The following is a 57,671-nucleotide window of genomic DNA, read 5'->3' as shown; positions in this document are numbered from 1 at the left end:
TGCACGTTCTGCAGGATCAGCGGCAGCCGCGTCTCGCCGGTGTACCCGGCGCGGGGTTCGGCGACCGCGCACGCGGGCGGTGACAGCCAGAACGACCGGTAATAGGCCTTGCGGTAGTAGTAGCAGGTCAGCCGGAAGCCGAGCAGGAACGGCAGCGACAGGAATGCGAGCGGGATCCACATGGGCAGCTCGCCCACCCATACCCCGAAGTGACTCGAACCGGGCACGCACGACGCGCTGACGCACGGCGAGTAGAACGGCGTGAGGTAGTGGTAGTCCTCGACCCAGTAGGCGGTGCGCACGAACGACCGGATCGTGGCGTAGACCACGAAGACGGTCAGGCCCAGAACGGTGAGCAACGGGGTGATCCACCACCGGTCGGTGCGCAGCGTCCGGTCCGCGATCCTCGCGCGGGTCGCGGACCGTACGCCGGTGGCCGCCGGGGCGCTCACCGCTCCCCGTGGTGCCCGCCGAGCCCTTCGTCGTCGGCGTCGATACCCCGGAACAGGTTCTCGTCGTACGGCGAGTCGGGTACCGGGATGCGCTCGGCGGTTCGCGCCCTCACCTCGGCGGGCGGTGCCCCGTCGAGTTCCTGCGCGTCGATGTCGAGACGGTCCAGGTCGTTGGCGAGACGCTTGACCGCGGCGGCATCGCCGTAGCGCGAGCGCAGCGATCCGACGCAGTGCCGCAGATGGCCGATGGTGCGCTGCAGTTCCTGCATTTCGGTGGTGGACATCCGGACCTCCGAGCGGGACGGGTCGGCACGTCGGGTCGGCCGACACGATGTGACGTCCTTCACAGTACGACAAACCGGCCGGGCGATCGGCGAGTTCTCCGCATTCGCAACCTCCCACCCGTCCGGTCTCTACCATCGCCGCATCGGATGGCACATCGAAACGGGGGTACCGAGGGTGGACGGAACAACGGCGATCGTCGTCGGCGGCGCATCCGGCATCGGCTGGGCGACGTGCCGGAAGCTGCACTCGCTGGGAGCGCGCGTGGTCGTGGCGGACGTGAACACCGACGCCGCGCGGCAGCGCGCCGACGAACTCGGCGACCGCGCCGCAGCGCGGCACGTCGACGTGCGCAACGAGGACAGCGTCGAGCGGTTGTTCGACGAGGTGACGGACGATTTCGGCGGGGTCGGCACGGTGGTCGACTGCGCCGGGCTCAGCGTGCCCGGCGCTGTCACCGAACTGAGCCTCGAGGGGTGGCGCACCACACTCGACGTGTGCCTCACCGGCGCGTTCCTCGTGGTCAAGCACGCGGGTCGGCACATGGTCGACGGCGGCAGCATCACCCTCATCGCGTCGCTCAACGGCCGGCAGCCGGGTACCGGGATGTCCGCGTACTGCTCGGCGAAAGCCGGTGTGCTGATGCTCACGGAGGTCGCGGCGCTCGAACTGGCGCCGGGACGGATCCGGGTCAACGCGATCTCCCCCGGCCTCGTCGACACCCCGCTGGTGGCCGGTGTGTCGCTGGTGCCGGGCCTGACCGAGGACTACCTGGAGAACACCCCGCTCGGCCGCAGCGGACGACCCGAGGAGATCGCCGAGGTGGTGGCGTTCCTGGCGTCGGACGCCGCGGCCTGGATGACGGGCGCGAACATCGACGTCAACGGCGGCGCCCACACCCGCCGGTATCCCGATCTGCTGGCGCACCTGGCGGCTCTGGCGCCGTGACGGCCAGGCCGGGCATCACGTAGCGGCGCAGGTGCCGCAGCACCGCATCCGGATCGTCGGGATCGAGGGTGGCGCCGGGCACCGTCGCGATACTGATCAGAACCCGCGCAACCCATTCGGCCGCCTCGGCGGTGTCGATGCCGGGGTCGATCTCGCCGCGCTCCGCCGCCGCGACGACATAGCGGTTCCAGAACGCGGCGAGGTCCGGGACGAACTCGTGGACGCCGGCGCCCGCGCACGCCGCGAATTCCTCCGGTTCCTCGGTGCGCAGCCGCATCGCCAGTGCCCCCGGGTCGTCGTAGGCGCTGCGCCCGATCCGCACCCCCGCGGCCAGTTGCTCGAGGAGCGTCCCGTGCCCGGCGAGAGTCGCGTGAGCCCCGGCCCAGTAGGCGGCGTCGAGGCGCACGACGACACTGCCGACGAGGGTCGCCTTGTCCGGGAAGTGGCGGTACAGCCACGCTCGGGAGACACCGGCGGCCTCGGCGACCTCGAGTACGGTCGTCGACCGAATCCCCTTGGCACGCAAGCAGTTCTCGGCAGCATCGAGAAGTCGCTCGCGCACCGTCGCCGATTGGGCATCCACGATCGTCGCGCCTTTCGTACCGGCCCCGATCCGGCGCCGGGACACGACCGCGACGATACGCGAAGTAGACAGTTTTCGAGATCTGTTCACAACGCGGGTGAACATGTTCTAGATTGGCGGCACCGCGCCGGAACCGCTCCGGGCGGCAGGATCGAGGAGCTGACGCATGCCGGCACCGACCACGGCCGTCATCGGAGCAGGGATCAGCGGCTTGACCACCGCAAAGATGCTGGGCGACTACGGCATTCCCTACACCTGCTTCGAGTCGTCCGACCGCATCGGCGGCAACTGGGCGTTCGGGAATCCGAACGGGCGCAGCAGCGCCTACCGGTCGCTGCACATCGACACCTCGAAGCACCAGCTGTCCTTCAAGGACTACCCGATGCCCGAGTCGTATCCCGACTTCCCGCACCATACCCAGATCAAGACCTACCTGGACGGCTACGCCCGCGCGTTCGATCTCGAGCGGAACATCGAGTTCCGCAACGGGGTGCTGCACGCCGCACCCGTCGACGGCGGCGGCTGGGACCTCGATCTCGAGGACGGCAGCACCCGGCACGCCGATTTCCTGGTTGTCGCCAACGGCCATCACTGGGACCCGCGGACGGCGGACTTCCCCGGCGAGTTCACCGGCACCGAAATCCACTCGCACCACTACATCGACCCGCAGACTCCGCTGGATTTCACCGGCCGGCGCATCCTCGTCGTCGGGATCGGCAACAGCGCCGCGGACATCGCCGTCGAACTGTCGTCGAAGGCGCTCGGCAACGAGGTCACCCTGTCCACCCGGTCCGGCGCGTGGATCGTGCCGAAGTACATCGCCGGGCGGCCCGCCGACAAGTACTACCGCACCAGCCCGCACGTGCCGCTCGCGTGGCAGCGCAAACTCGCCCAGCTCGGCCAGCCGTTCCTCACCGGACGGCCCGAACTGTACGGTCTGCCGACCCCGAATCACCGATTCTTCGAGGCACATCCGACACAATCGGTGGAACTGCCGCTGCGCCTGGGCTCCGGCGATGTGATCCCGAAACCCGATGTCCGGCTGCTCGACGGCACGACGGTGCACTTCGAGGACGGCACCTGCGCGGAATTCGACATCATCGTCTACGCCACCGGATACAACATCACGTTCCCGTTCTTCGATGAGGACTTCATCAGCGCACCGGGCAACCGCATCGACCTGTACAAGCGGATCTTCGCTCCCGGCATCGACGATCTCGCCTTCGCCGGGTTCGCGCAGGCCACACCGACACTGTTCCCGTTCGTCGAATCGCAGGCCCGGCTCATCGCCGCGTACGCGGCCGGCCGCTACCGGCTTCCGCCGATCGCCGACATGCGCCGGGTGATCGCCGAAGACCAGCAGAAGTACACCGGCCACATGCTCGACCGGCCGCGCCACACCCAGCAGGTCGACTACTTCCTCTACGAGCACGACCTGCGCACCCGCGAACTGCCGGAGGGAGCGGCTCGCGCGGATCTCGTGGCACCCGCCCCGCTCGACGATCGGTGTGCGACACCCACCACCTCGTCCTCCTACCGGAATCTCACCTTCGATTCGTCCGGAACTCCCTGCGACGCCTGGCACTTCCCCTCCTCCGACGACCGGCTCGCGAACCCGCAGGGCCGGCCGATCGTGGTGATGGCGCACGGACTCGGCGGCACGAAGGACTCCGGCCTGGAGCCGTTCGCGCAGCGGCTCGCCGAGGCCGGTCTCGACGTGTTCGCGTTCGACTACCGGGGATTCGGCTCCTCCGGCGGCGCCGTGCGTCAACGCGTCGACGTGGCGGGCCAGCTCGACGACTACCGGGCCGCGCTGTCGGCCGCGGCCGGACTCGACGGGATCGATCCGGACCGGGTCGCGCTGTGGGGCGTGTCCCTCTCGGGCGGGCACGTGTTCACGGTCGCGGCCGGTCGCACCGACGTCGCCGCGGTGGTGTCGATGACTCCGCTCGTCGACGGCCGGGCCGCCGCCGTCACCGCGCTGCGGCACCACAGCGTGCGGACGATCGCGCGCTCGGCTGCGGTCGGCCTGCGCAGCCGCGTCGGAGTCCTCACCGGGCGGACCGGCGCCACGATCCCCGTGGTCGGCCGCCCCGGCGAGACCGCGGCGCTGAGCCTGGACGGCTACTACGAGGACTACACCGGCCTCGCCGGACCGACCTGGCGCAACGAGATCGACGCGGACATCACCATGCAGCTCGGGTCGTATCGTCCCGCGAAGGACGCGAAGAACGTCCGCTGCCCGGTGCTCGTGCAGATCGCCGATTTCGATCGCAGCGCTCCCGCGCACTCCGCCGCCACCGCGGGGTTCGCCGCCCGCGCCGAGGTCCGCCACTATCCGTGCGACCACTTCGGCCTCTACGCGGGTCACCGTGGATTCGATGCCGCTGTCGAACATCAGATCCGTTTCCTCACAAGGATTCTCGATTCCGCTCCGTCCGGGGCGGCAACCGACGTATCTTCCACCGACCTCGCACCGGCTCGCGGGCGGCACGCCGCCCCCACGACACGAAGGTAGGAACATGGCCGAGACCGTCCAGCAGGTGCTGCGCGAACGCCTCGACGACACCACCGTCGCACTCGTCCACGGCGACCGCACCTGGACCTGGCAGGAACATCTGGGCGAGGCGTCGGCGCAGGCTGCGGCCCTCCTGGCGACCGCCGATCCGGATCGGCCCGTACACGTGGGCACCCTGCTCGGCAACACCCCCGACATGCTCACCGCGATCGCCGCGGCGGGCCCGGGCGGGTACGTGCTGTGCGGCATCAACACCACCCGCCGCGGTGACGGCCTCGTCCGCGACATCCGGCGCGCCGACTGCCAGTTCCTCGTCACCGACGCCGACCACCGGCCTCTGCTCGACGGCCTCGACCTGACCGGGGTACAGGTGTTCGACACGTCCACACCGGAGTGGGCCGAACTGATCGCGTCGGCCGGGGACCTGACGCCGCACCGCGAAGCCGCCGTCATGGACACGTTCATGATGATCTTCACGTCCGGCACCAGCGGCGATCCGAAACCCGTGCAGGTCGCACACCTGACGGTGCTGTTCTCCGGGCGCAATCTCATCGACCGGTTCGACATCACCGGCGACGACGTGTGCTACCTGTCGATGCCGCTGTTCCATTCCAACGCGATCGTCGCCGGGTGGAGCGTCGCGATCAACAGCGGGGCGACGATGGTGCCGGTGTCGTTCTCGGCGTCACGCTTCCTCGAGGACGTCCGCCGCTACGGCATCACCTACATGAACTACGTCGGCAAACCCCTCGCCTACGTTCTCGCCACACCGGAACGACCCGACGACCGCGACAATCCGTTGCGGGTTGCGTTCGGCAACGAGGCCACCGACCGGGACATCGCCGAATTCTCACGCCGTTTCGGCTGCACGGTGTTCGACGGGTTCGGATCGACGGAACTGGCGATCATCATCACCCGGGAACCGGGCACCCCACCGGGGTCGATCGGCCGTGGTCTCGACGGTGTCGCCGTCTACGATTCCGACACACTCACCGAATGCGAGGCAGCGGAGTTCGACTCCGACGGCGCATTGATCAACGCGGACAAGGCGATCGGTGAACTCGTCAACACGCACGGCGGAGGGTTCTTCTCCGGCTACTACAACGACCCGGATTCCACCGACGAGCGCATGCGGGGTGGCATGTTCTGGTCCGGTGACCTCGGGTACAAGGACGCGGACGGGTGGATCTATCTGGCCGGACGCACCGCGGACTGGATGCGCGTCGACGGCGAGAACCTCGCTGCCGCACCGATCGAACGCATTCTGCAGCGTCTTCCCGTACTGAACCGGGTCGCCGTCTACGCCGTGCCCGACGACACCGTCGGGGATCAGGTGATGGCGGCGATCGTGCTGCAGGACGACGCCGACCTCTCGCCCGCCGAGTTCGAACAGTTCCTCACCGCGCAACCCGACCTGTCGCCGAAGGCGTGGCCACGGTGGGTGCGGATCGGCAGCGACCTGCCGGTGACAGCGACCAACAAGATCCTCAAGCGCGAGTTGAAAGCTCAGGGTGCCACCGCAGCCGGGGGCGTGCTGTGGCGACGACAGGGTCGCACCCGGTTCGAGGAGGTCCGACGCTGAGCGTCAGGACCGGAACACGCGGATGAAGCACTCGTAGGACGTCGTCGCGACCACCGTGCCCGACCGGTCGAAGAAGTGCCCGGTCACCGACGCTCCTCCGGTCCAGGGACCGCGCGCGTCGCCGACCCGAAAGATGACCGATTGCCCGAGCAACTGCACGCCGAACAAGCGCAGGCCACCGTCGAGCCACCCGGCACACCCTTGCATCGGTACAGTCGAGTGACATCGAATCCTCGACGCGGCAGAAGCAGGGGCGGCATGCGGCAACCCGACAACGAGACGGTGGGACGGATCTTCGACACGATGTCGAGCCGGTACGACACGCAGATCGACTGGTGGGAACGTCGCGTCATGGGGAGACCACGGCAGTGGGCGATCCCGCGCGCGGAAGGCCGCGTGCTCGAGATCGCGGTGGGTACCGGACTGAATCTGCCGCTGTACGGGCCGGAGGTCACGAGCATCCTCGGAATCGACCTGTCCGGCAGGATGCTCGACATCGCCCGCACCCGCATCGCCGAGCAACAGCTGACCCGCGCGACCGTGCGCCGCGGCGATGCCCAGGCTCTCGACCTGGCGGACAACAGCATCGACACGGTCGTCTCGACGCTTTCGTTCTGCACCATCCCCGATCCGCTGGCAGCCAGCCGCGAGGCGTTCCGGGTGCTGGTACCCGGTGGACGATTCGTCCTCGCCGAACACGGCCCCGCCACCAGCCGGATCGGCGCCGCGTTGATGCGGATGGTCGAACCGATCACCGTCCGATTCGGGGCCGATCACCTTACCCGCGAACCGGTCCCCTATCTCGAGGAGGCGGGTTTCGTCGTCGACGAGATGCACCGGGCCGGCGCCGCGGGGATCGGATTCCGGGTGATCGCCCGCAAACCTGCGTAAACATCGATGTAGGAGGACCCGATGCGCGAGGAATTCTCCGCAATCCTGCAGAAGAGCCCCGAGGCAGGCGGCTGGACATACGTGGTGTGGCCACGGTCGGTCGAGTTCTTCGGCACTCGCGGGCTCGTCAAGGTCCGCGGCACCGTCGACGGCCACCCGTTCCGCAGCTCGTTCATGGCAATGGGTGACGGGACCCACAAACTTCCGGTGAAGGCCGACATCCGCAAGGCCATCGGAAAGGAGGCCGGTGACCGTGTGACCGTCCTACTGGAGGAGCGAATCGACTCGTCCGGGTAGCAGCCCGGACGGGGCCAGCCACCCCCGGGCGCCGACCGCGAATGCCGCTCGGTCCAGATTGCCGCTGCCGGCTGGGATACGGCCGAGCAACGGCACGCCGGTGACGTCGGGCAGATCCTCGAGATTGCATCGTTGCGCGAGATCCGTTTGCCCGGGCCATGATCCGATGACGGTGCCGGCGCAGTCGACCCCGGCCGCGCGCAACGCCCACACCGTCAGGGCGCTGTGGTTGAGAGTGCCGAGACCCGCCGCGGCCACCACCACCGTCGGCGCGTCGAGGGCGGCGGCGACATCGGCCAGAGTGAAGCCGTCGGCACCGAGCCGCACGAGCACTCCCCCGGCACCCTCGACGAGGGTGAGGTCGTGGGTCGCATCGAGCGCACGGATCGCATCGACCACCTCGTCGACGTGCAGCAGCGTCCGTCCGCTGCGACGCGCCGCGGTGTCCGGGGCGAGCGGCTCCGGATAGCGTGCCAGTTCGACAGTGTCGATGCCCGGCCCCGCGAGTCGCGTGATCTCGGCGAGATCGCCCGGTTCGTCGTCCGCGACACCGGTCTGGGCGGGTTTGCAGACCGCGACATGCAGCCCGGCCGCCGCCGCGACCGCTGCCAGAGCCGCAGTCGTCACGGTCTTGCCGACGTCGGTGGAGGTACCGGTGACACAGAGAACGCTCATACCCGGGCCTCCGCGAGTACGTCGCCGAGCACCGACTCGATGAACTCCAGGTCGTCGGCGTCCAGGTTCGCGCGGGCGGTCAGGCGCAGCCGGGACGTACCCGCGGGAACGGACGGCGGGCGGAAGCACCCGACGTGCAGGCCACGTTCACGGCACGCCGCGGCGGCACCGACGGCGACCGTCGGGTCACCGAGGATCACCGACACGACCGCCGATTCCGGCGCGACGACACCGGTGATGCGTGCGAGGTCGGCGGACCGCCGCAGGACCGCGGTGGCCAGTTCCGGCTGCTCGCGGAGGATGCGCAGTGCGCTGCGGGCGGCGCCGACGGCCGCGGGCGCGAGACCGGTGTCGAAGATGAAGGTGCGGGCGGTGTCGATGAGATGCTCTCGGATCCGGCTGTCCCCGAGCACGATTCCACCTTGCGCCGCGAGCGATTTGGACAGTGTCGCCGTGACGACGACGTCGGGCTCGCCGGCGAGACCCACTTCGTGTACGAGTCCGCGACCCCCTACACCGCGGACGCCCACGCCGTGGGCCTCGTCGACGAGCAGCAACGCGCCGTGCGCGCGGCACACCCGATGGAGTGCCTGCAGCGGCGCGAGGTCACCGTCGGCGCTGAACACCGAATCGGTGAGAACGAGGGCGCGCGGTTCCGCGCGCGTGGCGAGCACCGCATCGACGAACTCGACGTCTCCGTGCGGGGCGACCTGCACCCGCGAGCGCGACAGGCGGCACGCGTCGACGAGGGAGGCGTGGCAGCCCGCGTCGGAGACGATCAGGGTGTCGGTGCCGCCGAGCGCGGTGACCGCACCGAGGTTCGCCGCGTAGCCGCTGGCGAACACGAGTCCTGCTTCGGCGCCGACGAATTCGGCGAGTTCACGTTCGAGGAGTTCGTGTTCGGCGGTCGTGCCGGTGACCAGTCGTGAGCCGGTCGAGCCCGCACCCCAGCGGCGCAGTGCGGCTGCGGCGCCGGCGACGACCTCGGGATGCCGGACCAGCCCGAGATAGTCGTTGGATGCCAGGTCGACGAGGCGCGATCCGGATGTGCGGGGCTGCAGGATGCGGTGCAGGCCCGCGACACGGCGCTTCTCGGCGGCGGCGTCGAGCCAGGCCAGACTGGCGGGTGCGGGCATGGAACGACACCATACTTGAACAGCGTTCAAGTGGCCAGACGCGGACCTCGACCCCCGGGTTCGGGGTCGGTGGTTGCCCGATCTCGGCCGGCCGCCGCGCGGACAGGTCCGGTCAGGTCCGCGACCGCGCCGCCGCGACCATTCCGCCGGTGATCGCGGCGACGTCGTCGGCGGTGCACACGTACGGGGGCATGGCGTAGATCAGGTTCCGGAACGGCCGGAGCCACACCCCGGCCGCGACCGCGGCGTCTGTGGCGGCGCGCATGTCGACGGGTTCGGCGAGTTCGAGCACACCGATACCGCCGAGCACCCGCACATCGGTCACCTCCGGCAGCTCCCGCGCCGGTTCCAGACCCGTCTCGAGACCGGTGTTCAGGGCCGCGATCTCGGATCGCCAGTCGCGCGAGAGGAGCAACTCGACCGCCGCGACCGCGACCGCGCACGCCAGCGGGTTGCCCATGAACGTCGGGCCGTGCATGACCCCGCCACCTTCCCCGGCGCTGATCACCTCGGCGATCCCCGAGGTGCACAGGACCGCGGCGAGGGTGAGGTATCCACCGGTGAGGGCCTTGCCCATGCACATGATGTCCGGGGTGACCGCGGCGTGGTCGGCGGCGAACAGTTCGCCGGTGCGGCCGAACCCGGTGGCGATCTCGTCGAAGATCAACAGCAGTCCGTGCTCGTCGCACATGCGACGCAGCTCCCGCAGGTAGGCGGGATCGTGGAAGCGCATGCCACCGGCGCCCTGCACGACCGGTTCGACGATCACCGCGGCGAGTTCACCGGCGTGCTCGATCAGGGTCTTCTCGAACTCGGCGACGTAGGCGGGATCGAAGTCGCGCGGCGGCGCGGGGGCGAACACCTGCCGGGTGAGTACGTCGGTCCACATCGAGTGCATGCCACCCTCGGGGTCGCACACGCTCATCGGGGTGAACGTGTCGCCGTGGTAGCCGCCGCGCCACGTCATGAGTCGGTGCCGCCCGGGACGCCCGAGCGCACGCTGGTACTGCAGCGCGAGTTTGATCGCGACCTCCACCGACACCGACCCGGAGTCGGCGAGGAAGACCTTGTCGAGCCCGTCGGGGGTGATCCGGACGAGCAGTTCGGCCAGCCGTGCCGCGGGTTCGTGGGTGAGGCCGCCGAACATGACGTGGCTCATGCGCCCGATCTGCTCGGTGACGGCGGCGTCGAGCACCGGGTGTCGGTAGCCGTGCACCGCCGCCCACCACGAGCTCATTCCGTCGACGAGCTCGCGGCCGTCGGCGAGAACGAGCCGAGTGCCGTGGGCGCGGTCGACGACGAGCGGTTCGGTGGAGGCCGGGAACGCCCCGTACGGGTGCCACAGGTGTGCGGCGTCGAGTTCCGCGATACGCGACACGGACAGGGACGGGGAATTCACGCCCCGACTGTAGGCGGTGTCATGATCGGCGGGACGAGCGCATAGGGTGGTCGGCCGTACCTGTGTGCCTCGGTCACAGGAATCGCTCGGCGTCGCACGCCGCCGAGTCCACCGTCCCAAGAGGGAGATCGATGCCCGTCGATACGTCAGCACCACCGCAAGAATCCGCCCGCGACCGTGCGGTCGGGGCGGGTCGCCGAGCCGACCTCGACGGCCTCCGTGGCCTGGCGATCGGTCTGGTCGTGGTGTTCCACGTGTGGTTCGGGCGTGTCTCCGGTGGCGTGGACGTGTTCCTCGCGCTGTCCGGATACTTCTTCGTCGGGTCACTGCTCCGCGTTACAGAGTCCACCGCGGCGCTCGATCCGCGGCCGGTGCTGCGCCGGGTGAGTCGGCGGCTGCTGGCACCGTTGGTGCTGGTCCTGGTCGCGATCACTGCCGCCCAGGTGGTTCTGACACCACCGACGGGATGGTTCTCGACGGCCGAGCAGACCTTCGCGTCGCTGGCCTTCCTGCAGAACTGGCATCTGGCGCGCACCGCGAGCGACTACCTGGCGGCCGATCCGTCGGTGAGCCCGCTGCAGCATCTGTGGTCGATCGCCGTGCAGGGCCAGTTCTACCTCGCCGCTCTCGTCGTGGTGTTCACGCTGGCGTGGGCACTTCGGCGGCGCGGAGTGCCCACACGGGTGCCGCTCATTGTGTTGCTCGCCGTGGTCACGGCCGCGTCGTTCGGCTATGCCGCGTTCTCGTCGGCGTCGCAGACGTGGCTGTACTACGACAGTGCCGCGCGTCTGTGGGAATTGACGATCGGCGGATTGCTCGTGTGCCTGGTGCCGTGGCTGCGGATACCGCGGTGGGCGGCGGCGCCGCTCGCGGTGCTCGCGCTCGTGGTGTTCCTCGGCTGCGGTGCGGTGCTCGACGGCCGCGCGCAGTTCCCGGGACCGTGGGCCCTGGTCCCGGTCGGGGCCGCGCTGGTGCTGGTCGTGACCGGCGTGTCGCAGACGACGGCGGTGTCACGCCTGCTGGCGTCCGCGCCGCTGGTGCGGCTCGGCTCGATCGCCTACGCGCTGTACCTGTGGCACTGGCCGATCCTGATCACCTACCTGATCGTGCGGGACCGTCTCACCGTCGGGGTGATCGGCGGTTTCGGCGTGATCGCCCTGTCGTTGGTGCTGGCCGAGGCCACGACCCGGCTGGTGGAGGATCCGATCAGGAGGGGCACGCCGTCGCGGGCACGTACCGCGCTCGTCGCGGCCCTGACGACCGTCGGCGTCGCACTCGCCGCCGTCTCCGTGGGGTGGGTTCAGTACGTCGACCGTTCCGCCCGGCACATCGCCGATCTGCCGAGCCTGTCCGCCGAGGTCTATCCCGGCGCCGCCGTGTTCGACACGTACAGCGATCCGGTGGACGCGCCGGTGCAGCCGCCGCTGATGGTCGCCGATCGCGATCTTCCTGCCACCACGCTCGAGGACTGCATCGCCGTGCACGGACAGCGCGACGCCGTGACCTGCACTTACGGGGATCCGACGGCGAGCCGGCGGATTGTGCTCACCGGCGGCTCCCATTCCGAGCACTGGCTGCCCGCGCTGGATCTGCTCGGCAGGGAACACCGGTTCCGCGTGGACACGTATGTCAAGGTGGGCTGTCCCCTCTCGGATCCGCTGACGCCGCTCACCGAGGACTCGGTCACCCTCGACTGTGACACCTGGTCGAAGAACGTGCTCGCGGAACTGGCGGCGGATCCACCGGACTACGTGTTCACCACCTCGACCCGGCCGCGCGAGGAAGGCGAGGGTCCCGGTGACTACACGCCCGGCTGGTACGTCGCATTGTGGGAAACACTGACCTCGTACGGCAGCGACGTCCTTGCGATCCGGGACACCCCGTGGATGAAGGACGACGGCATCCCGTACCGCGCCTCGGACTGTCTCGCCCGTGGCGGCGACGCGTACGCGTGCGGCGTCGCCCGGACCGAGGCACTCGACGCCGTCGATCCGGCCCAGGAATCTGCCGCGCATCTTCCGTCGGTCCATCCGCTGGATCTGTCCGACGTGGTGTGCCGCGCGGAACGATGCCTCGCGGTCGAGGGCAACATCCTGATCTATCGCGATCGCGACCACCTCACGACCACCTATGTGCGCACACTGGCACCCGAACTGGGCCGTCAGATGCGCGCGGTCACCGGGTGGTGGTGAGGCTCCGGCTTTCTCACAACGCGCGCTGTCACCAGACCGGCACCGAGGTCTTCCACCGTCCGGCCCGTCCCGCCCGGCGCGAAGACCGGCAGCTTGCCGATTAGTCTTGCCGACATGGAACCCAGCGAACCGACTGCGCACGGTGACTTCCCCGATGCGGAGATGCTGGTCTGGCCGGGCACACCCTACCCGCTGGGCGCCACGTACGACGGCGCCGGCACCAACTTCGCGGTGTTCTCGGAGGTCGCCGAGAAGGTGGAACTGTGCCTGATCGCCCGTGACAACACCGAGACACGCATCGAACTCGAGGAAGTCGACGGGTACGTGTGGCACGCGTATCTGCCGATGGTCTCGCCCGGGCAGCGCTACGGCTACCGTGTCCACGGCCCGTACGACCCGGAGCAGGGATTGCGTTGCGATCCGAGCAAGCTTCTTCTCGATCCGTACGGCAAAGCGTTCGACGGCGCCTTCGACGGTGACGCGTCGCTGTATTCGTATGCGGTCGCGGGACCGGACACGCAGACCGCCACGGCCGAAGGCGAGCAGCACGACGTCGAGGACACGGCGGCCGGCGACGCCGACGGCGCGCTGCCCTCGGTCGAGGATGCGACCGACGAGTCCACCGAGGCGGCCGACGACCGGCCCGCCGAGGGTGGTGGGTTCCCGCAACTCGATTCGCTCGGTCACACCATGACCACGGTGGTGATCAACCCGTTCTTCGACTGGGCCACCGACCGCCCGCCGCGGCGGCCGTATCACGAGACGATCATCTACGAGGCACACGTCAAGGGCATGACCGCGACACATCCCGGCGTTCCGGAGCAGTTGCGCGGAACCTATGCGGGACTGGCACATCCGGTGATCATCGACCATCTGCGCGAGCTCGGGGTCACCGCGATCGAACTGATGCCGGTGCACCAGTTCATGCACGACCAGGTGCTGCTCGATCAGGGACTGCGGAACTACTGGGGTTACAACACGTTCGGATTCCTCGCTCCGCACGCCGAGTACTCGTCGTCGCCCAAGCCCAGCGGTGTCGTCGCCGAGTTCAAGGCGATGGTGCGCGCGTTCCACGAGGCGGACATCGAGGTGATCCTCGACGTCGTCTACAACCACACCGCGGAAGGCAATCATCTCGGGCCGACCATCGGGTTCCGTGGTATCGACAACGCCGCCTACTACCGGCTCGTCGACGACGACAAGACCCATTACATGGACTACACGGGCACCGGCAACAGCCTCAACGCCCGCCACCCGCACACCCTGCAGTTGATCATGGATTCGCTGCGGTACTGGGTGACCGAGATGCACGTGGACGGGTTCCGGTTCGATCTGGCGTCCACACTGGCCCGGGAACTGCACGACGTCGACCGGTTGTCGGCGTTCTTCGATCTCGTGCAACAGGATCCGATCGTCTCGCAGGTCAAGCTCATCGCCGAACCGTGGGATGTCGGCGAGGGCGGCTATCAGGTGGGCAACTTCCCCGGGTTGTGGACGGAATGGAACGGCAAGTTCCGCGATACGGTTCGCGACTACTGGCGGGGCGAACCGGCGACCCTCGGCGAGTTCGCGTCCCGCCTGACCGGCTCGTCGGATCTGTACGAGGCCACCGGACGGAGGCCCGGCGCGTCGATCAACTTCGTCACCGCTCACGACGGGTTCACCCTCGCGGATCTGGTGTCCTACAACGACAAGCACAACGAGGCGAACGGCGAGGACAACCGCGACGGGGAATCGCACAACCGGTCGTGGAACTGCGGGGTCGAAGGCCCCACCGACGATCCGGAGATCCTGGCGCTGCGGGCGCGGCAGCAGCGCAACATCATGGCGACGCTGATGTTGTCGCAGGGCACCCCGATGCTCGCGCACGGCGACGAACTCGGCCGGTCTCAGCGCGGAAACAACAACGTCTACTGCCAGGACAACGAGCTGGCGTGGATGGATTGGTCACCGGAGAGTGTGGACACGGACATGCTCGGGTTCACCGGCAACGTGATCCGGTTGCGCCGCAGACACCCTGTGTTCCGCCGGCGCCGATTCTTCGAAGGCCGCCCCATCCGCAGCGGCGACCAGTCGCGCGACATCGCGTGGCGCACCCCGGCCGGAGACGAGATGACTCCGGAGGACTGGGACAGCGGATTCGGCAGGTCGCTCGCGGTGTTCCTCAACGGCGAGGGCATTCCCGAACCGGATCAGCGGGGGCAGCGCGTCGTCGACGACTCGTTCCTGTTGTGTTTCAACGCCCATCACGAGCCGATCGACTTCGTCACGTCCGGCGAGCGCGACGATCCGGAGTGGACGGTCGCACTCGACACCGACAGCGCCGACGGCCTGCGCGAACTGACGGTCGCTCCGGGCGAGTCGGTGCAGGTCCAGGCACGGTCTCTGCTGGTGCTCCGGCGGCCGCGCAGCCACTGACCGGCGCCCCGTGCCCCGTGCGTGGTTCCGGTAGCACCCGCTACCGGAAACGCGCACGAGGCATCCGGCCGCGACGTTCGAGCTATTGTTGCTCGCCGCCGATGAGGGTCCGGAGGGCATCGAGGTCCTCGGCCGTCGTCCCCGGAGGCTGCAGGACGGCGTTCCAACCGTCGACGTACTCGGCCGTGTACCTGTGACCGTGGCCGCCCGGAACCCCGGTCGAGAAGGGCAGATCCGCCGTGACCTGCCAGAACGTGACGAACGGAATCCAGACCATATCCTCGAGCACATCCCGGCCCGGTGCTTCACCGATCCAGTCCGGCTCGTTCAGGATCAGATGCGGACTCCACCACACGATCGGGTCCGACGGGTGCATCAGGTACAGAACCCGGCTGCCGTCCCACGGCCGGCCCGCGGGCGGGATCCCGCTCTGGGCATCGTTCGTGAACCGCACCGTGCGTCCGTCCTTGTAGACAGGTTCGACCTCCGGGGTGCCGGCCTCGCGCCGATCGCTGAACTCGCGGAACAGAGTGTTGAAGTTGGGCGGACCGGCGAACAACGTGCCCGCCGTGCGGTTGCTCAGGTCGTGCTCGCCGCTGAAGGCGGTCTCCCCACCGAAGGAGCCGAGGCTCTCCCCCGCGACGAACAGCCGCGGACGACTGTCCGGCGGGAGTTTCGACCACTCTTCGTAGACCGCGTCGAACAGGTCCCGTCCGGCTTCGCGAGCCTTCGACTGGTCGACCAGATAGGAGATCCACGACGGCAGATACGAATACTGGATCGCCACGGTCGCCGCGTCACCGCCGGTGAGATATTCGAATGCGTCCACGAGAGCCGGATCCACCCAGCCGCTGCCGGTCGTGGTCACCACGAGCAGGTCGGCACGCTGGAAGCCGCCGGCCCTGCTCAGATCCTCGACGGCGAGCGCCGCGCGGGCCTCCGAGTCCTCGGCGGACCCCAGCCCGGCATAGATCCTGATCGGCTCCTCGGCAGGGCTGCCGGAGAATCGGCCGATCTCGTCGGCGGATACTCCGCCTCCGACGAACGCGCGCCCTTCCCGGCCCAGCGTGTCCCACGGCACCACCGATTCCGGGCCACCGGATCGCAGGCTCGAGGCGGGCTGCTGTACACCGTCCGGGGTTTTCGTGTCGCGCAACGAGAATGCCGAGTTGGCGAGATCGGCGAGACCGCCGAGCAGCACACCCGAGACGACCGCGTAGACGAGTACGGCCACCGCCACCCAGCCGACCGCCGACGCCGCGCCGTGGCCGATCCAGCGATCGAGCAGCGTCGCGGCCCAGCGGTACATGCCTCGGATACCCCGCCCGACCGCGATCAGGAGAGCGAAGACCAGCGCCGCGACGACCGGTGACAGCACCGCCAGCGGAACGTTGAACTCGGTGACACCCATCAACTCTCGAATCCGGTGCTGCCAGTACTGCCCGAGCCCGAAAGCGAGAGCGAACGACACCACGGCGACGAGGGCGAACGCCAGCCACGCGCCCCGGCTCGGACGCTTCGCATCGCGATCGGCGAACGCCCGCCACACGCGCGCCACGAGCACGCCGAGCCCGTACCCGATCGCCGCCGTGATCCCGCACAGCACGCCCTGCAGGAACCCGCCGCGCGGGAGCAGGGACGGGGTGAACGACAGGCACGCGAAGACGAGCGCTCCCCAGCATCCCGGGAGGGTGACATACAGCAATCTGCGACGCGGGGCGGCCGCGTTCGGCGCTTCGTCGTCGGTTTCGGAACCGGTTCGATCGGCCTCAGCGGGCCCGGAATCGGACGGGACCTTCGTCTCCATGGCTACCTCCGCATACATGATGGCCCGCACCGGGTTCCTGCGCTCGGTTTCGGGCCGGGACCGCCGGGCCCGCACAACGTGTCGGGGATGCTCGGTAGGTTTCCGGCCATGGCGACACCCGGAGATTTCGACGCACTCGGCCCGGTCCGGCTCGTGACCCACGCGAACGGCCCGAGCATCATCTACCACCCCGGCGGGCCGGAATACCACCTCCACCGTGATGCACTGGACAAGCACGGACTCGACGGCTCGGGCTACGAATTCAGCGGCATCCTCCGCGCGGTGCTCGCCGACACCGCCCCGGACACGCTCGGATCTCTCGGCTTCGATCCGGAAGCAGGCACGGTCAGCGTGTACGGCAACGACCTCGACGCGCTGTTGGCGGCCGCGACGACGTTGCACGCCCTCGTCACCGACGCCGACGTTCTCGATGCTGCCGTCACCGCGGCCGCCGAACGGAAGGGGCGATGAGCGTCCTCGTTCTCGGTCCCGAAAACCCCCGTTCCACAGTTCTTTTCGCTGCCGGTTCCGGCGGGGATCCGTCCCGCTACCGAACCGTTCTCGAGGCGCTGTCCGACGCAGGTCACCGTGTGCTGGCACCGCACCATCCCCGGTTCACTCCCCACTCGGCGAGCACGGCGGAACTGCTCGAACGGCCCCGGAGCCTGCAGGACGCGCTGGCGCAGCACGGTGGAGACGACGGCGACCTTCCGGTGTTCGCGGTGGGACACTCGATCGGCGGCTGGGCGGCGCTGTGCCTGGCCGGCGCCGTCCCACGCGACCGCGGGGGACGGACGCTCACGGTGCCCACCGAACCGCGGGTGAGCAGGCTCGTGCTGTTCGCGCCTCCGCTCGGGTGGTTCCACGGACCGGGGGCACTCGACGCGGTGTCCGTTCCCGTCACGGTGTTCATGGGCGAGCGCGACGAGATCACCCCACCGGCGACGATCGAGATCCTGCGCCGCGGGTGCGGACAGGTCGATGCGCGGGTGTTCGCCCGGGCCGGGCACTTCGATTTCATGGACATGCTTCCGCCCGGTGTCGAACCGGACCCGATGCTGGATCACACTGTGTTCCTGCGGGAACTGGGCACGAGTACCGTCGCGGCGCTCTCGCACTGACGTCGATCCGATCCCGGCGTTCGCGATTGCCGGCCGGTTCACCCCTATGGACAGCGCAGACGAGGGCGGCCCGCCGCCGTGTCGTCGGGCGGTCAGCGCCCCGCGCTGCCGCTGCCGATGCCGCCGCTGTCACCGGCCCGGACCCGGACCAGCCCGCTGATCGTGCCCTGCAGGTAGTCGCCCCGCGAGGTGATCAGCGCCGACATCTGCAGGGTGTCGTTGGCGATGGTGCCGGGCTGACCGGACTCGGAGACCACCGCGCCGGTGGCGGGGTCGATCACCGCGAACGCGAATCCGTCGAGCGGGGTCGGGGTCGGCTGCCCCTTCCGGACGACCGTGTACAGGTGGCCGTCCACGGTCGACAGGTGCGGAACCGCCGCGCTGCGCACCGTGTTGTCCCACACCACGTGGCAGCCGGAACCGTCGATGTCCACCCGGGTCATGCCGCCGGTGAACGGCGCGGACGCCGGCACGGCCGGACCTGCACCCTCCGGCACCGTCGGGTACGGATATCCGTAGGTGCCCGCCACGAACACCGAGTTGCCGACGCCGATCGGAGAGTTCTCACTGCCCGGGCCGCCAGCGGTCAGCACCGGCGCCCGGCACACCTCGTCGCCGGTGTCGGCGCGACGCACGATCAGATTCACCCGGGCGTCCGCGTTGTCGACGATCGCGACGTACTCGTGGCCGGTGCCAGGGCCGAAGAAGGTCGGCGTGGAGCCGGTGCCCCAACTGAGCTGGCCCGGCTTGCGGGCGGACCCGCGGTCGTAGGTGTGCCGCCAGTCGATCATCGGTACGGCGTCCGCACCCGCGGACAGCTGGTACAGGGCGTGGGTGGTGGCCACGGACACCCCGGTCGGGGAACTGGAGATGCTGTTGTGCACCTGCTCGCCGGCGGGCAGCCGGAGGGTCCGCGCGATCCCGGCCCGGTCGAGCGCGCCGACCACGCCGCCCCGGGTGGCGAACCAGACGTTGCCGGACCAGTCGGGAACCAGGCCGGTCACCGCGTCGCCGTCGGGAACCGCCCCGGACAGGTCGACCGTGGAGTCGACGAACAGGTCGTCGGCGGTGTGGCCGATGCGCTGCAGCTGCCGGTTGCCGTCGACGGCAACGAGGCGGTTCCGATCGTCGAGGAAGGCGTAGACACCACCGAGCAGGCTGCCCTTCGCCAGTTCCAGTGAGGCCACCGACCGGGAATTGCCTGCGTCGAGCAGATGTACCGTCGGCTTCCGACCGAGGACGGCGGTGCACAACGCGACCACCCGCCCGTCGGACCCTTCGAGCAGGGTCGGGCACGCGGACAGCAGCGGAATCCCGGTAGTTCCGACCGGTCCCGTGCCGGGCCCGGCGAGCGGGGTGGCATCGGACGACCCGGCGTCGCCGTGCATGGTGGCCGTGCCGACCGGTCCCAGGTACGGGTTCGGTGGCGCCAACGGCCCCCAGGCCGGTTGTGCGAGCGCGGGAGGCCCCGTGACCGCCAGGGCGACGGCGGCGAGGAACGGGACGACGGTCCGTCGCATGATCGGCACCGATGAATGATGGCCGCGGACCGGCCCGCGTGTCCCGGGTTTCGATCGGGTGGTTCCGGCGGTGACACTGCCTGACCTGCCGGCCGATGTGTAGCCGGTCTCCGGGCAGGGAGCCATCGTTCAGGCTTCACCGGGGCCGACTACCCGCATCCCCTCGGGTGGCACTTCCTGGACGATGAACTCGTCGTGGACATCGGTCACGATGGCCACATAGAACACCGGCCGGCCGTCGATGTGCACGTGGCAGCCTATGTTGAATCCCACCAGACGGGGAATCCGCTGCAGAACTGGTTCGCCGCCCACGATGTCGCCATCGGGGTGCAGTCGCGCAGCCTCGGCCAGAACGGCCCGCTGCACGACGTCGCGGTCGATCAGGTCGTCGTCCTCGGTCAGCATCGAAAAAGACACCGGTTCAGTGCACACGAACGGCACTTCGAACCTCATCGGTTGCGCCACTCCGTCCTGCGGAGCGGGAGGTACGTAGGGTGCGTGCGTGATGTGGTAGGCCGCGATCGGCCGATATGAGTTCCGGTCGAGGACGAATGTCCAGTAGCCATTGTGCGTCGGTATGGTTCCGCGCAGCGCTTGTCCTTCACCCGACGTCGCAGCGAGGAACTCGTCGTAGCCGAGAAGCGCTGCGCGTGTGCCATGTTCGGCGTCACGGGTGTGAGCATGAACCTCTGCCAGGTCGACCTCGAACAACGACACGGGATAGCGATACTTCCGCCCGGATATCTGGACATGGAATTCCTGGAGGACCTCCGTGTCCGGATGGCCTGCGATCCAGTCCGCGATCTCACGGGTGGTCACTTCCTCGACGGGACGCACGGGTTCCGGGAAACCGCGAAACACCCCGTCCTCGTCGACACTGTCCGCGAAGGATTCGAAGTCCATGTTCGCGATCGACAGGTTGTTCTCCACACCCCACATCTCGGAGGGAACGACTCGGAAGGTTCTTCCGCGAGACCGTTCCGGTTCGTCGGGCCCGGTGTAGACGGCGACGATGGGCATCTCCGGGTTGCTCACGGTCTCGGCGTCGACGAGGAACGCGTAGTGGAGCAGAGATTCACCGATTGCGTCGAGAAGCGCGTCGACGGCCAGCCCGTCGTTCTCCGGATTGTCGATACAGGTGAGGTAGGCGGAGAATTCGGTGTCGCCTCCCTGCGGTACCGGAGCCATGGCTGCGACTGCAGCGTCCCGCCAGGCGGCGTCATCGGTGAAGTCGGCACGGATCAGCAGCGACTCGCCTCCGAGATGGTCGGTGAGGACTCGTCCTGTTCCAAGGGTGGCGAGCACCTCTGCCTCACGGCGCTCGTGCTCTTCGGCGGCCAGTTCGGCCGTGATCCGGGCGGGATCGCGATCAGGTGGGTCCACCGGCACGATCGAGTCCACGATCCGAGCACAATCGTCCCGGTCGATCTCCTGGTGACTGCGGATCTCGTATGTCCAGACACCGATGGACCGGCGGTAACGTTCCGGTGTCGAATCGTTCGGCCACTCGAGTTTCGGTTCGCCGATCGCGCTCACCCATCGGCGCAGTGTGAACTGCGGTGCATGCCCGCTGATCGACACACTCAGTTCGCCGGTGCGGGCATCGCCGGATTGCGGCTGTACGTTCGTCGTCATCGGCAGCCACGTCGGAAGCGCCCGAGGAATCCCGGCCAGCGCGCGCTGACGTTCCTCCTGCTCGCGATGGATTTTCGCGAAATCATCCTCTGCCTGGCGCGACGGTCCTGTCCATGTGAACAAGGAGGGTTCGAATGCGTCGTCGAGACCGGGGTTCTCGAGTTCCATCCAGTCCTCACCCCGTTGCCACCGCAACGCGATACCGAGTTCCGCGTCGAACACATAGGTGACCGTTGTGTTCGCATGCCGGTCGAAGGCGCTCACCTCCCAACCGTCACGGTCACGAACGCGGACCGGCCTGGGGGCGCTCGGTCCGACGAATCGCTGGTCGTCGAATCCGCGAGTTGCCTTGGTGGGGAACACGTCGTAGGCGCGTAGAAGAAACGACGGCGAGGCAATACCCACGGTCGCGTACATGGTGTTCGGAGACTTGACGGCGTGCACCATTGTGCCGTCCTCGCCGCGTGACCATCTGTCGGTGGTGTTCTCGATGAAAGTGGGCTCACCGGACTCGTTCTCGTAGCGCCAGGCCGCCTCGGGGGCGTGCCACACGAGATTCCAGGATCCGTCCGGTCGGTGGACAATCCCGCGAGCGGTGCGGCCCATCGTGGCGTAGTTCGAACCTCGGACATGTTCCCACGTCGGCGTCATGATCGGAACGTACCCGACGGTCCGCTCGACAGGGAGGCAGGAGATACGTCCGGTCCGGAGCCGACCGGGGGACAATGCCGGGACCGCGCGGGTACTCACGGGGTTTCGTCCTGTACATCGAGGGTAGTCGATCGGCTATGGAGAAGTTTCTTCGCATCTATCTCAATGATCAGCTCGCCCTCGGGGTGCTGTGGCGGGAAATGGCGCGGCGGGCCCGACGTGAGAATTCCGGAACCGAGCTCGGTAACGCACTCGCGCATGTTTCGGAAGGTATCGCCGAGGACGTCGACACCTTCCGCACGATGATGCATCGCTTGGGGGTCCGGGCCAATCCGATCAAGACCGGTCTGGCGATAAGCGCCGAACGGGTGGGGCGAATGAAACCCAACGGACAGATGCGTGGCTACACCCCGCTCAGCCGCTTCACCGAGTTGGAGTTTCTCACGATGGGGATCGAAGGCAAGAAACAGCTGTGGACGACTCTGCGTGACCTCGCGGGCCTCGATCGGCGGCTTCCCGACATCGACTTCGATGAACTGATCGAGCGTGCCGAGCGCCAGCGCGGAGAACTCGACCCGTTCCGCGTGCGCGCCGGAGCCGATGCCCTGGCGGTACCGGTCGGCCGCGCACCGAGGTGACACTCGCACTACCGACCGTGCTGCCGGCTCCGTTTCGTGTCACGCGCCTCGGGTTGATGAGAGGCCCGGGAACGACCCGTTCGCGGTCCGGTGTGCGCTGGACGGACCACTGTGGCTGCGTATGTCATTCAGAGGTGTTGAGCTGTGTCAGGGCGTTGTGGAGTACGACGCGGTCATCGAAAATGCGACGGTCTCCGTTGTACACCTGCACCCGGTCGTGTCCTCGTCCCGCGACCACCACGACATCGCCGCGGCCGGCGCACGCCACCGCCGCGGCGATCGCCTCCGTGCGGTCCGGCAGGACGAGCACCTCGGCGTTTCCTCCTTTGCGTGCACCTCGCGCAACATCGTTGCGCAGCTGCTGCGCGTCGTCGAAACAGGGACTCTCGTCGGTGACGATGACGGTGTCGGCAAAATGAGCCGCGGTCTCTCCGAGAGGGACGCGTTTGCCGGGGTCGCGATCCCCGGTCGCCCCGACGACGGCGATGATTTTCCCGCCGGTCAGGGACCGAAGATAGGGGAAAAGGCGTCGCTGCCCGGCGGTGTTGTGCATGTAATCGACGAACGCGAGGAACGGCTGTCCGGCATCGACGGGTTCGAGGCGCCCCGGCACGGTCTCGAGGCGCTCGATTCCGTCGATCGCCGCATCGAGATCGACGCCGCCCCGCGCCACGAGTGCGGTCAGCGCGGCCAGTGCGTTGTCGACTTGGTGGGGTCCCAGTAACCGCAGTCGCACCGGTTTGGCTGTTCCTGCCCCGTAGAGGGTGAACGACGTGCCGCCTTCGTCGGCGTGAATCCCGTGCGCGTAGAGGTCTGCGTCCATTGTCGTCGTCGAGAACGTCAAGCGTGGCACGAGGACGGTGGCGGCAAGGCGGCGTCCGAAGTCGTCGTCGATTCCGATCGCGGCGGCGGCGCAATGCTCTGGAGCGAACAGTCGGGCCTTGGCCGCGAAATACGCGTTCATGTCGGGATGGAAATCGAGATGGTCGCGGGCGAGGTTGGTGAATACCCCGACACGGAAGTGAGTTCCGTCGACACGGTGCAGCGCAAGGCCGTGACTCGAAACTTCCATCGCGACGGCACCGATCTGCGCTCCGGTGAACGCTGCAAGCGTCTGCTGGAGGTCACACGCTTCGGGAGTGGTCCGAGCCGCGGATCGCTCGCCGTCACCGCCCCTGACGCTGATCCCCGTGATCATTCCCGTACTGACTCCCGTCCCGCGCAGTCCTGCGTCCAACAGGTATGCGGTGCTGGTCTTTCCGTTCGTTCCGGTGACGCCGTACACATCGAGCGCTGTGGACGGGTATCCGTAGATCCACGACGCCAATGGACCGAGCACCCGCCGCGGATCGTCCACCACCACTGTCGGCAACACCTCCGACGCCCGGTCGGACAGCATCGCAACGGCGCCGCGACGTGCGGCCTCCACGACGAACTGCGCCCCATGATGCCGACGTCCGGGCAACGCCACATACAGTTCGCCCGTCCGAACACGACGCGAATCCTGACAAATTCCGGTTACGTTGACTCCGCCTGAACCGACGAGACGGACCTCACTGTCGATTCGACGGGCCACCTCGTGCAGCGGCTTTGCCATCATCCACCGCGGGTTGTCGATCCTCACATCCTCCCCTGCCGTGCAGGCACGACCGGAGCGGATCGCGGTCACGCGAATTGCGCTGGCGGCGGACGGGCTCACTGCCACCCGCAGCATACCGCGGTTGCTTGCGGCGGTTCGGGAAATCGAAGAACACCGGATCGACCTGCGTACCGACGGATCGCGCACTTCCCGGCAACGAATGCTGTTGTTCCCCAGCGCACCAGGCAACGTGCGTTCCCGCACCTCCTCCGTGGCAGCGAACAGGTTGTGCCACAGGTGCCATCGGCCTGCGATGCCACTTCCGGTGCGCCGATGCGGTTTCCTCGACGTACGCGCGCCGACCCGTCCCAGCAGATGATCTCTCCACCGGGCAGGTCCGCACCACCGTGGCGTCACTCATCGGGTCTGAAAGACGATCGAAGGGTCGCCTCGTGACCAGGTCCTCGTTCGCAGCGAGGCGTCTCAGTCGAACTCGTCCCGACGTAGATAGGCGAGCACCGCCAGCACCCGACGATTCGTGTCCTCGGCCGGCGGCAGCGCCAGTTTGTTGAAGATGCTGCCGACATGCTTGCCCACGGCCGATTCGGTGATGAACAACTGAGCGGCGATCGCCGCATTCGAATGCCCCTCTGCGATCGAGGCGAGCACCTCCCGTTCGCGCGGCGACAACTGCGCCAACGGATCCCGCCTGCGGCGGAACAACTGCTGTATGACCATGGGATCGATCACAGTGCCGCCGGCAACCACCTGCCGCAGAGTGGAGACGAACTCCTCGACATCGACGATGCGATCCTTCAGCAGATAGCCGACCCGTCCACCGTCCGCGCCCATGAGTTCGTCGGCGTAACTCAATTCGACGTACTGGCTCAGCACGACCACGGCAAGGTCCGGATAGGTTCGTCGCAGTGCCACCGATACGCGCAACCCCTCGTCGGTGAACCCCGGCGGCATCCGCACATCCGTCACAACCAGATCCGGACGGTGCTCGGCGACAGCCGATTCCAATTCCACGGCATCCGGGACCGCAGCCACGACCTCGAATCCGAATCGCTCGAGCATCGCGGCGAGGCTTTCGCGCAGCAGTGCACCGTCCTCGGCGAGGACCACTCGCACGGCAGTCAGTTCTCGATCCACGGCAACTCCACACGGACAACGGTGGGCCCGCCAGGCGGGCTGGACAACAGCATTCTGCCGTCGACCACCGCGACCCGATCGGCCAGGCCCGTCAGACCGCTGCCTCGTTCCGGATCCGCACCGCCGCAACCGTCGTCAACCACCTCGACGACCAGCAGGTCCCCGGCGCGTCGGACCGCCACATCGACGGCCGTCGCATCCGCATGTTTGGCAACGTTGTTGAGCGCCTCGACCACCACGAAGTACGCCGCGACCTCGACGTCCGGGGCGGGGCGGAACGGGATGTCCGCGGTGACGCCGACCGGGGCCACGAAGTCTTCGGCCAGCGCACGCAACGCGTCGGGCAGGCCACGGTCGGTGAGGACCCTGGGGTGGATTCCCCGAATGAGTTGCCGCAGTTCCGCCATCAATTCCTTGGCCTGATCATGCACCTGCGACACGCTCTTCGCGGCTGCAGAATCAGGTGGGAGGTCAAGTTTGGCCATACCCAACTGCAGGGTGAGGTTGACGAGCAGCGACTGCGCGCCGTCGTGCAGGTCCCGCTCGATCCTGCGACGTTCCGCCTCGAAGGAATCGACCAGCCGAGCCCGGGATCGGGACACCTCCACCAGTCGTGCGCGAAGCGCGTCCGGGTCGTCGCCGCACAACAACGACCGGGCGAACGCACCGTGCAGTCCCGCGATCAGAGCGATCACATACGGGATCGCCGGCAACAGGAGCAGACCTGCGATCGCGTACGGAACGGCCTGATCGACCGAGGTGATCTGGCTGAAACCGAGCGCCACCGCCCCGTCGCCGTCACCCACCATCAGGGGGCTCACCACCATCACCACGATGAGCCCGACGATCACCGCACCCGAGAGCAACAACGCCGGAATCAAGGTGAGCAGTAGGACTGCGTAACCGAGTTCCCTCCATGTTGCGGCCTCGGTGTAGCGGGTGCGCACCCACGCCCACAGGCCTGCTGCCGGAGGGCAACGGTGAGTCGAGAGAGTCCGGTCACCGCTGACCAGACGCAGGCGCGTTCGTTCCAGGGCCGCCAGCGGTATCGCCACCAACGGGCCGAGCCCGAACACCAGCACTGCGCCGAGGACACCGAGGAACAGCACTCTGCCGAGCGGTTGCGGATACATACCGTCGCCGGCCCACACGGCCAGCACGAGCCACGGGACGCAGAACGCCGCGAACGGCAACGCCACCACACACACCACCGGGACGGTGGTCAGCACATGACCCAGCGATCGCCACGGCCACCCGGTCAGCAGGAAGCGGCGCCGTGTGATCGCGGTGAGCACCGTGGTCGGTTCATCGGAGGACACCGAGTGAGCCTATCGACGCGGCCACTGCTTCGGGATGAGGCGGAGTACAGCCGAAAGGTGGTGCTGGCACCACCTTCGATCCGGCACGTGGACCCAGTGACCGCACCACCGGTCGAATGGTCAGCTGAAGTCATGCATTTGGAGCTGAACAACGTCACCAAAACCTATCGGGGTAAACAGGCCGTCACCGACATCAGCATGCGGATCGGGCCCGGGATTCTCGGCCTCCTCGGCCCCAACGGAGCCGGTAAGTCGTCGCTGATGCGCATTCTCTCCACGATCACCCGCCCGACCACCGGTACGGTCATGTGGAACGGCACCGACATCGTCGCTCGGCCGGAGCCGCTCCGACGCGTCCTCGGTTACCTGCCGCAGGATTTCGGTGTCTACCCGAATCTCAGTGCCCGGGAGTTCCTCCGGTATCTCGCCGCGGTCAAAGGTCTGACTGCGCGGTCGGCCAGGGAGCGGATCGACGAGCTGCTCGAACTCGTCAACCTGACGGACACGGGATCGCGGCCGCTGGGTAAGTTCTCCGGCGGTATGCGCCAGCGTGTCGGTATCGCGCAGGCACTCCTGGGCGACCCCGAGCTTCTCATCGTCGACGAACCGACGGTCGGGCTGGACCCCGAGGAACGTATGCGGTTCCGCAACCTGCTCGGGGATCTGGCGAACGACCGGATCGTCATCCTGTCCACTCACATCGTGTCGGACATCGAAGCGGTCGCCGGCGACATCGCGATACTCACCGCAGGCGAGCTACGTCGGCGTGGCACCCCCGAGGAACTTCTCCGTTCCGCGGACGGTCTGGTGTGGGAAGCGATGGTTCCCGGCGATGCCGTGGCCGAGATCCGGCAACGAGCGACGATAACCCGCACGGTCCGAACAGCACAGGGCGTGCGTATCCGTGCGGTCGCTCATACACCTCCGATGCCGGGGGCTCGTCCTGTCGAACCCGATCTCGAAGACGCGTACGTCAACGCGGTCCACAGCCCGATGGCGCCGACCGGGGTGAACCGATGACAGGCGCCCTCGCTGCCGTCGCGATGGCCGACTTCCGGGATCGTTCGCGGCGGCCCTCGTTCCTGGTGACGGTGCTCGGCGCTGTCGCACTCGGCTATGTTGCCGTCCCGCCTGTCTCTGCGACGTACGCGATGGTCAAGGTCGGATCGTTCCGGGGACTGTACGACAGCGCGTACGTCGGCATGTTGCTCGCCATGATCGGCAGCCTGTGGTTGCCGCTGTTCGGGTTCTACGTCGTCCGCAGCAGCATCGCGCGCGACATTTCCACCGGCGTAGGCGAAACGCTTTCCGCCTCCCCGTTGCGCACGCCGATGTATCTGCTGGGCAAGTATCTGAGCAACCTGATGGTGCTCGCGGCGATGGCTGCCGCACTCGCCCTGATCGCACCCGTGATGCAGCTTCTCCGCGGGGAATCCACGAGTCTCGACATGACGGCGCTCTGGCTTCCGCTCGTGCTGTTCTGTCTTCCTGTCCTGACCGTGGCCGCAGCAGCAGCCGTCGTCTTCGAAACGGTCCCGTTCTTGCGAGGTGGTGCGGGAAACGTCCTGTGGTTCTTCGTATATCCCTCGATGTTCCTGGCCGGGATTCCGCTGGTCTACGGATCGGTCACCGCAGGGTTCCAGGCCGACCTGGCGGCGCAGCACCCCGGGATGGATGACGAGATCTCGATCGGGCTCACCGCGGAACCGGGCGCTCTCGGGCAGTTCACGTGGTCCGGAACGGACGTCGACGCGACTCTCGCCGCCGCGAGTGCGGGGTTGATTGCGGCCTCGACGCTCGCCGCCATCCTTCCTGCCCTCTGGTTCGGCCGGTTCGACCCCTCACGACAGCAACGCTCTCCCTCGAATACGTCTGACGTACCCGCGACCGAGGCTCCCGTTGCACGAGCATTCTCACAGGGTCCGCGAACGCTGTCGCCGGCCGAGCGTGGACAGGCGTTCCCGGGGTTGCTGCTCGGCGAGGTGCGCATTCATCTCGGAAGCGTGTCGCGGTGGTGGTGGCTCACACTCGCGATCGTTACGATCGCAGCCCTCGCCGTTCCCGCTGATCGCGTCGGCACCGCGCTACTGTTCGCCTGGTTGTTGCCGGTGCTGTTGTGGTCACGTCTCGGCACACTCACCTGTGAACTAGGCGTCGCTCCCCTTGTGGAGTGTGGTGTCTCGTCCCGCGTCAGACTCATCGCCGAGTGGGGTGCAGGCGTGCTCATCGCGGTCGTCGCCGGTGTCGGCCCGCTGGTGAAGATGCTCCTTGCAGCGGACGCGACCGGAGTCACGGCGTGGGTTGCGGGTGCGACGGTGATTCCTGCTCTTGCGCTGCTGATCGGGTCGATCGGCCGGGACGCACGCGTGTTCCAGGCTGTCTACCTGGTGATCTGGTATGGCGTACTCAACGGGGTCGCAGCGGTCGACGTCATGGGCGTGCTCCGCACCGATGGGTCGCTCAGCGGCCCGCCTCCACTGTTGTCCTTCGGCATCAGCGCCGTGCTGATCGCCGCCACCGTCCTCGTTCAGGAGATTCGCCATGCCCGTCGTTGAAACCGCACCCAGGAAATTCCACCTCTCCGTCGGTGTTGCGGCGCTGGCGCTTTCGTCTGTAGCACTCGCCGGTTGCACTGCCGATTCCACGAGTCGCGAACAGCGGAGTGACAGCTACAGCGGAGCCACGTCCGTCACACTCGATTTCGATGATGCGGGTGCAAAACAGTTCGGTGTCACCATCGCGGCCCTGAGCGCCCAGGTGATCGGCTCCGACCGCGACGACATCGAGATCCGGCGCACCTTCGAGTTCACCGACGGCGACAAGCCCGATGAACGAATCGACACCGACGGGTCCGGTCTGATGATCAGCGCGAGTTGCCCCGACAGATTTGCCGTCGGCAACCCCACCTGCGTCGCCCGATACGAGATCGCCGTCCCGTACGGGACCGTCGTCCAAGGGAATTCGAAATTCGGCGATCTGACGGTGACCGACACCCGTGCCGCCGTCGATCTGAATTCCCGCTACGGGGACGTCACGCTGGTCGCGGGCCCCGGCGGTTACGCGGTGGACGCCGTGTCGGGGACGGGGACGAGCACCGTCGAGGTACCGCAGGATCCCGCCGGGATCCCGGTGCGCCTACGGTCCGGAGATGGCGCGGTCTCCGCAACGACGGACCCTCGCTGAGACGAGATCGAAGTATGCAGAGTGAATGCACACCTCGCAGGGACGGTTGCTACCGGGCAGTACCGCGAGGTGTGCATTCGCACTGCGGGCTTCCGTCCGATCGCAGAGCAGAATGCTGGGTCCCGGGTTCGGTGGAGGCTCTCGATGACCTGCCGTCGTTCCGGCGGGATCGTGTGAATGGTATTGGAACTGTTCGGCTTCGGAGGGTGCGATCAACCCGATCTCACCGTGAAGCCTCCGATGGTCGAGCCAGTCGATACCCGAGTCGGCTCGAATACAGTCTCCCTGGCATCGTTCGTGCCGATACGAGAAAGCAGTCTTCGGAGCGCCGGTCGAAGCCGGGATATTCATCCGGAACGACCCGCTCCGGCGCGACGACAAACCTGTCATTGCCGGACATCTACGAGAGTCCCGAGGCTGCGAAAGCGCGTGGCCCGTCCACTCGGGACATGCAAGAACCACGCGTTTCGGGAAGGACTGAGCAGAATTGATTTTGCGGCTCTTCTCAACCCGCCGACGAGGGCATCGAGACGATCTCTTCGCTCTTGCCCAGAAACACCGCTGAGGCAGCCAGGAAGCACAGTGCGCCGACGAAGGTGCCCACATTGGCGACGTTCGGGTCCAAGGTGTTGCCATCGTCGAGCACGAAGGCTCCGGCGGCGGAGACCCCGAATGCGATGGACCCGAGCATATTGAGCCACCCGCTCTGCCATTCCTTCGAGCGCGGCTCCCAACGCTGCCCGCAGCGCCACAGAATAAGCACTGCGAGTGCACTGGAGACAAGAAAACACAGCGAACCTTCGACATTCGGGTTCCACACCAGATGCATTTCTCCCTTGACGGTGTGTGCATACAGTGCAGCACCCGTGCTCACGTTGAACAGCAGGGTCCCGATGAACTGAATGAACGAGGCGAGCCACTCACCTCGAATCGCCGTGCCACCACTGTCCGTTGCGGTGGCGGCCCCACTGAGCATCAACTGAACGAATGCTGCAGCGGTGAAGAACCAGGAGCCGACGAAGAAGGAAGTATTGGCGCCGACAGTTCCGAGCTGCGTCGAAATCACCGGAGCAGAACCCAAAGCGAAAAGCAATGCTCCGATTACAAATCCCCAGGACTGCATGCGCAAGGTCGGGTGGATCAGCATGGCGGCAGTATAAGACAACATTTGGCACGGTGTGTGGGAATCTTTTTCCAAGGGAACAATGCACTCCGGCTTCGCAACTGGTTCATGCATTGCGGAGGGTGAAGGGGCAGGGTGAATTCTTCGGATGAGAACTGTTTCGAGGGCAGCGACGCGTAGGTCTGGGTTAGCGTCCCGCACATGACGGCATCTTCGGAACCCAGCCAGCGCCTGTTGTTTCACAACGTTCGTGTTTTCGACGGTGTATCCGCCGATCTGGTCTCAGGTGACGTGCTGATCGACGGCGATCGAATTGCCGCGGTGTCGACGTCGCCGATCGGCGAGGAGCCCGGCCGAGAAACCGTCGCCATCGATGGCGCCGGCCGGGTACTGATGCCCGGAATGAGCGACGCACATGTCCATCTGGTCGGTAACGCCAATTCCTACATCGACATGGTGATGGGCACCGAGGCCCACATTGCGCTCAACGGACTCGCCGAAGCAAAGAACATGCTGCACCGCGGTTTCACCTCGGTCCGCGACATGGCCGGCGACACTGGCAGCATCAAGTCGGTGATCGATCGCGGATTGTTCGAAGGTCCGCGAATCTACCCGTCACAAGCGGCGATCTCGCAAACCAGTGGGCACGGCGACTTCGGTTTCGTCTACGACTGCCCGACCGCATTCGGCGGTGACCAGGGCCGGGCCGAACAGATCGGCTTCATGCGTGTCGCCGACGGTGAGGACCAGGTCCTTGCCGCGGTGCGGGAGCAACTGAAGAAGGGCGCCTCGCAGATCAAACTGATGGTCGGTGGCGGCGCGGCATCGATGTACGACCCGTTGTACACGGTTCAGTTCATCGACAAAGAACTGCGAGCGGCGGTACATGCCGCGACCGACTACGGAACCTATGTCGCAACCCACGTCTACAACGTCACCGGGATTCGTCGAGCGCTCGCTGCCGGGGTGAAATCCATCGAGCACGGTCACCTGGCCGATGAGGAGACGATCGCGTTGCTCGCCGAGAAGGAGGTGTGGTTGTCGATGCAGCCGTTCGCGCTCGGTGACCACCACTACCCCGATCCCGGTCGCGCCGAGAAGGACCGGCAGATCTGCACCGGCGTCGAGAACGTCTACGAATGGGCGAAGAAGCACGGCGTCAAGACCGCGTGGGGCACCGATCTGCTGCTCGAGCCGCAGATCGCCCCCCGGCAGAGCGAGATGGCAGCGCGGTTGGGTGACTACTACAGCAACGTCGAGGCTTTGCGCATGCTCACCTCCGGCAATGCTGAACTGTTCCGCCTGGCCGGCGAACGAGATCCCTACGGCCAGACCAAATTCGGAGAGATCACCAGGAACGCGTGGGCCGATGTGCTGCTCGTCGACGGCAATCCACTCGAAGATCTGAACCTGCTGGCGGACCCCGGCAAGAACCTCTCCGTCATCGTCAAGAACGGCCGGATCGTCAAGAACATTCTGTGATGCGTGTCGCGCAGGAGAGTGCCGCCGATCCCCGCGGCACGTTTCGACCACGCCATCAACTCCGACGAATCGAAGCAGAACGTGGGTGAAAGATGACCGAGCAGGACGTCGAAGAGGAGTACGCGGCCTCGTGGCAGCCGATCGAGGGCACTCTGGCATCGGCCCGGGGCATCGAACTGCGGGGGCCGTGGGGCCACGTGTTCGGCCCACTCGATCTCGACATCGACGCCGGGGGGGTGACGGTGATCGCCGGGCAGGCCGGTGCGGCCCGCACCGCCCTGCTGATGGCGCTGTGCGGACGGATGCGACTGAGCAAAGGATCGCTGACAGTACTGGGGTTCCGGGACAAGCCCACGAAGGTGCTCGCCCGATCGGCTATCGCCTGCATGAACGAACTCGACGAAGTGTCACCGTCGGTCACCGTTCGCGACCTCGTCACCGAGCAGAAGCGCTGGGATTCACCCTGGTACAAACTCGTTCCGCGGGTCGACGAGACAGGGGTGTCCGAGATGTGCGAGGAGGTCTTCGGCGACGTCCCGCTCCCCGCACTCAACGCATTCGTCGACGATCTTCCCGAACTCCAACAACTCCTGCTACGTATTGCGGTGGCCAACACTCGTCGGCTCCCGCTGCTGGTCGTGGGACGCATCGACAAGATCGCCGACGATATCGAGCGGACCGTGCTGCTCGAACGCCTCATCGCGCTCGGGGAACGGCAATCGATCATCACCGCCGACGTGAACGCCCTGCCCCCAGGTACGGGGGTGCGCGCGGTGATCGATATGCACGGCCTGCTCGGGGCCGGGGACATCGGCGTCATGACCGAGGGCAGGTGACTCGTGCTGGCAGGTATTTCGCTGGGCAGCGACTCCAAACGATACTTCCGTGGCACGATGCCACGCATCGCAATTGCCACGATCATCCTCATGCCGCTTCTGTACGGCGCAATGTACCTGTGGGCGTTCTGGAACCCGTTCGGCGCCGTCGACAAGATTCCGGCGGCCATCGTCAACAACGACTCCGGACGCTCGGCCACCGGAGAACAGGTCGACGCCGGCAAACAGGTGGTCGACTCGCTGGTCGCCTCCGGTCAACTGGACCTGGCGCAGGTCTCGCAGGACGAGGCAGCCGACGGGCTCGCACACGGAAAGTACTACTACACGATCACCATTCCCGAGAACTTCACCGAAGCCGTGGAGTCCCCGAACGGCGACAACCCCGAGAAGGCGAATCTCACCTTCACATTCAACGATGCGAACAACTACCTGGCCACGATCATCGGCCAGGATGCGTCCGAGCAGGTGATCGGTCAAGTCAACTCCACGATCGGCGCCCAGGGCGTCGACCAGGTGCTGGTCGGGCTCGAGACAGCAGGCTCGGGTCTGAAGCAGGCCGCGGACGGCGCCGACACCTTGGCGGCCGGCATCGACACGGCGAAAACAGGCGCCGACCAGCTCGATTCGGGTGCAACCGAACTCGCTGACAACATGGTCACCGCGCGCGATGGTTCGGCCCAACTCGCCGCCGGAGCGGATCAGCTCGCGACCGCCATCGACGGTGTCACCGGACCGTTGCTGACAGCGCTCGACGGGGGTGCGTTGGCGAACGTCGGCACCCAGGCCACCGAGCTTCGGCAATCGCTTATTGCGCTGGAGAGTCGAGTGCCGTCACCGGTCCAGGCCGATGCAGGTGCCGCGGTACAGCAGGTGATCGACATTCTGGGGCGCAGTTCGGACCCGATGGTGCAGCGGGCGATCTCAGCGTTGACGCCGCTCACCGCGCAGCGAACGGTTTCGGATGCGGAGGCGTTGCGTGCCGAGATCGTGCGACTGCAGGGCGAGGCGCAGGCTCTCGAGTATCAGCTCACCGATCCGAGCAGCCCGTTGCAGAGTGGTGTGGCTCTCCTCCGAAGCGGTGGGCTCGCTGCGGATGTACGTCAGCTGCAGAACGGGGTGAACGAATTGAACTCGGGCGCAGCGACGCTGCACTCCGGTCTCATTCAGCTCACCGATGGGAGCTTTCAGCTCTCGGACGGTGCCGGCCAGCTCGCGTCGGGTATGACCGAGTTGCAGTCGGGTTCGCACGAATTGGCCGATGCCCTCGATCAAGGTGCGCAACAGGTCCCCAGTTGGAGCGATCAACAGCGCACCGCGACCGCGGACACCTTGTCGACGCCGGTGGCCTTGCAGCAGAACACCACGAACGAGGCGTCGACGTTCGGTACCGGATTCGCGCCGTTCTTCCTTTCACTCGCCCTGTTCGTCGGCGGCATCATCACCTGGATGTTGCTGACTCCGCTGCAGTCCCGGCCCACAGTGGGCGGCGTGGGGCTCTACCGCACGGTCTTCGCCTCGTACTGGCCCGCCCTGTTCGTCGGTGTCCTCCAGGTACTCGTGATGTACACGGTGGTGCACTTCGGAGTCGGGCTCGATGTCGAACACGTGGCCGGAACCATCTTGTTCCTGATGTTGGTCTCGGCGACGTACCTGGCGATGATCCAGGCGTTCAACGCGGTCTTCGGTGTGGCCGTCGGGCGCGTGGTAACCCTGGCATTCCTGATGCTGCAGTTGGTCTCGGCCGGTGGCATCTACCCGGTACCGACCACAGCCAAGCCCTTCCAGTACATCCATCCGTTCGACCCGATGACCTACACGGTCAACGGCCTGCGCCAGCTCACCGTGGCCGAAGACATCGATTCACGCTTGTGGATCGCGATCGCGGTGCTCACGGGAATCCTGCTGGTGTCCCTGACCGCAAGCGCCCTGTCGGTCCGGCGGAACCGTCGATACACGATGGAAAGGCTCTACCCGCCGATCGAGGTCTGACCGACGTTTTCGATTCGACCGAAGCCCAGTTCACCAATGCCATCGAATCGACGAGTGTTCGATGCACCGAGTATCGGAGGAATAGATGTCAGATCACAGTGCTGCTCCTGCAGAGACGCTCGCACCGGCCTACACCGGCAGACTCGGCACCGACCCGATCCCGGCGCTGCGGCTTCCCAAAGCCGAGACCGAACCCGAGGCGGCGTACCGGTTCATCCACGACGAATTGATGCTCGACGGCAGCTCGCGCCTGAACCTCGCGACCTTCGTCACGACCTGGATGGACCCGCAGGCAGACCGGCTCATGGCCGAGACGTTCGACAAGAACATGATCGACAAGGACGAGTATCCGGCCACAGCGGAGATCGAAACGCGCTGCGTCAACATGGTGGCTGCGCTCTTCCACGCCGAGGATCTGTCCCCGACCGATCCGGCCTCGGCGACCGGTGTCTCCACGGTGGGGTCGTCCGAAGCGGTGATGTTGGCCGGGCTCGCGCTCAAGTGGCGTTGGCGGCAACAGCGTGAGGCGGCCGGGAAAGACTCCAGCAAACCGAATCTCATCCTGGGCAGCAACGTCCAGGTGGTCTGGGAGAAGTTCTGCCGCTATTTCGATGTCGAGCCGAAGTACCTTCCCATGGAACGCGGGCGGTACGTCATCACCGCGGAGCAGGTCCGTGACGCCGTCGACGAGAACACGATCGGTGTGGTGGCCATTCTCGGGACGACATTCACCGGCGAGCTCGAACCCGTCGCGGAGATCGCCGACACCCTCGACGATGTCGCCGCCGGTGGAGGCCCGGATGTTCCGCTGCACGTGGACGCTGCCAGCGGTGGATTCGTCGTGCCGTTTCTGCATCCGGAACTGAAGTGGGACTTCCGGATTCCTCGAGTCGTCTCGATCAATGTCAGCGGCCACAAGTACGGCATGACATATCCGGGCATCGGGTTCGTGGTGTGGCGTTCGAAAGAGCACCTGCCCGAGGACCTGGTGTTCCGCGTGAACTATCTCGGTGGGGACATGCCGACGTTCACTCTCAACTTCTCCCGTTCGGGGAACCAGGTCGTCGGCCAGTACTACAACTTCATCCGGCTGGGAGTGGCCGGGTACACCCAGATCATGGAGTCCCTGCGCGACACCGCGCTGATGCTGGCCGGAGAGATCTCGAAGATCGACGACCTGGACATCATCACGGACGGAACAGCGATCCCCGTGCTGTCGTTCGAAGTGGTCGGCGACCCCGGCTTCACCGTCTTCGACATTTCGCACGAACTGCGGGCTCGCGGCTTCCAGGTGCCCGCCTATACGATGCCGGCGGACGCGGAGGACGTTGCCGTGTTGCGGATCGTTCTGCGGGAGGGGTTCAGTCGCGATCTCGCATACAAACTGGCACTGGCGATCAGGGACGTCGTCGAACGGTTGCGGGACGGTCTCGGCCGCGGACACAGCGCGCAGGCATTCAGCCACTGACTCAGGTCGAGGTCGCAGGGGAAGGACATGGACAGCCGCGCCCCTGCGGCCGACCTGCGCTCGATATCCAGAGCCTGTGCCGACGCGGGCGCACGGCTCGTGCGGTGTGCGATCGTCACCGACCCCGGATTCCTGCGGCTGCGTAGAGCCCTGACCACAGTGGCGGCGCTCGGACTCGCAGCGCTCGTCCTGACGGGTTTCGGACACTCGGTCGGCCACACGATGCCCGCGGTGTTGCTGGGCTCGTACGTTTGCATCCAGGCGTCTGTCTCGGTCAAGGATCGCACCCAACGGCAACGTGTCGTCACCACCGCGTTCCTCATCGTTCCGGCACTCGCCGCCGTCACCTTGGGGACGGCGCTTCTGCGTTTCGGTCGCGTCGCCGGTGTGGTGTTTGCAGCAGTGCTCTTCGTTGCGGTGTGGGTCAGACGGTGGGGCCCGCGCGGTCTCGCCTCGGGAATGGTGGCCTATATCGGGTACTTCTATGCTCTCGTCCTGCACACAACGGTCACAGAACTTCCGCTGCTCTACGGCGGCGTCTGCGCCGGCGTGGCGGTAACCCTGCTCGTACGTGTCCTCGTGTTTCCGGAACGGCCCCTGCGCGAGATCCGCAGCCTGATCGGTGCACTACGCGTGGATAGTCGTGCAATTCTGCAATCACCACACCTGACCCGAGAACGAGAACCGCCGTCGATGAAACTGGCATTCGACCGTCTCGAGGACATCGTCGTGATGATCGAGGACTGGCTCGACCGCAACGATGCGCAGACCTGCCTCGGTGTCTCGAACGCCGAGCTTTCACGGCTCGTGTTCGAAGCACAAGCCTGCATCGAGCGGGCGTTCGGCAAGCCCGACACGGAGGAATCGCTTCCCGCGGGCTCCCCAGAGATCGAACGGGCCTGCAGCATGCTCAACGGGGCACTGCGCCCGAAACTGTCCCGCGCCGATGCGGCCACGCTCTACCGGCACGCCAGCGCAGCACACCCCGGAGTCGACACCTCGATACGCGAGGCAGTGACCGCAGACTCGATCTACCGGGCCGCCGCAGCACACGCTCGTCTCGAGGAGCTGATCCGTACGCCTCCGGATCGCCGCAGAAGGATCCGCGAGCACCCCATCGCAGGAGACTCTCGAACGAACTCTGCCGGCGCGGTGTCACCGAGCACGCGCACAGCGCTGCAGGTTGCCGCCGCTACCGCTGTGGCGACGGCGGCCGGAGAACTTCTCAGCCCCAGCCACTGGTATTGGGCGGCGATCACGGCGTTTCTCGTCTACAACGGGGCCAGCACCGAAGGCGAAGTGCTGGTCCGAGCCGGGGAAAGGGTCACCGGAACAATCGGAGGCGTAGTTGCCGGCATGCTCATAGTGGCCGTTGTCGGTCATCACCCTGCCATCCAGATCGTTCTCGTCCTGACGAGCGTGTTCTGGGCGTACTATCTGCAGCCGATCAATTACGCCCTGCAGACGCTGTTCATGACAATCATGCTTGCCGGCCTGTACACGCTGCTGGGGGAATTCTCCGTCGGAGTCCTCGTCGTCCGCATCGAAGAAACAGCGATCGGTGCCGTCCTCGGAATCGCCGCGGCATACCTGATCTTCGCGACAAGCTCGAGGCAGGCGCTCACACGAGCGGTGGACGACTATTTCGAACAACTGTCGACCGTGGTCGACGAGTGTTCTTCAGGAGTCTGCGGCCTCGACCCGGCCGACGTGGTCTCGACGGCGCGCCTGCTCGATACGAAACTCACCGTCGTCTCGTCGGCAGCTGCACCGTTCGTCCACAGCCCGATGAGGCGGCGTAGCCGAACGGTGGTGTGGCTCGAACAACAACTACGCGACATCAACCGCGGGGCGCACGCTCTGGCCAGTGCCTCCCTCGACACGACGCCCCGCGCCGATTCAGGAATGTACGCGGAGCCTTCCGCGGCGCTCGTCGAGGTCGTCGAACGGGTACGCGGCCATATCGCTCGCGTCCGGCATCGCAACGCTCGGAACCGAATCGACAGCCCAGTGCGGTCGCCGAAAGACCTACCCCGGACCGGTGACGAGCCCACGGGGATCACCTCGGATCAACTCCCGCCGATCCTGCCGCCACTGCTGCGGATCGACGCCACGCTGAGCGCGATGCTGAGATGACCGAATCCAAGAACTTGTCGCGAGCGATTCGAAACGACAATGCCGATAACGAATCGAAAACCGGGCAAAGAAACACTCAATGAACCACAGGCAATCGGTAAAGAATATTAGCCTGGGAAAGACTGCGCCGAGGTACCGCAGTGTGTCGGGGGATGGCCGCGAGGGAATGGACTCGATGATCGGAGGGAACGTGGACCCCGTCCCGAATACACACCCCGTGGTTCGTCTCCAGTTGTTCGACGTGTTGTCGAATCCGACCTCGTCCGTACTGATCCACGGCAACCGATTTTCAGGAAAGTCGACACTCGTCCGGACGTGGGCAGCGACGAACCACGCATCTGGATCCATCGTGGCGTTCATCGACCCACCGACCGCCGTGCTCGAGGAAGACCAGTACTGGACCCGGGTGATCGGGGTGGTGTGTTCCCGCGCGGGTACCGAGCCGGCCGACGATCCATCCGGTGCTTTCGACGCACTGTGCGCTCTTCTCGCGCCCCTGGACACCCCCATCACGCTCATCCTCGACGGTATCGACCTGTCGAAACCCACGGCCGGTCGCCTCGACGAGTTGCTGGCACGCAATCGACGACTGCGCATCATCGCCACAACGAGATCATGCGGCGGACAAGCGCTCCTGCCGAACCGGGGCGATTGGGTCACGCTCGGTTCACAGGCACTCGCCTTCACCGCAGAAGAAACCTCGTCAACCCTTCGGACATACGGGGTAACCCTTAATCCAGTTACGGCACAACAGATCACCCTCAGAACGGACGGCCTTCCCGCCCTCGTCGCCGCAGTCGGGGACACGATACGTTCCGTGCGCGCGCCCATCGACCCGGGATCCGAATATCTCGACACCATCGTCGATCTCGCCGTCGACCGGTTGCTGATGCGGATCGCGGACGAAGACCCCGAGATTGCGGCACTGTATCCCCAGATCCTGGTCGCCGCAGCAGCATCGCCACTGTCCGCCTCGTCTGCGGCCGCCCTGTCGTCTCTGATCGACACAGACACTTTCATGCAGAGCTTGACGACCACCGGCATGGCCGAATGTCCACCACCGTCCGGCGAGCACATCTGCAGACTTCCCGGGTCGGTTCGGGAAGCTCTCTTGCGCCGCGCCGCCGCCGAGTGTCCAACCGAGTTGGAGCAAGCTCGCCAGGCCCTGGTCCGGTACTGGCTCGAGCGAGCAAATCCTCATATGGCGCTGATGCACGCGCTCGAAGCGGAGAGCTGGCCCGTCGCCCGGAACATCATCGAACAGCACTGGACACATCTTTACCCCGGAGGATTTCTCAGAACTGCCGGGCAGGCGCTCCTCCAGCATGCCTCGCGCGAAGCAAAAGAAAACGACAAAGCACTCGTGGCGCCCCACCACATCCTCGAACGGGCGGGTGTATCGACCGAACCGGCGCCCGCGGCCGCGGCCGCGGCCGCGACATGCTCGAAGGCCACCACCCCTTTCCCTGGCAACCTGGGGCATCTCGACAGTGAACCCTTTATCGAGGTCACTGACGGGTGCGATGCCATCACGCCTGCTCCGCCACCCCTGGGGCACACCCAGGTGGCCACGCATCCGCACAGTTACGATTTGCGCTCCCCCTCGCTGCCCGTCGCCCCGGCGGGCGACGCGACGGAAACGACACGGGTGCACTGTGCCCGCAGTGCCGGAGCCGACACGGCCGCCGGAAGTGATGTCGCCGGTGAACTCGCCCTTGCCCACGCCCTTCGCGGAGCTTGCCTCGACGCCCAGATCTGGCTGCGCAAGGAACGGCAGCATACGCCACCGCCCGGCGAGAATCGGAAGGCAGTGTCGACCGCCGGATTGGTTGCCGCCGCCCTGGTAGCGCTCGACCGGCTCGACTCGCACACCGCGGACACAGCCCTGGCCGAACTCGACCGCGCCGAGCAGCACGACAAGCACAGAGCTCTCGTGTTGTATGCACACGGCTACCATGCCCTTGCCAGCGCAAAACCGGCCGACGGACTGCGGTTCCTCGACCACGAGTTGCAACAGTGCCCTCATCCGGGCGCCGGCATCGCCGGCTCGCTTCTGACTGCAATCCACGCCGACCTCAGTGTCGCTCTCGGCCACTTCAACCAAGCCAGAACCATCGTCGAGCGGTCGAACCATCCCCTGACAGCCCCTGCTCGCGCCCGAATTCTCCTGCACACGAACGACCCGTCCGGCGCAGAAGCGATCGTTCACCACTACAGCTCCGATGCACACTGCACACCCCGTGAGTCAACCGAACTGGCCGTGATCGGCGCCGCGGCAGCGTCAGCGTTGGGACACCGAACGGACGCGCGTCGCCATCTGACACGCGCGGCGGCTCTGTCACACCGCACCGGTTTGCTACGGCCCTTCGTATCATTACCTCGGGCGATGCTGCGGAACATCACATCACTCGGTGTCTCCCTCCCGTTACCTCGCGAGCGAATGATGTCGGAGTCCGTCATGTTTCCGGTCGCCGAACCCGCTGTTCGATTGACCTCGCGCGAACGCGCAGTTCTCGAGGGCTTACTGGCCGGAGCGAGTGCCACGTCCATTGCAGAAACCCAATTCGTCAGTGTCAACACCGTCAAGACACAACTGCGTTCGCTGTATCGCAAGCTGGGAGTGCATTCGCGTGAGGACGCTATTGCGGCGGCGCGGCGCTTACCTCTCGAATAGTTCGTCTCCTGTTCGCCACAACACAGGGAGACGAGAACTCGGGAATCGGCAGAGTGAAGGTCGTTTCGCCCCTCCTCACATCAGTTCTTCACCGACCGGTTCGCCGGCGCAGCCCCACCGACAACTGCGCTGCCGTCGGCACCGGCAATTCCCTTGCTCCCGTGCCTGTGCCGTGAAACCTCCCTCACCGGGAACCGAGTCCTACGGGACAGCGCAGACGAGAACCCACCGCTGCCGAACCTGTCGAGACGACCCGAGAGACGCAGGCAGGCAGTAGCGACCAGTGCGCGAACGGTCCGGGCTCGGTCCACCCAGGTGGCGGAGATGTTCGAGGGGCGGCGGGTCGGTGGCGTCGGTCGATCCATCCGCATTCCGAATGCGATCATCAAGGCGCACATGGTTTTACGTATTCGAGCATGCGTTCCATCCCGGTATCCGCCCGGCCCCTGCCGCATCCCCGGTTCAGCCGGCCGCAGTGAATCGCTCCCGCCGGATACGCCGCGGCGACATGCGACGCCGCTTGAACGACTTGACCGATGCTTCGACGAATGCGTCGGACCCGCAGATGTAGCCGGTGAACTCCTTCGCGGACGACACGTCCTCCACGAACGCGTCGGTGACGTAGCCCTCCCGGTCGCCACCGGTCTCCCGGCTGACACAGGTGACGTACCGGAAGCCCGGATGGCGTGCCTCGAGTTCTCGGAAGAAGTCGGCGTCGTACACATCGGCGCACGTGCGGACGCCGTGGTAGAGCAGGATCTCCCGATCGGGATTCAGGACGAGTGCGTGCCGGACGATGCCCTTGAGCGGGGCGAGGCCTGTGCCACCACCGAGCAGCGCCATCGGTCCGGCGCTCTCGGCATCGAACGTGAAGTCGCCGTAGGGACCCGTGATCTCCACGCGTTCACCCACCTCGATGCTTCCGAAGATCCATTCGCTCGCGGTCCCACCCGGCTGCCGCCGGACGTGCAGTTCGAGCTGTTTCGGTTCCGAGGGAGGGTTGGCCAGGGAGTACCGGCGCCGAACGGAGGTCCCGGGCACCATGAGCTCGACGTACTGTCCGGCCGAGAACTCGAGCGGTTCGTCGGCGGTGAGCAGGACCCTGCGGGTCTCGGCGGCGATGTCCCGGACCTCGATGACGGTCGCCATGACGTCGCGCAGCATGTGTGTGCCGCTCGAGTCCTGCCCGGCAGGGGTGTCCAGGACGGCGTCGCTGCACGGTGTGGTTTGACACGCCAGTGCGTAGCCGGCGGTGCGTTCGTCGGGTGTGAGCGTCTGCTCCGGTGAGTTCCGGTGATCCACCTCGCCGCTGTGGATCCGGATCTTGCAGGTGCCGCACGTGCCCTGATTGCACGAGTTCGGCATCCACTGGCCGCTGCGCAGGAATGCGTCGAGCACCGTCTGTTCGGGTTCACACGGCACCGTGGTGGCGCCGGCGGTCAGTGTGTAGGGCACTGTCAGATCTCCCATCGGGCGTGCAGAGCCTTCGGTCCACGGAAGCCCCAGCCCCAGAACTCGACGTCCTCGGAGGTATCGCGCTCGAGGTTCGGAATCGTCTCGAGCAGTTCTTCCAGGCCGATGCGGCTGACGTTGTTCGCGAAGTAGATGCCCGCGCAGGCATGCTTGCCGGCACCGAAGGCGAGATGCGGAAGCGGCGGGCGCGTCATGTCGTAAACGCTCGGTGCGTCGAAGATGTCGATGTCGTGGTTCGCCGACCCGTACGACAACATCACCACCGAACCCTCGGCGATCCCGATCCCCGAGACGATGCTGTCCCGCTTGGCGATACGCGCCGTTCCCGACCAGATCGGTGCAGTCCAACGCATCCCTTCGGAGATCGCCCGGGGGATCAGCGACGGTTCGTCGACGACTGCTTCGAACTGCTCCGGACGGGTGAACAGACCCGCCAGCGTCGAACTCATCGCGTGGCCCGGCTCCTGCATCGCTCCCAGCAGGAAGACGTACAGCGTGGGGTAGATGTAGTCGCGGTCGCGTGTCTTCCCCTCGGGCATGCCGTCGTGCAACCAGTGCGAGATGGCGCTGTCGTCGGGGTGCTCGATCCAATGGTCGATGAGCGGATCGACGACCGATCGGATCTCCTCCTTGGCCCGGTCGCCTTCGTCGAAACGCTCCTGGCTGGTGAAGTTCCCGTTCTCGTCCACCGCCGCGTTGGTGAACGAATCCGACAACTTGTGGAACCACTCGCGCAGCGTGTCCGAGGAGACGTCCTTCAGCCCGAGCAGGTCGCCGAGGGCGCGCACGCTCACCGGCTCGCAGTACTGGGCGACGAGATCCGCCTCGCCGTCGGTTTCGAATGCCTCGACGTAGCGCTGCGCGATGGGACGGACGAGATCCTCGACCCACCGGTCCACTTCGGCGGGCTGGAGTGCAGGTTCGACCATGGAGCGCAGGTCCCGGTGGATGTCGCCGTTGACGCCGATGATCGCGGGATGGCCGAAGGTGCGCCCGCCCGCCGGCGTGATGATGCCGTCGAAGTCGCCGCTGGTCGCGACCTCGCGGCAGGCCTCCATCGTGGAGGCGACATAGGCGCCGAGAACAGGGACGAAGGCCACCGGCGCCTCGGCGCGAAGACGCTCGTAGACGGTATACGGGTTGCGCTCGAGCTGTTCCATCGTGACCTCGTCGAGCCACGAGAGGGTGCTGGTCATTCGATCTCCTACGCGGTGGAAACTTCGGTCCCGGGACGGGGCCCTCGATGTGTGTGATGTGGACCATATGGCGCGACTGGACCGGGGGTCGATGCACATTGCGCGGCTTCTGGACGGATCGCGCGACTATGTGATCCAGGTCTCCGGAGTGGTTAATCTCGAAAGCGTGAGTGTGCCCGAGATCGAGGATTGGGACGAGGCTTCCCGTGCGGTGGCGGACGTCTACTTCCCGCACCGGCTCACGGACCTGGGGAAAACGGATCGACCCGAGCTCGAACTCGTGTCGGCCGATCTCGGTGGTGTGACCATCGGCCGGATGAGCTGGGGAGCGGATGTCGCGATCGAATGCGACTATCCCGGCGCCTACGAGGTGAACATCCCGCTCGGTGGACGGCTGGAATCGCGGGGCCGCTCGGGAGTCGTCGTCTCCGAGCCGGGCTCCGCGACGGTCTTCCGCGCCGACACTCCGTCGCTCATCACACTCTGGGATGCGGAATGTTCGGTCCTGGGAATCAAATTCGACCGCAATCACCTCGAACGCGAAGCGGACCGGATCCTCGGCGGCCAGATACGGTCGCGACTCGAGCTGCCCGATCGGATCGATCTGAAGGGTTCCGCGCAGGAATGGCACGGGCTGGTGGCATCACTGAGCGACCAGCTCACCGGCGCCACGCACGTGCTGACGAACCCTCTGGTGTCGGCTCAGCTCGCCGGAGCGGTCACCACCGCCTTCGTCCTGGCGGTCGCGCCGGTCGACGGACTGTCACCGGCACCGCGGCCGGGGATGGTGCGCCGGGTGTTGAACGCTCTGCGGGAGGATCCGGGCCGTGCCTGGACGGCAGCCGACATGGCGGAGATCGCCGGAACGAGTGTGCGGCGGCTACAGGAGGCGTTCTCCGAGTACGTGGGAAGCAGCCCGTCCGCATGCCTGCTCGACATCAGACTGGATCGTGCGCACGCAGACCTCGCGGCAGGGGGGATCACGGTGGCGGACGTAGCGTTCCGATGGGGCTTCGGTCACCCGGGACGCTTCGCTGCGGCCTTCCGGAAGCGGTACGGAGTCACTCCCACCGAAGTCCTGCGTGGTTGAGAGCCCCTGGGTGCGACAAGCTCGACCAAGAGCAAAACCGGAAACCGGCCCCGGGACACCGACGGACCGGACGCGCCGAGTACGTCACGATGGCGGTCGACGAGACGATCCCGGCGTGTGCCCCGCACACGAAATGGATCGACGTGTTCTGTGAGCGCGGCGCGTTCACGCTCCCATGCTGGGTTCACCGGTGACGGTGGCGTGAACCAAAGGCCGGCGTCGGCGCCGCGCCCCTATCGGCGGGCGTAGGAGGGTCGCTCCTGAGCGGTGGCCGCTTCGACGAAGCGGCGCACGAGGCCACCCGCCGGGCGCGGGATCCACACGAGATACAGGGGCACCGGAGGCGCGCCGGACAGAGAGATGAAGACGACCCCCGCGTGGGCATGCGTAGAACTCGCCGACAAAGGTGTCGCACCCACACCTCGATCCGCAGCGATGAGGGTGATCCACTCGTCGTAGGTGTCGCACTCGACGATCCGGCCGGGGCGGTGCTCGGGAGGCCACAGGTTCGGCCGGGTGTTTCCGCTGGTGGTGTTGATGACGACAGGGTGTCGACCGAGCTCGTTCCAGGCGATCTGCTCCCGGGCGGCGAGCGGCGACCGGTTGCTCACGGCCGCGACGCGGGGCTCCTCGAACAACGTCACAGATGTCGTGCTCGTGCCCGCAACAGGATGCCGGGCGAACGCGACATCGACCTCGTGACGATCGAGAGCCCCGGCCAGGTCGTCGCGGCGCATGAGACGCGTGGTGGCACCGGTGGCCTGCTCGAACGCGGTGAGGACTTCGCCTGCCCACGGATCCGGCAAGGCCCACGAGAACCCGATCCGGAGGTCGCGTTCCCCCCGGGTCTCGGCGATCGCCAGGTCCAAGTCGCGCAGGAGCACCTGGGCACGGGCCTGGAAGGTACGCCCCACCTCGGTCAGGTCGACCGAACGGGAAGTGCGCTCGAGGAGCTTGACGTCCAGGATTCGTTCGAGTTGCTGGATGGTGCGTGTGAGAGCGGGCTGGGTGATGAGCAGTCGCCGGCTCGCAACGGTGAAGGACCTGCTCTCCGCTACGGCGGTGAAGGCACGCAGGTGCCTCAACTCCACATCCATAACCGTCGAGTATAGATCGTGCACAATCGGCATTTCCCTGCCGACTACCCCGTGGATAACTTCGCCCTGGAAGCAAGCACGGCGTCCATGCCGAACGGCGGACAGGAGTCGGGAAGTGACGAGCACGACGACCACGGAACGGCAGGTTGCACTGAGGGCAGCCGCCACTCTCGCTGCCGCAGTCGGTGTCGGCCGGTTCGTGTTCACGCCCATCCTGCCGCTGATGCAGACGCAAGCAGGAGTAACCCCGCAACTGGGAGCGACGATGGCCACCGCCAACTACCTCGGCTACCTCGTCGGCGCCGTCGCGGTGATACTCGTGCCTGCACTGGGACGGAACGCGTCGGCACTGCGGCTCAGCACAGTCTCGGTGCTCACGTCATTGGGAGCGATGCCGCTGATCACTGCTCCGGAAGCATGGATCGCACTGCGTGCCATCGCCGGGGCCGGCGGCGCGATCATGTTCGTCGCGGCCGCCGGCACCGTGCTGAACGAGGTCTCCACCCGCTCCCGCCACCTGGCCGGGTGGGCATACGGTGGCGTGGGGGCGGGTATCGCACTTTCCGGCGCGGCCGTGCTGCTGGTCGCCCCGATCGGTGACTGGCGGATGGCATGGTGGACGGCCACGGCACTCGCCGCCGCCCTGACGACGCTCGGCCGGAATCTCGTCAGCTCACAACCAGCGCGGGTAAACGTCCCCGCGCAGAAGAAGATTCACCGGCCACACCGCTGGTTCGTGCCGCTCGCCATCGCATACTTCCTCGAGGGTGTCGGCTACATCGTCGCAGGCACGTTCCTTGTCGCCGCCGTCACCGCCGCGGCCCCGGGCCCCCTGGGAAAGGCGACGTGGATCGTCGTCGGGCTGACAGCGATCCCGTCCTGCGTCCTGTGGGCCCGCCTGAGCGCACGAATGAGCCATCCGACCCTCCTGACAACCGCGCTCGGCCTGCAAGCGACCGGCATCGTGATCGCCGGTCTCGACCTGGGGGCCGTCGGCGCGATCGCGGCCGCACTGCTGTTCGGCGGCACCTTCATGGGAGTGACCGCCCTCGCCCTGGACGCCGGCCGTCACCTACAGATCTCCGCCGCGGTCGCGATCCTCTCGGCGATGTATGCGATCGGCCAGACGATCGGCCCCGTCGCCGTCACCCCACTGCTCGCAGACGGCTTCCACACCGCCCTGTTCGCCGCCGGTGGTGTCGTTGCGCTCTCTTCCGCCACGACGATCCTGCTGCGCATCCATTACCCACATCCGCGTGCCTCCCTGCCCTCCGCGGCGGCACCGAAAGCCGAACCGGCTCCGCAGCGTTGAAAGGACTCTCAGTGACCTCTCCGCTTCCGAATTCCCGATTGCCGATCGTCGCCGCGCCCATGGCCGGAGGGTCCTCGACGGTCGCCCTGGCGCACGCCGTCGCCGCCGCCGGTGGCTTCCCGTTCCTCGCCGGCGGTTACAAGACCCCGGAACTCCTGGCCGCAGAAATCGACGAGGTCCGCACGCTCACAGCGGAGTTCGGGGTGAACCTGTTCGTCCCGTCGAAGGATCCCGTGGACGAGGCCGCGTTCGCCGCCTATGCGAAGGAACTGAGGGCGGAGGCCGGGCAGTACGGGCTGGAACTCGACCCCTCCCCGGTCACCGACAACGACAGCTGGGACGAGAAACTCGCGCTGCTCACCGAGAACCCGGTCCCCGTGGTGTCGCTGACCTTCGGGCTGCCCCACCCGGCCGACATCGCCGCGCTGCAGAAGACAGGAACCCGGGTGCTCGCCACCGTCACCACCACCGACGAAGCACGCCTCGCCCGAGAAGCCGGAGTGAACGGGCTCGTCGTGCAGGGCGCCTCCGCGGGTGGACACAGCGCCACCTTCGACCCCGCCCGCACCCCCGTCGCCGTCGAGACAGACACTCTCGTCCGGCAGGTGCTCGAGACGGTGCATCTGCCGGTGATCGCCGCCGGTGGGATCGATGGGCCCGATGCGGTGCGGCGGATGCTCGACGCGGGCGCGCAGGCGGTCGCGGTCGGAACACTGCTGCTGCGCACCGACGAGGCCGGCACCTCACCCACTCACAAGCAGGCGTTGGCCGACCCGGCGTTCACCGAGACCGTCCTGACCCGCGTGTTCACCGGGCGCCCGGCGCGGGCGTTGCGCAACGGGTTCATCGCCCGCCACCACCGGTCCGACCTGAACGCCTACCCGGCCGTGCACCACCTCACCCGGGCGCTGCGGCAAGCCGCAGGCAGAGCCGGCGACAGCGACCGCCTGCACCTGTGGGCCGGAACGGGGTGGCGTAACGCCACCACCGGCTCCGCCGCCGATGTCGTCCTCCATCTCGCCAAAGGAGTCTGACCGACCTTGCACCACACCGCTGTCGACGTGATCCGAGGACGCGACCGGATCCACCTCACCGCGCTTCTTCACGCAGAGTTCGGATCGGGACCCAGTGCCTTCGGCCGCGCCGGAACTTTCGAGAATTCGTTTGCCACCCACCGTATTCTCGGGGTCGAACGGACGCCCCGTCCCCGGCGTCGAGCCCGAGTTTCCCGCAGGAGAAGTGCATGCGTATCACCCCACGTCCGGACGTCGAGTTGCGTACCGGCGCAGGCGAACCGGAGTTCGCCAGGCTCGTCGCGGTGTGGCGGAGCGCGGTGCTGGCCACCCATCACTTTCTGAGCCCGGAGGACATCGCGTACTACGAGGATCGGATGGCACGGGAGTATCTGAGAGCGGTCGACGTGACGGTCGCCGTCCTCGAGGGGCACATCGTCGGGTTCTCCGGACTGACCGAGGGGCGACTGGAGATGCTCTTCGTCGACGACGAGCACCGGGGCACCGGCATCGGGTCGCTTCTGCTGGACGACGCGCTGCGCCGGTATCCGGCACTCACGCTGGACGTCAACGAACAGAATCCCTCGGCGCTGGTGTTCTACCAGCGGAACGGCTTCGTCGTCACGGGACGATCCGATCTCGACGGTGAGGGTCGTCCCTTCCCGCTTCTGCACCTGTCCGCCGCAGCGCCGTTCACCACCGACGCCGCGGCAGCGCACGAACCGGTTTAGCGTTCTGCCGTTCTACCGCTCCACCCGGCCCCGCGACCAGGCGGTCCACAGCGTGGCGTAGCGACCGCCGCTGCGGAGAAGCTCGTCGTGCGAACCCTCCTCGACGATGCTGCCGCGGTCCATCAGCACGATCCGGTCGGCGGTGGCGGCCTGGCTGAGCCGGTGCGCGACGATCAGTGCCGACCGCCCCTCCAGCGCAGCCTCGGCGGATGCCTCGAGCATCGCCGCGCCGGCACTGCCGGCGTCGGCGGTGGCCTCGTCGAGGATCACCAGCGCCGGATCGAGCAGTACCAGCCTGGCCAGGGCGACCTGCTGCACCTGCATCGGCGACAGGTCGTGTCCACCGTCGCCGACGATCGTCTCGATTCCGTCGGGCAGCAGTTCCACCCATTCCCATGCGTGGACGCGGCGCAGAGCGTCGCGGACCTGCTCGCCGGTGGCGTCGGGCGCGGCCATCCGCAGGTCGTCGGCGAGGGTACCCGCGAAGACGTGCACTTCCTGCGTGACGAGTGCGACGCGGTGTGCGCGTTCGGATTCGTCGAGTGCGGTGAAATCGGCGCCGCCGAATCGGACGGTGCCGCCCGCAGGGGGGTGAATGCCGGCCAGGACCGCGGCCAGGGTGGTCTTGCCCGCACCGGACGCGCCGACGAGCGCGACGTGCTCACCGTCGCCGATGGTCAGGGACACGCCGTCGAGGACCGGTGGCTTGCCCGGGTAGGAGAATGTGATGTCGCGTGCGTCGAGTTCCCGTCCCTGCGGCGTCGCCGTGGCCGCGTCCGTTCCGTGCTCACCGGTCGCGAATCGCTCTCCCTCCACGGTCACGCCGACGATGCGCACCAGGGAGGCCGCCGCGGACTGCAGGTCGTCGGTCACCATCAGCAGCTCACCGATCGGACCGAACAGCCGCAGGAAGAACAGCATTGCGGCGGTCGCAGCGCCGACCGTGAGCGCATCGTTCCCCACGAGCAGGTAGCCGACGCCGAGAATCGTTGCCATTCCGACGAACTCGGCGGTATTGATGCCGGCGAAGAACCGGTTCTGCACCCGGCGTGCCCGCAGCGTCCATCGGACGACATCCCACGAGTACCGTTCGATCCCGGCGAGCAGCCGTCCGGTCAGCCCGAACGCACGCGCAGAGTCCTGGCCGCGGATCGCGCCCAGCACCTCGTGGGCACGCTTCGCCATCGCGGCACGTTCTCCCGTGTAGACCGGCGGCGCCTCGCGGATGTACCGCCGCACCGTCAGCACGTGCACGGGCAGCACCACCACGACGACAGCGAGGAAGCGCCAGTCCAACGCGGCCAGGCCGACGACGGTCGCGGCGATCGTGAACACCGACGTCGAGATCGCCGGAACACCCTGGGAGATGGCGGTACTCACGACCTCGACGTCGTCGGTCGCCCGTGAGACCAGATCGCCGCTGCCGGCGGACTCGACCCGCGACAGCGGCAGCCGCAGAGCCGATGCCAGCATGCGTTCGCGCAGCCGGGCGAGAACGGTTTCGAACAACTGGGCCGATGCGGCCACTCCCGCGCCGGTGAGCCCGGCCGCGGCCACGGTCGCGACGACCATCATCACGGCGAGACGCCACACGTCCGCGGCGTCGCCGCCGTCGATGGCGATGTCGACGATCCGGCCGAGTGCCCACGGCATGACCAGCCCGAGCGCGGCGGCCGCGACCAGCAGCGCGACCACACCGATCAACCGCGCACGGCTGTCCGAGAGTGCGGCGAAGAAGTGCGCCGTCGTGGTGCGGGCGTCCGCGATCGGGAGCGGGCCGGCCGGTGCGGGGACGTGGGTCGCGGTGCTGGTCATCGGTGGGCCTCCACGGGCGTGCCGGCCGGAGCGGCCGAGGACAGTGCGGGCGCATCGTCGGCGGCTCCGCGATGGACCAGACGCCCCTCGGCGAGGACGATCACCTCGTCCGCCGCATCGAGATGTGCCGGCGCGTCGGTGAACACGAGGGTGAGGTTTCCGGCGCGGGCCTGGGCCAGCCGTCCGGCCACATTCGCCTCGGTGACGGAATCCACCGCCGTGGTCGGATCGACCAGGACCAGCACCGACGACTCCGCCGCGAGCGCACGTGCCAGCGCGACGCGCTGGCGTTGCCCGCCGGACAGCAACCGGCCCGCTTCCCCCACCGGGGTGTCGAGGCCTTCCGGGAGCACCTCGACGACGTCGTCGCAGGCCGCGGCGAACACTGCACGGGTGACGCGCGTGTCGCGGTCCGCCGCATCCGGTTCCACGGCGGCGGCGATGTTGTCGAGCACGGACCCTTCGAACAGCACCGCATGGTGCGGGGCGACCCGCACGGCTGCGATCGCGGTGTTCTCGTCGAGACCGAACAGGTCGGTCTCGCCGATACGGACGGCACCGGCTTCGGGGGTGGCGGATCGGGACAGGACGTCGACCAGCGCGGCGGTCGTCGGCGCATCGGCGACCACCGCGACGAGACCGGTTGCGGGGAGCTCGAGATCGAGGTCCCGGATCGGACCGTGGGCGAGCGCGTCGAAGCGGAGCGGGCCGGCGACCTCGCCGACCGTGCCGATCGCGGTCGCGGGGGGCGCCTGCAGCACGGTGAGGACGCGGCGCGCGGACGCGAGCGCTCCCGCCCACACCGCTCCGGCGTTGGTGCCGAGCGCGCTGAGCGGACCCATCACGAACTGGGTCAGCCCGACGACGGTGATCAGCTGGCCCACGGTCAGGTTGCCGCCGACCGCCATCAGGCCTGCGGCGACGCCGATCGCGACGACGAAGAGACCCGACACCGCCTCCATCACACCGAGGTAGGCACCCTCGGAGCGGGAGGCGGCGAGCACACCGCGCAGAGCCCGCCTGCTCGCGGTGACGTAACGGCGGGCCGCGACCTCCTCGGCGCCGATACCCTTGACGACCCGGAAACCGGTGACGAGATCGGTCGCGGTGCCGGCCGCTTCACCGGCCATCTCCTGCTGGTGTTCGCTGCGCGCTCGCAGCGGACCACCGGCCTTGTCGAGAATCCACAGGATGGTCGGGGCACCGACCAGGACCGCGACCCCCAACGGCCACGAGATCGTCAGCAGCACGACGCCGGTGAACACCACGGCGGCGAGCTGCCCGACCGGATAGACCCCGATCGCGCAGGCCATCGCCAGCCGCTGCACATCCGAGGTCGCGATCGACAGGGACACGCCGGGCAGGCGGGCGGGACCGGCCATCCCGCGCGGATCCAGGATCCGGTCGGTGACCCGTGCCCGCAGCTGGTGCTGCACCGCCTGCATACCGAGCAGCCCGATCCGGGAACCGAAGCGGAACGAGAACGAGAGCATCGCGAAGACCGCGCCCAGCGCGAGCAGCCACAGAAGCAACTGCGTGCCGTCGTGGGTTGCGATGGCCCGGTCGATCGCCAGGCCCATGACGATCGGGACGAGAGCCTCGCCGACCTGGTGACCGATCATCAGCACCGCGGCCGGCATGGTCATCCGTCGTGCCGCGAAGATCGTGCGGACCGTCAGTTGGCGGGCGGTGGTTTCGTCGTCGACACGGATCGGCGGGGTCGCCACCGGTTCGTCGGGAATGAACGTCAGCGGGCGCAGCTTCATGGCTCCTCGGGGGGTCGTGGCACCTGGCGGGACTCGGTCAGGCGTCGTCGCCCTCGTCGTCGTGATGGTCGAGGTTGACCACTCCCCGTTTCCAGTAGCCGTCGATGTCGACACGGTCCTTCGGCAGGCCGAGTTCCCGGCGGAAATACCGGCGGATCGGCTTGAGCGTGATGGCTTCGCCGGCTGCCCACACGTAGTAGGGGTCGGTGGGATGCTCGGCCGCCCGGATCGCTTCGATCAGCAGATCGCTGGTGCCGGGTGCGGCGCTGCCGCGGTGCAGGTAGGTCAGTTGCGCTGCGCCGGACCGCTCGAGGTCGAGTTCGTCGCTCGCATCGTGGACCTCGACGAACGCCTGGATCCGCGCGGTCGCCGGCAGCTCGACGAGCCATCGGGCCAGCGCCGGCAGCGCGGTCTCGTCCGCGGCGAGGATGTAGGCGGGGTACCCGGTGGGTACCAGGACCGATCCGCGCGGACCGAGCACACCCAGGGGTGCACCGGCTTCGGCTGTTGCGGCCCAGCGGCCCCCGGTGCCGTGATCGTGCAGGACGAAGTCGAGGGTGAGTTCACCGGTGCCGGGATCGAACGCGCGCACCGTGTAGTCGCGGAATTCGAGCCGCCGTCCGTCGGGCTCGATCCACTTGCCGCCGTCCTCGATCGCGGGCATGGCGATGTCGCCGGTGTCGTCGGGAAAGAACAGCTTCACGTGGTCCGTGGGCCGGCCCGTACCGTGCGGGAATCCTTCGATCTCCGGTCCGCCGACGACGATGCGCCGCATGCGCGGGGTCAGGTCGATCGTGCGCAGAACCGTCAGGCGACGGGGCACGAGATCGTGCATCACGATCTTCTCGGTCAGGTCGTCGAGGCTGTCCGCGGCGGTCATCCGGAGGCTCCGTTCTTCGGGGGTGGGGTGGGCTTGACGCCGATGAATACGGTCCGTGCCGTCGCCCCTGCGACGGGGCGACGGCACGGAACTACCTCACGGCGTCGCGTCGGCGCCCTTGTCGACGGCGGCCGAGAACTGCGGGCCGTACTCCTCGATGACCCACTTCAGGCTGATCGGGGACGGGAACGCCGCGGCGCGCGGGGTGCCGTCCTCGCTCGGGGTGACCACGACGGAGCCGCGCTGGATGACCGGCAGTGCGGTCCACACCGGGTTGGTGTCGAACACGGAGGTGTCGGCGGTGTTCGGCACGACCCACAGCATGTCGGCGTCGAGCTTGGACGCCTCCTCCCAGCTGATCTGGCCCTTACCCCAGTTGCAGTCGACGGTCTGCGCGTAGTCGCTCAGCTTCATGCCGAGCGAGGTGAGCACGCGAGCCATGTTGTCGTCGTTGGAGCACAGGACCCACAGACCCTCCGCGGACGGCGACACGATCGCGTTGAAGGTCTTGCCCTCGAGCTGCGGGAACTGCGACTTGACCTGAGCGACGGCGGCTTCGGTCTCGGCGATGGCCTCGTCCGCCTCGGCGGTGCGGCCGACGGCCTCACCGATGCGACGGGTGCTGTCCTGCCACGAATCCGAGTTCGCTTCCTCGGTGTAGTGAACGACCGGCGCGATGGCGCTGAGCTTGGCGTAGACGTCCTCGTCGAGACCGTAGAACGTGGTCGCGACCAGCAGGTCCGGATCCAGCGCGGCGATCGCCTCGAAGTTGACCTCGTCGTTGTCGTTGGTCACTCCGACGGCCTCGATGTCGGCCGGGAAGTGGCCCTGCTCCCACGGATAGGCAGCCGGCACGTCGAGACCCGGATCCGGGTACGCGATGGTGTTCACACCGATCGAGGCCAGGATGTCGGCGTCGGTCTCGGAGAGCGCCAGCACTCGCTCGGGCTGCGTTTCGATGACCGCGTCGCCGAAGGCGCCGTCGATCGTCACCGTGGTCCAGTCCGAATCGCCGCTGCCGGAGGCCGTGTCGTCGGAGTTGCTCGAACACGCCACGGGCAGCGTCACCACTGCGGCGAGAGCCATCAGGCGCGCGGCCATGCCTCGGGAAGCACTGATCTTCATTCGTCACTCTCAGGGTCAGGTTAGGTTAGGTTCAGTTAAGGAACGCCTCACCCTAGCAGCACTGGGTGATCCGTCTCAATCGGTTCATTTGCCGGGTTGCGTCACATCGCACCGGCCCTACGGTCACTCGAGATAGCCTGCGCGCCCGGCGAAGAACTCCTTGGCGTCGATCTCGGTTCCGTCGTCCAGACGCAGTCGCTCGAGCACCAGCGCGGGGTTTCCGCCGTTCCACGCGTCCGCACCACAGACCACCGCGATTCCGTCGCCCTCCGGGACGGTGACCCGGCCCGGGGTTCCGCCGAATCGCCGCGGTGTGACCGACGCCTTCAGGATGCGTAGTCGCTCGCCGTTGTAGTACGTGAACGCGTTCGGGTACGGATCCGCCTGGGCACGCACGAGCCGTTCGATGGCGTCGGCCGGCCACCGGAAATCGATGTGACTGTCGCGCTCGGACCGCTTGTGGAAGTAGGTCGCCTGAGTGGGGTCCTGCGCGGTGAACTCGGTGCGGCCCGATTCGAGCAGGTCCAGCGCGTGCAGCAGCACCGGTTCGATGAGGTCGACGGTCGCGTGGAACAGGTCCGTGGTGGTGTCGCGGGGACCGACCGCGACAGCCTGCTGCGCGACGATCGGACCGCCGTCGAGCGAGTCGTCCATCAGGTGCGCGGTGACGCCGACGTGGGATTCCCCGTTGATGAGTGCCCAGATGAGCGGAGAGAAGCCCGCGTACTTGGGCAGCAGCGAATCGTGCACGTTGAGCGTGCCGAAACGCGGCGCCCGGTAGATCTCCTGCGGAAGCCACGTCCGCCAGTTGTTGGCGATGATCAGATCGGCGTCCGCATCGCGCACCGCCTGGATCAGCGCCTCGTCGGGCCGCTTTCCGACGAACACCGGGATGCCGTTCTCCCGCGCCAGATCCTCGACCGAATCCGACCACATCTGCTCATACGGGTGGTCGCTCGGCGGATGCGTCACCGACAACACCACCTCGTGCTTGGAGCCGAGCAGCGCCGACAGCGTCCGGTGACCCCACGTCTGATAGCCGAAGGTGATCACTCGCATGGTTCTTCGTTTCTCCTCTGGTTGCGGCCGACACGCGTCGGCACGATTCGTACGGCCCGGGTGACCGGGCCGGTTCCGTCAGGCGTCGGTGAGCGGCAGTCCGGTGTGGTCCGCCCACCAGCGCTGCCAGCGGTCCAGGGCCGGACCGGTGTTCAGGTGTTCGTGGTCGATGTCGACGTCGAGCATCTCGACCGGGCCGGCGAAGTACTCCGACCACCGCTCGCACCCGCCGCCGCCCTCCGCGGCGTGCTCGGCACCGACGACGACGTGCCCGCGGGCCCGCACCTTCCCGTGGGTGTGCTCGGTCCCCATCAAGCGCAGGCATCGGTCGAACGAGTCCATGAGCGCCGCCGCGTCCCGGTCGCCGAGCACCGACAACGGACCCGTTCCCGCGCGATTGCGGGCCTGAACCGACACGCGGGTCTCCCCCGCGATCTCCTCGAGTCCCGCGAACTCCGCGAAGGCGCGGACCACGTCGGCCTCGCGTTCCTCGTCGGAGCGCACCCGCACGCTTCCTTCCGCGACGGGTGGCGAGTCGAGGATCGTCACATCGGCGACCTCGAGTCCGCGAGACTCGAGTTCCCGGGCGATCGCGAACGCGATGTGCCCGCCGTACGACCAGCCCATCAGGTGGTAGGGGCCGTCCGGCTGCGACTGTACGACCACATCCGCATATGCGACGGCCAGTTCGGTCGCGGTCTCGAAGTCGCGTCCGTCGCGGGCGTGCGCGGGGTCCTGCAGGCCGATCACCCGGACACCGTCTCCCATCCGCGCCGCGAACTCCGCGTACACGGTCGAGTAGCCGGATGCCGCGTGCACGGCGAACACGGTGTGCCCGCCGCCACCCGGGGCAAGGACGACCGGGATGCCGTCGCCCCCGCGCACACCGATCGAGGCGCGCCCGGCGATCTCGTCGACGAGCCCGGCGATCGTCGGGTTCTCGAACACCGAGCGCAGTGCCAGCGCGATGCCGAAATCGTCGTCGATCGCCGCGACCAGTCTCGCCGCGGCGAGGGAATGCCCACCGAGTTCGAAGAAGTTGTCGTCCACGGAGATTCGCGTGTCCTCGGGCAGTGCGAGGATCCGCACGACGTGCCAGGCCAGCACCTGCTCCTGGTAGGTCTGCGGCAGCCGGCCCGAACCTGCCGCGAGCGGGGCGATCTCGGGCAGCGCGGCGACGTCCGCCTTGCCGTTGACCGTGGTCGGGATCGCATCGACGACACCGATCGCCGCGGGCACCATGTACTCCGGCAGCCGCGCCGAGAGGAACGAACGTACCTCGTCGACGAGTGTGTCCGCGGCGTCGGCCTCGACGGCGGTGACGTAGGCGGCGAGCGCGTTCTGCCCGTCCGGGCGACGGCGGGCGACGACAACGGCGGTGCGGACACCGGGACAGTCGGTGATCGCGGCGCGGATCTCGTCCAG

General features: G+C 67.2%; 46 protein-coding genes and 1 pseudogene (1 of these 47 running past the window's edge). 24 read left to right on the top strand and 23 right to left on the bottom strand.

What is annotated here, in order from left to right:
- Both A8G15_RS19170 and A8G15_RS19165 read right to left on the bottom strand, forming a co-directional pair.
- A protein-coding gene (locus A8G15_RS19170; protein ID WP_068163120.1) for a hypothetical protein crosses the window boundary here: on the bottom strand, positions 1–452 show its 5' portion. It extends 358 nt beyond the left edge of the window; only the first 452 of its 810 coding nucleotides appear in the window; its start codon is at positions 450–452; the stop codon falls past the left edge of the window.
- Positions 449–736 carry a hypothetical protein gene (locus tag A8G15_RS19165; protein ID WP_068163118.1) on the bottom strand — a complete coding sequence of 96 codons (288 nt, stop codon included), beginning with the start codon at positions 734–736 and terminating at the stop codon, positions 449–451. Before A8G15_RS19165 ends, A8G15_RS19170 begins: the two co-directional genes overlap by 4 nt.
- 175 nt (positions 737–911) lie before the next feature.
- On the opposite strand from A8G15_RS19165, the gene A8G15_RS19160 reads away from it, so the two are divergent.
- The gene (locus A8G15_RS19160; protein ID WP_245687901.1) at positions 912–1,682 is read left to right on the top strand and encodes an SDR family NAD(P)-dependent oxidoreductase; all 771 of its coding nucleotides are present in this window, start codon (positions 912–914) and stop codon (positions 1,680–1,682) included.
- Here the strand turns inward: A8G15_RS19160 and A8G15_RS19155 are convergent.
- Positions 1,615–2,268 (bottom strand): TetR/AcrR family transcriptional regulator, encoded by a 654-nt coding sequence (locus A8G15_RS19155; protein ID WP_169833912.1) that lies wholly within the window; start codon positions 2,266–2,268, stop codon positions 1,615–1,617. The two genes, A8G15_RS19160 and A8G15_RS19155, sit on opposite strands and share 68 nt — an antisense overlap.
- A 163-nt stretch (positions 2,269–2,431) precedes the next feature.
- Between A8G15_RS19155 and A8G15_RS31145 the strand changes: the two are divergent.
- From A8G15_RS31145 to fadD1, 3 genes and pseudogenes are all read left to right on the top strand, one after another.
- Positions 2,432–3,739: pseudogene (locus A8G15_RS31145) on the top strand (flavin-containing monooxygenase); the annotation flags it as partial.
- Positions 3,740–3,745: 6 nt separating this feature from the next.
- Positions 3,746–4,783, top strand: a complete 1,038-nt coding sequence (locus A8G15_RS31935) for an alpha/beta hydrolase (protein WP_281180714.1) — start codon at positions 3,746–3,748, stop codon at positions 4,781–4,783.
- A gap of 4 nt (positions 4,784–4,787) precedes the next feature.
- Entirely contained in the window at positions 4,788–6,365 is a 1,578-nt protein-coding gene (gene fadD1, locus A8G15_RS19145; protein WP_068163116.1) for a fatty-acid--CoA ligase FadD1, read from the top strand.
- Positions 6,366–6,368: 3 nt separating this feature from the next.
- On the opposite strand, the gene A8G15_RS19140 is transcribed toward fadD1, so the two are convergent.
- Entirely contained in the window at positions 6,369–6,572 is a 204-nt protein-coding gene (locus tag A8G15_RS19140) for a hypothetical protein (RefSeq protein ID WP_068163115.1), read from the bottom strand.
- A gap of 51 nt (positions 6,573–6,623) precedes the next feature.
- Here A8G15_RS19140 and A8G15_RS19135 point away from each other — a divergent pair, with 51 nt between their 5' ends.
- Positions 6,624–7,256: a class I SAM-dependent methyltransferase gene (locus A8G15_RS19135; protein ID WP_068163114.1), complete on the top strand. Its 633-nt coding sequence runs from the start codon at positions 6,624–6,626 to the stop codon at positions 7,254–7,256.
- 21 nt (positions 7,257–7,277) lie between these two features.
- On the top strand, positions 7,278–7,553 hold the full coding sequence (locus A8G15_RS19130; RefSeq protein WP_068163110.1) for a DUF1905 domain-containing protein: 276 nt from the start codon (positions 7,278–7,280) through the stop codon (positions 7,551–7,553).
- Here A8G15_RS19130 and bioD read toward each other — a convergent pair.
- From bioD to A8G15_RS19115, 3 genes are all read right to left on the bottom strand, one after another.
- A complete protein-coding gene (gene bioD, locus A8G15_RS19125; protein ID WP_068163108.1) occupies positions 7,521–8,228 on the bottom strand; it encodes a dethiobiotin synthase in 708 nt (235 codons plus the stop codon). The two genes, A8G15_RS19130 and bioD, sit on opposite strands and share 33 nt — an antisense overlap.
- Entirely contained in the window at positions 8,225–9,364 is a 1,140-nt protein-coding gene (locus A8G15_RS19120; protein WP_068163106.1) for an 8-amino-7-oxononanoate synthase, read from the bottom strand. Before A8G15_RS19120 ends, bioD begins: the two co-directional genes overlap by 4 nt.
- A 112-nt stretch (positions 9,365–9,476) precedes the next feature.
- Positions 9,477–10,763, bottom strand: a complete 1,287-nt coding sequence (locus tag A8G15_RS19115) for an adenosylmethionine--8-amino-7-oxononanoate transaminase (protein WP_068163103.1) — start codon at positions 10,761–10,763, stop codon at positions 9,477–9,479.
- Positions 10,764–10,894: 131 nt separating this feature from the next.
- Here A8G15_RS19115 and A8G15_RS19110 point away from each other — a divergent pair, with 131 nt between their 5' ends.
- On the top strand, positions 10,895–12,955 hold the full coding sequence (locus tag A8G15_RS19110) for an acyltransferase family protein (RefSeq protein WP_068163101.1): 2,061 nt from the start codon (positions 10,895–10,897) through the stop codon (positions 12,953–12,955).
- A 114-nt stretch (positions 12,956–13,069) separates the two neighbouring features.
- Positions 13,070–15,373, top strand: coding sequence for a glycogen debranching protein GlgX (glgX, locus tag A8G15_RS19105; RefSeq protein ID WP_068163098.1), 2,304 nt, complete (start codon positions 13,070–13,072; stop codon positions 15,371–15,373).
- 82 nt (positions 15,374–15,455) lie between these two features.
- On the opposite strand, the gene A8G15_RS19100 is transcribed toward glgX, so the two are convergent.
- Positions 15,456–17,180 carry an alpha/beta hydrolase gene (locus A8G15_RS19100; protein WP_156665468.1) on the bottom strand — a complete coding sequence of 575 codons (1,725 nt, stop codon included), beginning with the start codon at positions 17,178–17,180 and terminating at the stop codon, positions 15,456–15,458.
- A 108-nt stretch (positions 17,181–17,288) separates the two neighbouring features.
- On the opposite strand from A8G15_RS19100, the gene A8G15_RS19095 reads away from it, so the two are divergent.
- Together A8G15_RS19095 and A8G15_RS19090 are read left to right on the top strand one after the other, a co-directional pair.
- The gene (locus A8G15_RS19095) at positions 17,289–17,651 is read left to right on the top strand and encodes an Imm51 family immunity protein (RefSeq protein WP_068163096.1); all 363 of its coding nucleotides are present in this window, start codon (positions 17,289–17,291) and stop codon (positions 17,649–17,651) included.
- Positions 17,648–18,301, top strand: a complete 654-nt coding sequence (locus tag A8G15_RS19090; RefSeq protein ID WP_068163093.1) for an alpha/beta hydrolase family protein — start codon at positions 17,648–17,650, stop codon at positions 18,299–18,301. The genes A8G15_RS19095 and A8G15_RS19090 overlap by 4 nt, the downstream gene beginning before the upstream one ends.
- A 92-nt stretch (positions 18,302–18,393) precedes the next feature.
- Here the strand turns inward: A8G15_RS19090 and A8G15_RS19085 are convergent, their stop codons facing one another.
- Positions 18,394–19,821: a hypothetical protein gene (locus A8G15_RS19085; protein ID WP_068163090.1), complete on the bottom strand. Its 1,428-nt coding sequence runs from the start codon at positions 19,819–19,821 to the stop codon at positions 18,394–18,396.
- A 129-nt stretch (positions 19,822–19,950) separates the two neighbouring features.
- Positions 19,951–22,107, bottom strand: coding sequence for a DUF6924 domain-containing protein (locus A8G15_RS19080; protein ID WP_156665467.1), 2,157 nt, complete (start codon positions 22,105–22,107; stop codon positions 19,951–19,953).
- 137 nt (positions 22,108–22,244) lie between these two features.
- Between A8G15_RS19080 and A8G15_RS19075 the strand changes: the two genes are divergently transcribed.
- Entirely contained in the window at positions 22,245–22,745 is a 501-nt protein-coding gene (locus A8G15_RS19075) for a hypothetical protein (RefSeq protein WP_068163084.1), read from the top strand.
- A gap of 124 nt (positions 22,746–22,869) precedes the next feature.
- Here the strand turns inward: A8G15_RS19075 and A8G15_RS19070 are convergent, their stop codons facing one another.
- The 3 genes from A8G15_RS19070 to A8G15_RS19060 form a co-directional block, all read right to left on the bottom strand.
- On the bottom strand, positions 22,870–24,345 hold the full coding sequence (locus A8G15_RS19070; RefSeq protein ID WP_082900014.1) for a UDP-N-acetylmuramoyl-L-alanyl-D-glutamate--2,6-diaminopimelate ligase: 1,476 nt from the start codon (positions 24,343–24,345) through the stop codon (positions 22,870–22,872).
- 462 nt (positions 24,346–24,807) lie between these two features.
- Positions 24,808–25,479 carry a response regulator transcription factor gene (locus A8G15_RS19065; RefSeq protein WP_281180711.1) on the bottom strand — a complete coding sequence of 224 codons (672 nt, stop codon included), beginning with the start codon at positions 25,477–25,479 and terminating at the stop codon, positions 24,808–24,810.
- Complete coding sequence (locus A8G15_RS19060) at positions 25,464–26,798, bottom strand: sensor histidine kinase (RefSeq protein WP_068163080.1); 1,335 nt, start codon at positions 26,796–26,798, stop codon at positions 25,464–25,466. The genes A8G15_RS19065 and A8G15_RS19060 overlap by 16 nt, the downstream gene beginning before the upstream one ends.
- Positions 26,799–26,930: 132 nt before the next feature.
- Between A8G15_RS19060 and A8G15_RS19055 the strand changes: the two genes are divergently transcribed.
- The 3 genes from A8G15_RS19055 to A8G15_RS19045 are packed head-to-tail and all read left to right on the top strand — an operon-like array spanning position 26,931 to position 29,981.
- Positions 26,931–27,818 carry an ABC transporter ATP-binding protein gene (locus tag A8G15_RS19055; RefSeq protein ID WP_068163077.1) on the top strand — a complete coding sequence of 296 codons (888 nt, stop codon included), beginning with the start codon at positions 26,931–26,933 and terminating at the stop codon, positions 27,816–27,818.
- Positions 27,815–29,353, top strand: a complete 1,539-nt coding sequence (locus A8G15_RS19050; RefSeq protein WP_068163075.1) for a hypothetical protein — start codon at positions 27,815–27,817, stop codon at positions 29,351–29,353. The genes A8G15_RS19055 and A8G15_RS19050 overlap by 4 nt, the downstream gene beginning before the upstream one ends.
- Positions 29,340–29,981 (top strand): hypothetical protein, encoded by a 642-nt coding sequence (locus A8G15_RS19045; RefSeq protein WP_068163072.1) that lies wholly within the window; start codon positions 29,340–29,342, stop codon positions 29,979–29,981. The genes A8G15_RS19050 and A8G15_RS19045 overlap by 14 nt, the downstream gene beginning before the upstream one ends.
- Positions 29,982–30,486: 505 nt before the next feature.
- Here A8G15_RS19045 and A8G15_RS19040 read toward each other — a convergent pair.
- The gene (locus A8G15_RS19040) at positions 30,487–31,128 is read right to left on the bottom strand and encodes a hypothetical protein (RefSeq protein WP_068163185.1); all 642 of its coding nucleotides are present in this window, start codon (positions 31,126–31,128) and stop codon (positions 30,487–30,489) included.
- Between the two features lie 177 nt (positions 31,129–31,305).
- Between A8G15_RS19040 and A8G15_RS19035 the strand changes: the two genes are divergently transcribed.
- From A8G15_RS19035 to A8G15_RS19010, 6 genes are all read left to right on the top strand, one after another.
- Positions 31,306–32,586 carry a metal-dependent hydrolase family protein gene (locus A8G15_RS19035; protein ID WP_068163069.1) on the top strand — a complete coding sequence of 427 codons (1,281 nt, stop codon included), beginning with the start codon at positions 31,306–31,308 and terminating at the stop codon, positions 32,584–32,586.
- A 92-nt stretch (positions 32,587–32,678) separates the two neighbouring features.
- On the top strand, positions 32,679–33,422 hold the full coding sequence (locus A8G15_RS19030; RefSeq protein ID WP_082900008.1) for an ATP-binding cassette domain-containing protein: 744 nt from the start codon (positions 32,679–32,681) through the stop codon (positions 33,420–33,422).
- A 3-nt stretch (positions 33,423–33,425) separates the two neighbouring features.
- A complete protein-coding gene (locus A8G15_RS19025; RefSeq protein ID WP_068163066.1) occupies positions 33,426–35,411 on the top strand; it encodes a YhgE/Pip family protein in 1,986 nt (661 codons plus the stop codon).
- A gap of 85 nt (positions 35,412–35,496) precedes the next feature.
- On the top strand, positions 35,497–36,879 hold the full coding sequence (gene gad, locus A8G15_RS19020; protein ID WP_068163064.1) for a glutamate decarboxylase: 1,383 nt from the start codon (positions 35,497–35,499) through the stop codon (positions 36,877–36,879).
- A 27-nt stretch (positions 36,880–36,906) separates the two neighbouring features.
- Positions 36,907–39,015, top strand: a complete 2,109-nt coding sequence (locus A8G15_RS19015; protein ID WP_082900007.1) for an FUSC family protein — start codon at positions 36,907–36,909, stop codon at positions 39,013–39,015.
- Positions 39,016–39,364: 349 nt separating this feature from the next.
- A complete protein-coding gene (locus tag A8G15_RS19010; protein WP_169833909.1) occupies positions 39,365–41,689 on the top strand; it encodes a helix-turn-helix transcriptional regulator in 2,325 nt (774 codons plus the stop codon).
- Positions 41,690–42,151: 462 nt separating this feature from the next.
- Here A8G15_RS19010 and A8G15_RS19005 read toward each other — a convergent pair whose 3' ends face one another.
- Together A8G15_RS19005 and A8G15_RS19000 are read right to left on the bottom strand one after the other, a co-directional pair.
- The gene (locus tag A8G15_RS19005) at positions 42,152–43,159 is read right to left on the bottom strand and encodes a 2Fe-2S iron-sulfur cluster-binding protein (protein WP_068163055.1); all 1,008 of its coding nucleotides are present in this window, start codon (positions 43,157–43,159) and stop codon (positions 42,152–42,154) included.
- Entirely contained in the window at positions 43,147–44,358 is a 1,212-nt protein-coding gene (locus A8G15_RS19000; RefSeq protein WP_068163053.1) for a cytochrome P450, read from the bottom strand. The genes A8G15_RS19005 and A8G15_RS19000 overlap by 13 nt, the downstream gene beginning before the upstream one ends.
- A gap of 166 nt (positions 44,359–44,524) precedes the next feature.
- On the opposite strand from A8G15_RS19000, the gene A8G15_RS18995 reads away from it, so the two are divergent.
- Positions 44,525–45,448, top strand: coding sequence for an AraC family transcriptional regulator (locus tag A8G15_RS18995; protein ID WP_068163179.1), 924 nt, complete (start codon positions 44,525–44,527; stop codon positions 45,446–45,448).
- 233 nt (positions 45,449–45,681) lie between these two features.
- Here A8G15_RS18995 and A8G15_RS18990 read toward each other — a convergent pair whose 3' ends face one another.
- Positions 45,682–46,545: a LysR family transcriptional regulator gene (locus A8G15_RS18990; RefSeq protein ID WP_068163049.1), complete on the bottom strand. Its 864-nt coding sequence runs from the start codon at positions 46,543–46,545 to the stop codon at positions 45,682–45,684.
- 115 nt (positions 46,546–46,660) lie between these two features.
- On the opposite strand from A8G15_RS18990, the gene A8G15_RS18985 reads away from it, so the two are divergent.
- The 3 genes from A8G15_RS18985 to A8G15_RS18975 all read left to right on the top strand — a co-directional run bounded on the left by A8G15_RS18985 (position 46,661) and on the right by A8G15_RS18975 (position 49,601).
- The gene (locus A8G15_RS18985; protein ID WP_068163045.1) at positions 46,661–47,857 is read left to right on the top strand and encodes a YbfB/YjiJ family MFS transporter; all 1,197 of its coding nucleotides are present in this window, start codon (positions 46,661–46,663) and stop codon (positions 47,855–47,857) included.
- A gap of 11 nt (positions 47,858–47,868) precedes the next feature.
- A complete protein-coding gene (locus tag A8G15_RS18980; protein ID WP_082900003.1) occupies positions 47,869–48,891 on the top strand; it encodes a nitronate monooxygenase in 1,023 nt (340 codons plus the stop codon).
- 209 nt (positions 48,892–49,100) lie between these two features.
- Positions 49,101–49,601, top strand: a complete 501-nt coding sequence (locus tag A8G15_RS18975; protein WP_068163039.1) for an acetyltransferase — start codon at positions 49,101–49,103, stop codon at positions 49,599–49,601.
- Between the two features lie 12 nt (positions 49,602–49,613).
- On the opposite strand, the gene A8G15_RS18970 is transcribed toward A8G15_RS18975, so the two are convergent.
- The 6 genes from A8G15_RS18970 to A8G15_RS18945 all read right to left on the bottom strand — a co-directional run.
- A complete protein-coding gene (locus A8G15_RS18970; RefSeq protein WP_068163036.1) occupies positions 49,614–51,416 on the bottom strand; it encodes an ABC transporter ATP-binding protein in 1,803 nt (600 codons plus the stop codon).
- Positions 51,413–53,182, bottom strand: a complete 1,770-nt coding sequence (locus A8G15_RS18965) for an ABC transporter transmembrane domain-containing protein (protein WP_082900002.1) — start codon at positions 53,180–53,182, stop codon at positions 51,413–51,415. Before A8G15_RS18965 ends, A8G15_RS18970 begins: the two co-directional genes overlap by 4 nt.
- 37 nt (positions 53,183–53,219) lie before the next feature.
- The gene (locus A8G15_RS18960; RefSeq protein WP_068163033.1) at positions 53,220–54,062 is read right to left on the bottom strand and encodes a siderophore-interacting protein; all 843 of its coding nucleotides are present in this window, start codon (positions 54,060–54,062) and stop codon (positions 53,220–53,222) included.
- A 96-nt stretch (positions 54,063–54,158) separates the two neighbouring features.
- Entirely contained in the window at positions 54,159–55,187 is a 1,029-nt protein-coding gene (locus tag A8G15_RS18955; RefSeq protein WP_068163031.1) for an iron-siderophore ABC transporter substrate-binding protein, read from the bottom strand.
- Positions 55,188–55,310: 123 nt separating this feature from the next.
- Positions 55,311–56,246, bottom strand: coding sequence for a methionyl-tRNA formyltransferase (locus A8G15_RS18950; protein WP_068163027.1), 936 nt, complete (start codon positions 56,244–56,246; stop codon positions 55,311–55,313).
- Between the two features lie 78 nt (positions 56,247–56,324).
- Positions 56,325–57,671 (bottom strand): alpha/beta fold hydrolase (locus A8G15_RS18945; RefSeq protein ID WP_156665466.1); only part of this gene is annotated, 1,347 nt, incomplete at its 5' end.

The sequence above is a fragment of the Rhodococcus phenolicus genome, assembly GCF_001646785.1.
GTDB classification, from domain to species: domain Bacteria; phylum Actinomycetota; class Actinomycetes; order Mycobacteriales; family Mycobacteriaceae; genus Rhodococcus; species Rhodococcus phenolicus.
Note: the sequence above shows the minus strand (reverse complement) of the source record. Positions and strands in the feature narration are given on the sequence as shown.

Coding starts and splice junctions, on each gene's coding strand:
- A8G15_RS19085 (WP_068163090.1), bottom strand. CDS start 19,821: ATGCGACGGACCGTCGTCCCGTTCCTCGCCGCCGTCGCCCTGGCGGTC.
- A8G15_RS19040 (WP_068163185.1), bottom strand. CDS start 31,128: ATGCTGATCCACCCGACCTTGCGCATGCAGTCCTGGGGATTTGTAATC.
- bioD (WP_068163108.1), bottom strand. CDS start 8,228: ATGAGCGTTCTCTGTGTCACCGGTACCTCCACCGACGTCGGCAAGACC.
- A8G15_RS18975 (WP_068163039.1), top strand. CDS start 49,101: ATGCGTATCACCCCACGTCCGGACGTCGAGTTGCGTACCGGCGCAGGC.
- A8G15_RS19070 (WP_082900014.1), bottom strand. CDS start 24,345: ATGATGGCAAAGCCGCTGCACGAGGTGGCCCGTCGAATCGACAGTGAG.
- A8G15_RS19050 (WP_068163075.1), top strand. CDS start 27,815: ATGACAGGCGCCCTCGCTGCCGTCGCGATGGCCGACTTCCGGGATCGT.
- A8G15_RS19000 (WP_068163053.1), bottom strand. CDS start 44,358: ATGACCAGCACCCTCTCGTGGCTCGACGAGGTCACGATGGAACAGCTC.
- A8G15_RS18965 (WP_082900002.1), bottom strand. CDS start 53,182: ATGAAGCTGCGCCCGCTGACGTTCATTCCCGACGAACCGGTGGCGACC.
- A8G15_RS18990 (WP_068163049.1), bottom strand. CDS start 46,545: ATGGATGTGGAGTTGAGGCACCTGCGTGCCTTCACCGCCGTAGCGGAG.
- A8G15_RS18960 (WP_068163033.1), bottom strand. CDS start 54,062: ATGACCGCCGCGGACAGCCTCGACGACCTGACCGAGAAGATCGTGATG.
- A8G15_RS19095 (WP_068163096.1), top strand. CDS start 17,289: ATGGCGACACCCGGAGATTTCGACGCACTCGGCCCGGTCCGGCTCGTG.
- A8G15_RS19005 (WP_068163055.1), bottom strand. CDS start 43,159: ATGGGAGATCTGACAGTGCCCTACACACTGACCGCCGGCGCCACCACG.
- A8G15_RS19140 (WP_068163115.1), bottom strand. CDS start 6,572: ATGCAAGGGTGTGCCGGGTGGCTCGACGGTGGCCTGCGCTTGTTCGGC.
- A8G15_RS19045 (WP_068163072.1), top strand. CDS start 29,340: ATGCCCGTCGTTGAAACCGCACCCAGGAAATTCCACCTCTCCGTCGGT.
- A8G15_RS19130 (WP_068163110.1), top strand. CDS start 7,278: ATGCGCGAGGAATTCTCCGCAATCCTGCAGAAGAGCCCCGAGGCAGGC.
- A8G15_RS19090 (WP_068163093.1), top strand. CDS start 17,648: ATGAGCGTCCTCGTTCTCGGTCCCGAAAACCCCCGTTCCACAGTTCTT.
- A8G15_RS19030 (WP_082900008.1), top strand. CDS start 32,679: ATGACCGAGCAGGACGTCGAAGAGGAGTACGCGGCCTCGTGGCAGCCG.
- A8G15_RS19110 (WP_068163101.1), top strand. CDS start 10,895: ATGCCCGTCGATACGTCAGCACCACCGCAAGAATCCGCCCGCGACCGT.
- gad (WP_068163064.1), top strand. CDS start 35,497: ATGTCAGATCACAGTGCTGCTCCTGCAGAGACGCTCGCACCGGCCTAC.
- glgX (WP_068163098.1), top strand. CDS start 13,070: ATGGAACCCAGCGAACCGACTGCGCACGGTGACTTCCCCGATGCGGAG.
- A8G15_RS19015 (WP_082900007.1), top strand. CDS start 36,907: ATGGACAGCCGCGCCCCTGCGGCCGACCTGCGCTCGATATCCAGAGCC.
- fadD1 (WP_068163116.1), top strand. CDS start 4,788: ATGGCCGAGACCGTCCAGCAGGTGCTGCGCGAACGCCTCGACGACACC.
- A8G15_RS18955 (WP_068163031.1), bottom strand. CDS start 55,187: ATGAAGATCAGTGCTTCCCGAGGCATGGCCGCGCGCCTGATGGCTCTC.
- A8G15_RS19165 (WP_068163118.1), bottom strand. CDS start 736: ATGTCCACCACCGAAATGCAGGAACTGCAGCGCACCATCGGCCATCTG.
- A8G15_RS18950 (WP_068163027.1), bottom strand. CDS start 56,246: ATGCGAGTGATCACCTTCGGCTATCAGACGTGGGGTCACCGGACGCTG.
- A8G15_RS19080 (WP_156665467.1), bottom strand. CDS start 22,107: ATGACGCCGACGTGGGAACATGTCCGAGGTTCGAACTACGCCACGATG.
- A8G15_RS19075 (WP_068163084.1), top strand. CDS start 22,245: ATGGAGAAGTTTCTTCGCATCTATCTCAATGATCAGCTCGCCCTCGGG.
- A8G15_RS19055 (WP_068163077.1), top strand. CDS start 26,931: ATGCATTTGGAGCTGAACAACGTCACCAAAACCTATCGGGGTAAACAG.
- A8G15_RS19035 (WP_068163069.1), top strand. CDS start 31,306: ATGACGGCATCTTCGGAACCCAGCCAGCGCCTGTTGTTTCACAACGTT.
- A8G15_RS19120 (WP_068163106.1), bottom strand. CDS start 9,364: ATGCCCGCACCCGCCAGTCTGGCCTGGCTCGACGCCGCCGCCGAGAAG.
- A8G15_RS18970 (WP_068163036.1), bottom strand. CDS start 51,416: ATGACCAGCACCGCGACCCACGTCCCCGCACCGGCCGGCCCGCTCCCG.
- A8G15_RS19135 (WP_068163114.1), top strand. CDS start 6,624: ATGCGGCAACCCGACAACGAGACGGTGGGACGGATCTTCGACACGATG.
- A8G15_RS19100 (WP_156665468.1), bottom strand. CDS start 17,180: ATGGAGACGAAGGTCCCGTCCGATTCCGGGCCCGCTGAGGCCGATCGA.